Raw genomic sequence first — 57,671 nt, forward strand, 5'->3', positions numbered from 1 at the left:
GGCAGGTAATCTGGCCGGTGGTGATTCGAAAAGCACGACAACGGGTGCGCAGTCTGGTAAAAACGCAGTTGAGAATAACTCGCTCAGTGGTGATCGGGCCCGCGAAGCGGCGAAACAGGCTGCTGAATCCCTGAAAAATCAGGTCAGGGAAAAGCTGGCTGAAAGCGGAACTGTCCTGCGCTGATTACGTTCGTGGGTGAATACTAGCCGTACCTGTCAGCATACTGTGCAGGGGGAAAGCGGTTTTTTGCGTAGTAGCTCGTGGTTTTATGGGGCATCTGGTAAAACACCTGAAGCTGCTTGGGCAACGGCGGGTTCTGGCGTAAATGTTGTGTCAGAGAAAATCAACTTCTTGTAAATAGTCATGTGCTAAGCGGAATAAAGGTGTTTGTGTCCCTGTGCTACTACACTATTTAACCTATGGCTATCACACCGTACTTAATAAAAATGTCGTCATTTAAAAATGGCATGTTTATTAAATGCAAAGTGGCTCCAGAAAATAGTGTTGATATATGTAATGTGTTACAGCCAATAAAACAGATCGCGAACCATGAAATAAGAATGCTATCATTCACATCAGACGCGGCAGGCAACTGCTGGCACACGCATTCACCCCGGAGCACCTGATGAACAACGACATTCCGCTAAAATATTATGATATCGCCGACGAGTACGCGACCGAGGCCGCAAAGTCGGTGAGCGATGCCGAACGCGACGCGCTGGCGCATTACTTCCAGCAGTTGATCACTCGTTTGATGAACAACGAAGAGATCAGTGAAGAAGCGCAGCAGGAGATGGCAACCGTGGCCGGCGTCGACCCACTGCGTATCGATGATATCGCGGAGTTCCTCAATCGCTGGGGTAACGAGTAGCCAAAGACATGGCCTGTGTTTTACACTGCGCGCAAATTGAGTAGATATACTCTACGAGTATTAGGTTTAATCAGGCGGAAACAGCAATGAACGGAACAATCACAACGTGGTTTAAAGATAAAGGCTTTGGATTTATCAAAGATGAAAACGGCGACAACCGCTATTTTCATGTGATTAAGGTTGCTAATCCTGAGCTGATCAAGAAAGACGCGGCGGTGACCTTCGAGCCTACCACCAACAACAAAGGCTTGTCTGCCTATGCGGTAAAAGTCATACCAGACAGCAAATACATCTATATCGCAGGCGAGCGTCTGAAGCTCACGGCGATCAAGTCATACCTGGTCTACAGCGAAGAAGTCCCTGCTGAGACTCGTATCGACAAAGAAAATGCGGTGCTGTCTGTTGGCGTGCTGATGAATAGCATCCGACCGAAATCAGACGTCAAGCCTGGCGAAATGCGCACGCTGAAAAAGCTGGCGATCACCACCTTCCAGGGGACGACGCTGATTTTCTCGGAAGATGAAATCGATATCGACGAGACGGTGAAACTGCTTAAGGTCTGAAGCCCTGCGGACTGAATGAATACCGAAATCCTGCTCTTTATTGAATCGGGGTTTCGGTATTTTTATTTCGGGCGTGGGAAGAACAACGTTGTGCCAGAAACAGACATCCAGTTGAGTTGGATACGTCTAATGACCACATATGGCGTTTACTTTCTCTGTAATAAATCCCATCGATTACCATAGAGGTCCTCAAAAACAACAACGGTACCGTATTCTTCTTCTCTGGGGGCTTCGCAAAACTGAACGCCAACCAACTTCATTGCATTGTAATCATGCCAAAAATCATCGGTTTGCAGAAACAGGAATACGCGTCCGCCACATTGGTTACCGATGAATGCTTCCTGAATCTCATTAGCCGCTCTGGAAAGTAACAAATGACAGTCACTGTCGGGGTTCGGTGATACCACAACCCAACGTTTCCCCGGTTGCGGAGTATCTTCAATCAGGGTAAAGCCGAGCTTATTTGTGTAGTAATCGATAGCTCTGTCGTAATCATCGACAACAATCGAAATATATCCCAGACATTTTTTATTCATTTTTAATAGGCCACCATTTTCAACTTACTATTTGTACTTGCTATTTTATCATTAACAGCAGCGCTTTTAAGCATTCTGCCAAAAAGTTATTTCCTTACTTTCGTTATTACCCTCCTGACCATATTCCTCTATTTTTAAGCAACAGTCGGATTTACCACGTCATCCATCAGTATGTAACGTGCTTCCTGGCGTGAGTATTGATCGATTAACGGTACAAGTCGTCGGAAATGTTCGCTGGCACAATGTTCATCGAGAGCCGCGTGGTTTGGCCATTCTTCGATAAAAACAAAATGGCCCGGATCTTTTTCATCAATATAGAGGTCATATGCAATGCACTGCGGTTCTTTCTTCGTTGCCGATATTAGCTCACGATACAAAGGGAGAACGGTTTCAATGAACTCAGGTTTGATGAAATCTTCGGCAATGACCTTTAACATGCAGCCTCCTGGCAGAAAATGAATGCACACTATGCGATGAAGATATATTTAGGGCAAGACGCCACAGTGTTATTTCGGTCAGCGAGTGAGTTATTCCAGCTATCAATCGGATGATCCGCAAATCGTAAAGGCCGATCCCGGCCAGCGGTGCTTAAGCACTCATTCGGTTGTATGAGCGGGGAGATACGGTTCCCACTTCCGGGTGAGCGTCAGCCGACGACCACGTTGCCAGAGTTTATATAAAGCCTGGTAACGGAGGTGTTATGAGCTGGCGGCCCTTTTTGTATTTGATTATTAATCCTCACCCGATATTAAGCGCCCGGCGTGGTCATCTGCGTCTGGTGCAGGGTTGACTTTGCATTCTGTTAACAAACGCGGTATAACAAACCTTCTTTGGATGTTTAGATGTCCATACGTTTAGAAGGTCATATGCAAACAACACAACAAAATGCGCCACTGAAGCGCACAATGAAAACGCGTCACCTGATTATGCTCTCCTTAGGCGGCGTGATTGGCACAGGGTTATTCTTTAATACCGGGTACATCATCTCCACCACCGGAGCGGCGGGAACGCTGCTGGCCTATCTGATTGGTGCGCTGGTGGTCTGGCTGGTTATGCAGTGTCTGGGCGAACTGTCGGTGGCGATGCCGGAGACGGGGGCGTTTCACGTCTATGCTGCGCGCTATCTTGGCCCGGCAACGGGGTATACCGTGGCCTGGCTTTACTGGCTGACCTGGACCGTGGCGCTGGGTTCGAGTTTTACCGCCGCCGGATTTTGTATGCAGTACTGGTTTCCACAGGTGCCGGTATGGGTTTGGTGTGTGTTGTTCTGCGTGATTATTTTTGGCCTGAACGTTATCTCCACGCGCTTTTTTGCCGAAGGGGAGTTCTGGTTCTCGCTGGTAAAAGTTGTCACTATCATCGCCTTTATCATCCTCGGTGGGGCGGCGATTTTCGGTTTTATCCCGATGCAGGATGGTTCCCCCGCGCCGGGGCTGAGTAACATCACGGCAGAAGGCTGGTTCCCGCACGGCGGCTTACCGATCCTGATGACTATGGTGGCAGTGAACTTTGCTTTTTCGGGCACCGAGCTTATCGGCATTGCCGCGGGTGAAACAGAAAACCCGCGCAAGGTTATCCCGGTGGCGATTCGTACCACCATCGCGCGGCTGATTATTTTCTTTATTGGCACCGTGTTTGTGCTGGCAGCGCTGATCCCGATGCAGCAGGCGGGCGTGGAGAAAAGCCCGTTTGTGCTGGTGTTTGAGAAAGTAGGGATTCCGTACGCCGCCGATATTTTTAACTTCGTGATCCTGACGGCCATCCTGTCTGCGGCGAACTCCGGGCTGTACGCTTCCGGGCGCATGCTGTGGTCGCTGTCGAATGAACGTACGCTGCCAGCCTGTTTTGCCCGAGTGACGAAAAACGGTGTGCCCTTGACGGCACTGTCGGTCAGTATGCTTGGCGGTGTGCTGGCGTTGTTTTCCAGCGTGGTGGCTCCGGATACGGTATTTGTTGCGCTGTCGGCAATCTCCGGATTTGCGGTGGTGGCAGTGTGGCTGAGCATATGCGCCTCGCATTTTGTTTTTCGCCGCCGTCATCTGCAACAAGGTAAGGCATTGAGTGAATTACATTATCGTGCGCCGTGGTATCCGCTGGTGCCGGTATTAGGTTTTGTGCTGTGCCTGGTGGCCTGTGTAGGGCTGGCATTCGATCCAGCGCAGAGAATTGCGTTGTGGTGCGGGTTACCGTTTGTCGCGTTGTGCTATGGTGCTTATTTCCTTACTCAACCCCGTAACGCAAAACAGGAGCCAGAACATGTCGCAGAATAATCCGTTACGCGCTCTCCTTGATAAACAGGATGTCCTGTTGCTGGATGGCGCGATGGCGACGGAGCTGGAAGCGCGAGGGTGTAACTTAGCCGACAGCCTGTGGTCAGCCAAAGTGCTGGTAGAAAACCCGGAGCTTATCCGCGAAGTTCATCTTGACTATTACCGGGCGGGGGCGCAATGCGCGATCACCGCCAGCTATCAGGCGACGCCGGCGGGCTTTGCCGCGCGAGGTCTGGATGAAGCGCAGTCGAAAGCGCTGATTGGCAAAAGCGTGGAGTTGGCGCGTAAAGCCCGTGAAGCATATCTGGCAGAGAACCCGCTGGCGGGCACGCTGCTGGTGGCGGGATCCGTCGGGCCTTACGGCGCGTATCTGGCGGATGGCTCTGAATACCGTGGCGATTATCAGTGCAGCGCCGAGGCGTTCCAGGCGTTTCATCGCCCGCGTGTGGAAGCCTTGCTGGATGCCGGGGCCGATCTGCTGGCCTGTGAAACCCTGCCAAATTTTGCCGAAATTCGCGCACTGGCTGAGTTGTTGACCGCGTATCCGCGTGCGCGGGCATGGTTCTCGTTTACCCTGCGCGACAGCGAGCACCTGAGCGACGGTACGCCGCTGCGCGACGTGGTCGCTTTCCTTGAGCAATATCCGCAGGTGGTGGCGTTAGGCATTAACTGCATTGCGCTGGAGAACACCACTGCCGCGTTGCAGTATTTACACAGCTTAACGGCGCTGCCGCTGGTGGTGTATCCGAACTCGGGCGAGCATTACGATGCGGTGAGCAAAACCTGGCACCATCACGGTGAGCATTGCGCGCAGCTGACGGATTATCTGCCGCAGTGGCAGGCCGCAGGCGCAAGGTTGATTGGCGGATGCTGTCGCACCACGCCTGCGGATATTGCCGCGCTAAAAGCGCGAAGCTGAGAGTTTATCGGGCCTACATCGTTCACTGTAGGCCTGATAAGCGCAGCGCATCAGGCATTGCTGGGGGGCGGCATAAGCGCCTTAGCGGGTCTACAGTGAATGATGTGACGATACGGCTATTGTGATTTTAGGTAATAGAACGCACTCACTCGTAGCAGGCCTTAAAGCAAATCTGCTGCTACTTACGACCGGATTGTTGACCAGATATAGGGTGCATTGATATAAAATTAAAGAAGGGACTCCACTGGAGTCCCTTTATTTAGAAAATGATAAAAAAAACGATCATTATTGGAATGCAAATCAATAATGACAATGATTCAATTCTAAATCCTAGTGTTAATTTTTTTGGAAGATTTCTTATTAGATTATATCCTTCTACGCTTATGCCGTGATGTAAATGTTTATGGTATTTAAAGTTTAAGCTTCTAGTTATAAAACTAACTTTAGTATTATATAAGTATGGAGTAATAAAAACACTTGCATCTTTGCATGACTTTGTTGAAATTGGTAGGTGACCTATCTCTCTTTCGTATATTTCAACTATTTTTTTGTACGCTTTTTTATTATAAAAATAACATATCATGAATATTAAAAAATCAAATAAAAAAGCAAGACAAATTAGGTTTTTTATAATCACCTCATTTTGAATTAAAAATATTTTCATATATAATATGCTCCCCTACATATTCACCAGCATTTTCGCCATATTTTTCTACAAGTTTACTTGTTGCAATAGTAACACCAACCCCTGTAGCAAAACACAGTGCAGCACCGACCCCACCAGCTTCTATAGTAGAAAGCCCTAATACCCACGTACAAACCACATTTGCGGCACGTCCAGCCGCCAGACCAGAAAGCATACTACTAGCCTGTTTGAATCCAAATTTACTATATTCAGTGATAGCGGCTTTTTTACAAGCACTTTCACGACCTTTTGAACAAGCGTCATAAACATTTGATGTATATCCGGCAAAATCTAAACCTATGCCAACAAAACCAACTGTTTTCATTAGATTCATTAGTTTTGCCGAGCGCTCAATATATGTAGCATAACCTTCAATATTATCTATTCCCGTTTTATCCCATTTATACATAATTGAACTTGTAGATAAACCTAATGCTTTTTTAATGCTATTATATTCTTCTAATTTAAGCTGGGTTTTTGAAAATTTGTTTAAAACAGCATCTAGCTTTTTAAACAGTCTTGCCCGTTGACCAAAGAATTCTTCCCCCGATATAATTCCTTTGTTGTGGCCATACGTATCTTTATACAACTCCTGAATTTCAATTAATATTTTTTTTATTTCTTCGTAATAACTTTTACCTACTTCACTAATATAACCAAAACCATCTCCAGCATTTCCTAAATAATCACCGAAAAGTTGATATGAAAATGCATCCACGGCTCCTCTGTTATCATGCAATAACTTTGCATCCTGCAAGGTAAGTGGGGCCAGAGCTTTATCAATTCGATCACGCGCTTTTTGCAATGTTTCAATCTGTTGCTGATCTTGCTTTTCAGGATCAACAACAATCAGAATTGAACCAGGTTGTTTTTTCATATCAGGGTTCAGTTTGTGATACAGCTCTCTCGTACCCTCGGGGGGGTTAACGAAAATATACGGCTCATATGTTGATGGCTTTGACTCATAGGGCAATACACAAAATCCCCCATCGACAGGCTCACGAGGCGGTTTATCCTCTTCACCCGGACAATATGGTCCAGGTGCCATCGTGAGCGGTTTTGGCGCGTTCTGCGGAGCTACAGAGACCACTCTGTTTGTGACTGGCTTAGGTGCGGAGAGAACTTCACTCTCATAGAAATAAGTGACATTTGAAATTGAGTTAATAAATCTGCATTTGCAGGGGCATGTGCCAACGCTATGTGCTGTTCCGGCAGCTTGAACACCATGTATAAAATAACCCGGTTGTCCTCCTACTATGTGGTAGAGTTTTTTATCTTTACCGCATATATAGCTATCGCCATGTCGTGCCGTTGGCTGTCCGTCGAGTATATGATTAGTACAGCCTGTTAAAATAGTACCGCCGCAGGTTGTTTTATCACCGACCCTTAAAAAATATGCAATTCCCATACAATTCTCATTTTAATAAAGTTAAGCTTTCCGGATTGCAAAAAATCCAGTCATTTTTCCATGTTGTCATGTAAATACAATCTTCGATTTTATTTGATTCTTTGAATTGCATATTATTATAAGCGATTAGACTTTGTTCTTTTAAATAGTCATTATGATAATTACATTGCGATTGAGTATGACTTAGAAAATCAGGGAGTCTTTTCTTCCACATTTGATGAAATCTATCTGTAACTTCTTCAGGTATTTTTAGGGTAGGGAATTTTTCATTTTCACTGAAACTGCTAAAAGTATATTTGACGGGGATTATAACTTGAGCCAGATGATAACCATGATATATAATATTGTATTGTTTATCAGCCCATAAACCCGCACTCAACAGCAGATAATAATCATCACTATTTTTGATGATTTTATTATTTTTTACCATTTCCCCAATGTTAAAATCATTCAGTGCATATACGCTCCACTTTTCATTAAATTTTTTCTCTAGGTAAACAGAGTAAATTGATGCTTCCATCTTTGAATAAAAGATTAAAATCCCCTCGATACTTCGATCGTATTTCCTCCACAACGGTTCTAACATTTTTTCGTTTTTATGCGTTGTTTTGTTGTATATCCCGCTGACACGACCCAATACCCATAATTCGTGCTCGCTTATATATTGAGTGATTTGGTTTTCTTCCTGGTAAAAATACATTTTTGAATCTCTCTCATCCGTTGAAAGCGTGATGACATACTATTTTCTCTGTAAAAGTTGTGCGGCTGATCGCATAAGTAATAAAAAAGCCTGAATCCATTTAAGGATGATTCAGGCTTGGAATAATTAAGTTTATCTGTATTTATTTAATAAATATTTTATAAGAATTTTTCCTTCTCTATAATCAAATTAATTTTATCTGGTCCGTTGTTTGATCGTAGCCCGGCACAAATCATGCCGCATCCGCCAGGACAAACATGCCGTACGGGTGGATTTCGAGATAATACTGCTCGCCGACGTCCGGCTGCAGACGCGTAGCATTGACCTGCAATAAAATCTCCTGCCCGTGCCACTCCACCGTGACCTCATACTGGGGTCCCATATACGCGACGTGGCGGATCACGCAGCGCTGACTCTCTTCACCGCGATCGCTGAGCGTGATCGCTTCCGGACGCACGCCGACCATGCCTTCACCTTGTGTACCAAAGTGCAGCGGGCGCGGCAGATGATAGCCGTAGATATCAACGTATTTGTCGCTGAAGGTAGCCGGGAACAGGTTGGCATCGCCCATAAAGCTCGCCATAAAACGGGAGGCGGGCTGGCGATAGAGATCCTGCGGTGAGCCGATCTGCATGATGTGTCCTTTGTTCATCACCAACACGGTATCAGAAACCGCAAAGGCTTCGCTCTGATCGTGGGTGACGTACAGCGAGGTGATATCAAACTGCTTTTGCAGTTCGCGGATCTTGTCGCGCATGCTGCGACGCAGGTTGGCGTCGAGGTTACTTAACGGCTCATCAAACAGCAGCACTTTCGGTTTGAGGATCAACGCGCGAGCCAGCGCCACGCGCTGTTGCTGACCGCCGGAGATCTGATCGACAAAGCGGTCTTCGAAACCCTCCAGATCCACCATCGCCAGTGCCTCTTTGACGCGAGCTTTCACCTCTGCGCGCGACACGCCGAGCATCTTCAGGCCATAACCGACGTTCTCCCCCAGCGACATATGCGGGAACAGGGCATAGGACTGAAACACCATACAGATATCACGCTGCTGAATAGAGCGATGAGTGACGTCTTCGCCATCAATGTAAATCTGTCCTTCGCTCGGTTTTTCCAGCCCGGCGACCAGGCGCAATATGGTGGTTTTGCCGCAGCCGGATGGGCCGAGCAGGGTCACCATTTGCCCCTGCGGGATGGTGAGGTTGATATTGTCTATTACCGTATTACTGCCAAATCGTTTAGTGACGTTGCGCAGTTCAACGAAATTTTTCTGAGTCATAGTGCGCTCCATTACGCCTGGTTTTTGGCTTTTGAACGGGAGGTACGTGATTCACCGATCAGCCAGTCAAAGATGAAAATAATCGCCAGCATCACCACGATCAGAATGGAACCGTAGGCAATCGCCACGCCGTATTCGCCGTCTTCCACGCGGTTCAGGATGTAGGCCGTCGCCACGCGGGTATCCGGGGTGACAAGGAACACAATGGCGCTGACGGTGGTAATGGCGCGCACAAAGCTGTAAATCAGCGCCGAGAGGATCGCCGGGCGCAGCAGCGGCAGCAGAATGTGTGTAATGGTGCGCAGAGAACCGGCGCGCAGGCTGAGCGAGGCTTCATCGAGCGATTTATCGATTTGGCCTAAGCCCGCGATACCCGCCCGGATACCGACCGGGACGTTACGCATCACCATCGAGATGATCACGATGGCGGCGGTGCCGGTGAGATACACCGGGGCGCTGTTAAAGGCCAGAATGTACGACACGCCCGCGACGGTGCCCGGAACGGCAAAGCACAGCATAGTGGTGAACTCGATGGTCTTTTTGCCTTTAAACTGCTGGCGCACCACAATCCACGCGATCAGCAGACCGAAAATCGCGGTGATCGGCGCGGCAATCCCGGCGTAGAGCAGGGTGTCGAGCAGTGAAGGCCACGCGCCGTCGCTCATCCCCTGACCGAACAGTTTGGTAAAGTTCGCCAGCGTCAGGGTGTAGTCCACGCCCCAGTTGACGGTGAAACTGCCGTAGAAAATGCTGCCGTAGAGCAGGGCGTTAAAGGCAATCCACACCGCCAGCAGTGCGACCACGCTCCACACCAGCGTGACTGGTAGCGGCTGCACGTCGCCCCGGTAGGATTTACCGGAAACGGTGACGTACGAGCGTTTACCAATCCACATATACTGCACGCAGAACACCAGCAGCGAGAACAGTAGCAGGAAGGCACCCAGCGTACTGGCGGCCTGGTAGTCGAGCTGCGAACCGGTGATGTAGAAGTAAATTTGCGTAGCCAGCACGTCGAAGTTACCGCCGAGCACCAGCGGGTTGCTAAAGTCGGCCAGCGACTGCACCACCACAATTAAAAAGGCGTTCGCCAGCGCCGGTTTCAGCAGCGGGACAAACACGCCGTTAAAGGTCTGCCAGCGGCTGGCGCGCAGGGTATATGACGCCTCTTCCAGCGATGGATGAATGGTTTTGATTGCTCCATCGAGGATCATAAACGCCATTGGCGTAAAGGCCAGCACCTGCGCCAGCCAGATACCAGTAAAACCATACAGCCAGTTGGTGTTGGTTAAACCAAACCATTCGACCATAAATTCGGTGATGTAACCGGAGCGTCCCATCATCAGCGTGACGCCTAAACCGACGACAAACGGCGGGGTGACGATCGGCAAAATCGAGAAAATACGTCCGATGATGGCGCTGCGTCTGGCGATACGAGTGGTATAGATAGCCAGTACCAGACCAAAGAAGGTGCAGCCGACGCCGACAGCAATCGACAGCATAATTGAGTTGAGGATCACCTGAATGATATGCGCTTGCGACAGCACATTCATAAACGCCAGCGGGGCAAATTCTCCGGCGTCGTTGGTGAACATCGGAATGAAAATGGCGATGCTCGGCCAGACGATAAAAATACCGATCAGAGCGATTATCGCGGTGAGCGAGCCGATGACGAAACGGTCGCCGCCCAGCCATTCCAGGCGAGTGAGCGCCAGGGTCATGATTGCGCCAAGTGCCACAAACAACACGATGGTGGCATAGCCTAAGCCGCGGCCCTCAAGGGTGGCGCTGGCGACGATAAAGGCCATACAGAAAAATGCCCATCCCGCGTCAAGATAATGGCGGTTGCGCTGCTCGCGTCTGGCTTCATGGAATGGACGCACCAGCAACAGGCTTGGCAGCAGATACCAGAGCCAACTGATATTGAACTGTGACCAGCCGTAGGCGGCGAGTATTTCTTCGCGCGTGGACTCCAGCAGACCATAGTCCAGGCTCCAGCTCGGAAGCAGGGCAAACGCCAGCCAGCCGAGCAAAACCCAAAGGAATATCGCATCCCGTTTTTTCACGGGATGGAGTGCAAGTGTGTGTGACATAGCGTTTCCGGTAATCCAGGCCGGGTAAGGCGTTTGCGCCACACCCGGCAAATGAACGTAACGTGGGCTTATTTACCCATCTTAACTTCGCTAACCCACTTATTGATCAACGCCTTACGTACGTCGGTCGAGCCGTACTTATCCATGTCGTAATTGATAAGCTTCAGGTCGTCGAGCTTCAGTGAGTTAGGAGAGGTCTCGGCGGTGGTGTTGGTCAGGATCTGATAGGATTTGCCTTTCTTCCAGGCCAGCTCCTGTGCGTCTTTCGACAGCACCCAGTCAACGAACAGTTTGGCGTTGTCGGCGTTGCGCGCGCCTTTCAGGATGCTTACGCCGCCAATTTCATAGCCAGTACCTTCGCATGGGGAGATTAGCTCCAGCGGCGCGCCCTGTTCTTTCTCCAGCGAGTAGTCGTGCAGGAAACCGATGCCGATAGCCGTTTCGCCACGAGCGGCGTTACGCGCCGGGGCAATGCCGGATTTGGTGTACTGGGAGACGTTGGCGTTGAGCTGTTTCAGGTAGTCAAAAGCCTGATCTTCACCCCATAGCTGGGCAAAGGTCGCCAGCGCGGTGTAGGCGGTACCAGAGCTTTGCGGGTCAGCAATCTGAATTTCGCCTTTGTATTCCGGTTTGGTCAGATCCTTCCAGCATTTTGGTACCGGCAGGTTTTTCTCTTTCAGGCGCTGGGTATTGACGCCAAAGCCCAGAATCCCGACGTAAACCGCCGAAGAGAGGTTACCTTTTACCTTCGCGGGATCGCGGAATTTCTCCATAATCTGCTCGAGGTTTGGTGATTTATACGGCTGCAGCAGGCCCATTTCACCGGCCTGAGACTGCGGATCCAGCGTACCGCCGTACCATACATCCGCCTGCGGGTTTTTCTTCTCGGCATCGACTTTCGCCAGCGTACTGCCCGAGCCGTTACGAATGAATGAGGTTTTCACATCATATTTTTCACCGAAGGCTTTGGTTTCGGTTTCGCACATCTCGTTGGTGGCGCTGCAATACACCACCAGACGACCCTGTGCCTGGGCTGCGTTGCTGATAGCCGCCAGCGTCAGAGCGGAAGCAATCAGGGTAGAGGTAAGCGTCAGTTTCATTGTTTTATCCTTTGACTGAGAGAAGGGGTAATGCCCGCAATGAGCAACGGCATCAGCAATAAACCCATAAAGACAGCGGCAACCGAGAGCAAACTGAACATTCCCGACCAGCCGTAATGTTCTATGACCAGCGACAGCGGCCAACCCGCCAACGCGGCCCCCAGATAGGCGAACAGCCCGAGAAAACCGGTAATTGAACCTGCCGCCGCTTTGTGTCCGCATTCAACGGCTGCGAGGCCAATTAGCATCTGTGGGCCAAACACAAAAAAGCCCACGGTAAAGAAACACACTGCCAGTAGCGCGTAGTGGTGTACCGGCGCCAGCCACAGCGCGGCGACGGACACCATCAGTCCCAGCGTGAACAGTAAAATCATCGGCGCACGCTGACCGCTGAACAGCAGATCCGATCCCCATCCGGCAAACAGCGCCCCCAGCAAGCCGCCGACTTCAAACAACATCACTGTGGCATTGGCGCTGAGCAGATTCACGCCGTGGCTTTCCGTCAGCCAGATGTTGCCCCAGTCGTTGAGCGCAATGCGAATCAGATAGACCAACACATACGACACGCCGAGCAACCAGATCATCGGGTTTTTCAGCATGGTGATGCGTAACATTTGCCACAGCCCCATCGGCGGGCTTTGCTGCTCCTGACGCAGTTCCAGCGGGTCATGACGCCATTCCCCAACCGTAGGTAATCCTTCTTCCCGGGGAGTGCCTTTCAATTGCAGAGTGAGCCAGATTCCCAGTGCCATGCTGATTATCCCCGGTGCCAGCATGGCTGCCTGCCAGCCCCACCAGTGGGCGGCAAAAGCGCTAATCAGCGGGATAATGGCGCCACCGATATTGATCGACATATTCCAGCAGCCCCACCAGAATCCGCGTTCGTTGCGCGAGTACCAATGGGTCAGCAGGCGGGCGCAGGGCGGCCAGCCCCAGCCCTGAAAAAATCCGTTCAGCGTCCAGACCACCAGCAGCAGCGTCAGTGATTCACCAAAGGCGAACAGCATGTTTAAAACGCCGGTGGCAAACAGACCAATACCCATAAACGCGCGCTGTCCGTGGCTGTCGTGCCACAGCCCGGCAGTAAATTTCGACAGACCATAGGTCAGATAAAACAGTGACCCGAGCAGGCCGATATCGCCCTTATCCAGACCCAGGTCCGTTTGTAGCGCCGGGAGGACGTAGTTAACGCTTTTGCGCGTCAAATAAAATGCGGCGTAGCCTATCACCATACACATCAGCAGCCGGGGGCGTAGCGCTCGGTATTGTTGGTCTGTTTCGCTGGTTGAGCGTGCGTGCATGGCAGTCTCCGTTTGTGCTGACTATAGGAAAGTGAAAGCAAAAGGGGATGAGAGAAAGTCCGCAGTGACTAAGACTTTTTCCTGGTTAGCGGCTGATTTGTTGCAAATTTGTGGGCAGGTTAACAATTACGTGCGTGCCGTTGTTTGATTCGAGCGTCAGTTCGCCGCCAAGGGCGCTCACCCGCTCACGCATCCCCTGGATACCGAAACCGGGAATTTTTTCAGGCAGAATACCAACGCCGTTGTCAGCGACATCCAGAAACAAACGTTGTTCCCGCTGGCGCAGCGTAATCGACACGTCGCTGGCGTTCGCATGTTTACAGACGTTATTGAGTAACTCCTGTAGCAGGCGATACAGCGTGAAGCGCACCGTTTCGTTTTCTGGCGTATTCTCTAGCTGATAATCAAAGCGACAGCGAATACCGCGTTCAGCAAAAGCAAATTCATTCACCAGATGATGTAGTGCATCTTTAAAGGCCAGTTCATCGAGCGCGGGTGGGCGTAGCTGGCGCAGCAACTGGCGGGTGGAATGGTGAATGCGCCGGGCAAGGTTGTTGATCTGATTTGCCGCTTCGAGCGTTTGCTCAGGGCCTGGCGCGCGTTTGACCAGTTGCGACTGAATTTGAATGGCGGTGATGTTCTGCCCAATTTCGTCATGCAGCTCCCGCGCCAGGCTTTTGCGCGTATTTTCTTCGGTGCGGATCAGCTGTTCGGTCAGCGCGCGTCGTGCCGCCAGTTCGGTTTCCAGACGCTGGCGATAATGGTGCAAATTTTGCGCCAGATGCTGCTGGCGGCTGATGGCGATCCCCAGCCCTATACCCAGTAGCGCCTGGGTGGCGAGAAAAATTTCCAGCTCCAGTAAGTTACTGAACCCGACGCCGATTTGCCGGGCGATGGTGATCATCATACTGCCGAGCAATCCGGATAACACGCCGCCCTGCCAGCCAAATTTCCACGCCATCACCACGTTCGGTAAGAACACCACGATCAGCAACAGGCGCTCGATCTCCGGCGACAGAACCATCTGAGTGCCGATGCCAATAATAAAAAACAGGCTGCACCAGATGATAAGCGAAGTGCGCAGCGGGGGATTGGTGGTATCCAGTCCGAGCAGATGATAGCGGTGCTGCTGGCGCAAAAATTCATAGATCAGATAGACAAACGGCGTTAGCAGCACGCCGCCGGTAAACGACGCCAGACCTATTAACGTCGCCGGGCTTTGAATAAACGGTGAAAGTAGGGCGGTATTGAGCAATGAAGTGAGCGTCACGGCGGCCAGTAGCAGGGTTAAGCGCTGCCAGTAAAGGGGGAATCGGTGCCAGTATGACTGGCCGATGCTCGCCGGAATCAGGCTAATTAATGGTGCAGCCAGCAGGATATAGCCATTCAGTAATTGCTCGCTGTGCAGCCAGAGCAACATCAACACCGGCGGCAGAACCAGCGCGGGCCAGTAACGGCGAGAAAGCAGGATTAACAGCGCGAGATAGACGCCGTGCGGCAGGAATAGCGCCGCTTGCTGGCCGTTGTGGGTCAGATAAAACCCCAGCGTCCACAGCATCAGCCAGCCCGATCCCCAGGCCAGCAGAATAAACAGAGAAATAACCCAATGCCGAAGGTTACGCGACATTAATGCCCCGTCAATAGCTGGTGGTCGAGCGCAAAATGCACCAGATCGATGGTGCTATGGCATTGCAGTTTGCCCAACACGTTCGCCCGATGAACGTGCACCGTCTTGTGGCTGAGATCGAGTTTGAAGGCGATCTCTTTCACGCTGTCGCCTTTGACCAGCAGATCAAACACTTCGCGCTCGCGTGGGGTCAGTACCTCCAGAACCTGCGCGGGCTGTTCGCCGCCGCGTAGCGCACGCAGCGCATCGGCGCACAGGTAATGCCCGCCCATACCTACCGAACGTACCGCCTGCACCAGTTCCTCCGGTCCGCAGCGTTTGGTCAGGTAGCCGCTGGCGCCGGCATCCAGCGCGCTTTGCACAAACGTGGGCGAGTCATAAATGCTGAGAATTATGGCGCGAAAACCGGGCTTCTGCGCCCGCAGTCGTTTTAACAGGCTCAGGCCATTTTCATCCGGCATGGCGATGTCCATCACCGCCACGTTGACGTCATCATGCAGTAACGCAGGCCACGCCAGGGCCGCGCTGCTGAACTGGCCGATGACGTTGAGATCGTCTTCGAGACTGAGTAATTGCGCAAAGCCGGAACGCACCACCACATGGTCATCCACCAGCACAACATGAATCATGATATTACTCTCTTACCTGATAATGGCGTCTATGATGCCTGTCAGCGCCGCACTGGCAATCACCGTGGCGCGGATATGTAACGAATGTAACAAAATCGCAATAATTTGCCGGGTGTTATAGCGAGTGTAGGCCTGATAAGCGCAGCGCATCAGGCATATGATTACCGGATGGCGGCGCAAGCGCCTTATCCGGCCTACGTTCTGTAATGAGCTAAATAGCTAACTATTGCCGCTTTTTTTCTAAAAACGCTTTGTTCTTAGCCAGAATTTTTAATTCCTTTATCAAATTGTGCCGCAACGAAATACTGCCCTCATAACAAGACAGGGGAGCAGACAATCATGGCTATTTCATCGCGTAACGCACTTCTTGCCGCACTGGCATTCATCGCATTTCAGGCGCAGGCGGTGAACGTCACCGTTGCTTATCAGACCTCCGCCGAACCCGCCAAAGTGGCGCAGGCAGATAACACTTTTGCTAAAGAAAGCGGTGCTACCGTTGACTGGCGCAAATTCGACAGCGGCGCGAGCATCGTTCGTGCGCTGGCATCCGGTGATGTGCAGATCGGTAATCTTGGCTCCAGCCCGCTGGCGGTCGCAGCCAGTCAGCAGGTGCCGATTGAGGTTTTCCTGCTGGCGTCAAAGCTCGGCAACTCCGAAGCGCTGGTGGTGAAGAAAAACATCAGTAAACCGGAAGATTTGATTGGTAAGCGCATTGCCGTGCCGTTTATCTCCACCACCCATTACAGCCTGCTGGCGGCGTTGAAACATTGGGGTATCAAAGCGGGGCAGGTTGAGATTGTGAACCTGCAACCACCGGCGATTATTGCCGCCTGGCAGCGCGGAGATATTGATGGTGCGTATGTCTGGGCGCCTGCGGTCAACGCGCTGGAAAAAGACGGTAAGGTGTTAACCGACTCCTCGCAGGTTGGCGAGTGGGGCGCGCCGACGCTGGACGTGTGGGTGGTGCGCAAAGATTTTGCCCAGAAGCATCCTGAAGTGGTGAAAGCCTTTGCCAAAAGCGCTATCGATGCGCAGCAGCCCTATATCGCTAATCCTGATGAATGGCTGAAGCAGCCGGAAAATATCCGCAAACTGTCGCGTTTAAGCGGGGTAGCGGAGGTGGATGTGCCAGGGCTGGTGAAAGGAAATACTTATTTGACGGCGCAGCAGCAAACCGCGGAGTTAACCGGGCCGGTGAATAAAGCGATTATCGATACCGCGCAGTTCCTCAAAGAGCAGGGCAAAGTTCCTGCGGTCGCGACGGATTACAGTCAGTACGTGACCGATCGCTTCGTGCAATAAATAAGGAGGCGCTGATGCTGCAAATTTCTCATCTTGCTGCCAGCTACGGTGGAAAATCGGCGCTGGAGGATATCAACCTGACGCTCGATAGCGGTGAACTGTTGGTGGTACTCGGACCTTCCGGTTGCGGGAAAACCACGTTGTTAAATCTGATTGCCGGGTTTGTGCCGTATCAGCATGGCAGCATTACGTTGGCGGGTAAAAAAGTTGAAGGTCCAGGCGCTGAGCGCGGGGTTGTGTTCCAAAACGAAGGACTGCTGCCCTGGCGCAACGTGCAGGATAACGTAGCCTTCGGGCTGCAACTGGCGGGGATGGAGAAGTCCCAACGCCAACGAATCGCTAAGGAGATGTTGCAGAAAGTCGGGCTGGAGGACGCGGGAAAACGCTTTATCTGGCAACTTTCCGGTGGGCAGCGTCAGCGCGTCGGCATTGCGCGGGCGCTGGCGGCCAACCCGCAGCTATTGCTGCTGGATGAACCCTTTGGCGCGCTCGACGCTTTTACCCGCGAGCAGATGCAAACCCTGTTGCTGAAGCTGTGGTATGAGACCGGCAAACAGGTGCTGCTGATTACCCACGATATCGAAGAAGCCGTGTTTATGGCGACGGAGCTGGTATTGCTGTCGCCGGGCCCAGGCCGGGTGCTGGAGCGTCTGCCGCTGAATTTCGCCCGTCGCTTTGTGGCCGGAGAGTCGAGCCGCAGCATTAAGTCCGACCCGCAGTTTATCGCCATGCGCGAGTATGTGTTAGGTCGGGTCTTTGAACAACGGGAGGCATTCTCATGAGCGTGGTCATTAATGATAAACCCCGCCGCCAGCGCGCACTCAACTGGCGCTGGCCGTTCTCGCGGCAGATTACCTTAAGTCTCGGTACGCTGGCCGTCATTCTGGCGGTGTGGTGGACGGTGGCGGCGCTGCAGTTAATCAGTCCGCTGTTTTTACCCCCACCGGGGCAGGTTTTGCAAAAATTGCTCGTCATTGCCGGTCCGCAGGGATTTATGGATGCCACGCTGTGGCAGCATCTGGCGGCGAGTCTGACGCGTATTGTTATCGCGCTGCTGGCGGCGGTGCTGCTGGGCGTTCCGGTTGGGATCGCGATGGGGCTGAGTCCGACGATGCGCGGCATTCTCGATCCGATCATTGAGCTGTATCGTCCGGTTCCGCCCCTGGCCTATCTCCCGTTGATGGTCATTTGGTTTGGCATCGGTGAAACCTCCAAGATCTTGCTGATCTATCTGGCGATTTTCGCCCCTGTAGCGATGTCGGCGCTGGCGGGAGTGAAAAGCGCGCAGCAGGTGAGAGTGCGCGCCGCGCAGTCGCTGGGGGCCAGCCGTAAGCAGGTGCTGTGGTTTGTTATTTTGCCGGGGGCATTACCGGAGATCCTCACCGGGTTACGTATCGGACTTGGCGTGGGCTGGTCGACGCTGGTGGCAGCAGAGCTGATTGCCGCCACGCGAGGCTTAGGATTTATGGTGCAGTCTGCCGGTGAGTTTCTGGCAACGGATGTGGTGCTGGCGGGGATCGCGGTGATTGCCGTTATCGCGTTTATTTTAGAACTGGGTCTGCGCGCGCTTCAGCGCCGCCTGACGCCCTGGCATGGAGAATTACAATGAGTGAACGTCTGAGCATAACCCCGCTGGGACCGTACATTGGCGCACAAATTAGCGGCGCGGATTTAACGCGTCCGCTGAGCGATAATCAGTTTGAACAGCTTTATCACGCGGTATTGCGCCACCAGGTGGTGTTCCTGCGTGAGCAGGTGATTACGCCGCAACAGCAGCGCGCACTGGCGTTGCGTTTCGGCGATCTGCATATTCACCCGGTCTATCCGCATGCCGAAGGGGTAGAAGAGATTATCGTACTGGATACTCATAACGACAATCCGCCGGATAACGACAACTGGCACACCGATGTCACCTTTATTGACACGCCGCCTGCCGGGGCGATTCTGGCTGCAAAAGAGCTGCCATCGACCGGGGGAGACACCCTGTGGACCAGTGGGATTGCCGCTTATGATGCGTTGTCTGAGCCGTTTCGCCAGTTGCTGAGCGGCCTGCGGGCAGAACATGATTTTCGTAAATCATTTCAGGAATATAAATACCGCAAGACGCCAGAGGAGCATCAGCGCTGGCTGGAAGCGGTGGCGAAGCATCCGCCCCTGTTGCATCCGGTGGTGCGTACGCATCCGGTGAGCGGGAAGCAGGCGCTGTTCGTGAATGAAGGATTTACCACGCGAATTGTCGATGTCACGGAAAAAGAGAGCGAGGCGTTACTGAGTTTTTTATTCGCGCATGTCACTAAACCGGAGTTTCAGGTGCGCTGGCGTTGGCAGCCCAACGATGTGGCGATTTGGGATAATCGCGTGACGCAGCATTATGCGAATGCGGATTATCTGCCACAGAGGCGCATTATGCACCGGGCGACAATTTTGGGAGACAAGCCGTTTTATCGGGCGGGATGATTGCCGGCGGCGATTGACTTACCGGGCCTACGATTTGTAGGCCGGATAAAGCGAAACTGCCATCCGGCAACAATGTGATTAGCGCAGGATTTTTTTCTCAGCCAGATCCAGTGCGAAGTAGCTGAAGATCAGATCCGCGCCAGCGCGTTTGATCGAGCCTAAGCTTTCCAGCACCACTTTCTCTTCATCTATAGCACCCGCCATCGCCGCGAATTTGATCATCGCGTATTCACCGCTGACCTGATAAGCGCCAATCGGCAGCTCGGTGCGCTCGCGGATATCGCGCAGAATATCGAGGTAGGCGCCAGCCGGTTTGACCATCAGGCAGTCTGCACCCTGGGCTTCATCCAGCAGCGATTCGCGGATCGCTTCCCGACGGTTCATCGGGTTCATTTGATAGGTTTTACGATCGCCTTTCAGCGCGGTGCCTGCGGCTTCACGGAACGGGCCGTAGAAAGAAGAGGCAAATTTGGTGGAGTAGGACATGATCGCGGTATCGGTGAAGCCCGCGGCGTCCAGCGCCTGGCGAATAGCCTGCACCTGGCCGTCCATTGCGGCGGAAGGGGCGATGAAATCTGCGCCCGCTGCGGCGGCAACGACTGCCTGTTTGCCGAGGTTAGCCAGGGTTAAATCGTTATCAACGCCGTGCTCGCATAACACGCCGCAGTGACCGTGCGAGGTGTATTCACAGAAGCAGGTGTCGGACATGACGATCATTTCCGGTACGGTCTGCTTACAGATACGCGACATGCGCGCCACCAGACCGTCTTCTTTCCAGGCATCGCTGCCGGTGTCATCGGTGTGATGAGAAATGCCGAAGGTCATGACCGAGCGGATGCCTGCATTAGCAATGCGTTCAATCTCGCGCGCCAGGTGTTTCTCCGGAATGCGCATCACGCCGGGCATGGCGTCAATAGCTTTGTAATCGTCGAGTTCTTCTTCAACAAAGATCGGCAACACCAGGTCATTTAAGCTCAGTGTTGTCTCTTCAAACATAGCGCGCAGCGCAGGTGATTTGCGCAGGCGGCGAGGGCGTTGGATTAGGTCTGTCATGGTATGCCTGATGTTTGTGGAATCGAAGGCCGTAGTATACCCGAACCTGAGGGCGGGTGGTTTACGAAAGTTGGCGTTATATCTGGATTTTGCGTGGTGCAAGGCTGAATCATTAGAGCAATTTATTCACATGCATGGCAATTTATTCATATTCATTATTTTGTTTGTTTTTGTTTTTATTATTTTAAATATCGATGTATTTATTTGTTTAGCGCGGAATATAACTCTCGACTATTTATTTTTTATTTATTTGAATATTGGGTGAATCATTTGATAATTATATGTATTAGAATCCGTGTGTTTTGTATCTCATTGAAAGTTATTGTGTTTTTGTTAACTCCTTTTGGCTGGCGTAATTCATGATGTTGTCCGGTTTCGGACAGCGGACAAAGAATAATTGAACCTTTCCGTTGTGAAACCGCATAATCGTTCCTGCGAAACATAAAATGTTTTCTTTGCATTGATAATTGATGGATCAACTATATTACGTCCCTGAGGAGGGATGACAAATGCACACTTGGAAAAAGAAACTTGTAGTCTCACAATTAGCATTAGCCTGCACTTTGGCAATCACTTCTCAGGCGAATGCTTCTACTGATATTTCTGGAACCACGTACACAACGTTCACCCATTATAATGACGCATCTTATGCTGATGGCGTTTACTACGATGGATATGTCGGTTGGAACAATTACGATACTGATAGTATTTATAACGGTGATATTTATCCGGTAATCAATAACGCTACTGTTAACGGCGTTATTTCTACTTATTATCTGGATGATGGACTGTCAACTAACAGCAATAACAACAGCCTGACGATTAAAAACAGTACCATTCACGGTATGGTGACTTCCGAGTGTATGACCACGGATTGTACTAACCGTACGGGTACCGACTATTACTACGATCGTCTGGCGATGAACGTCATCAACTCCACTATCGATGACAACTACGAACATTATACCTACAACGGTACCTATAACGACGCAGCTGATACACACGTTGTCGACGTTTATAACCTGGGTACGGCGATCACTCTGGATCAAGAAGTTGATCTGTCTATCTCCAACAACTCTCACGTTGCGGGTATTACGCTGACTCAGGGTTATGAGTGGGAAGATATTGACGATAACACCGTCAGCACCGGCGTAAACAGCGGCGAAGTGTTTAACAACACCATTGTTGTTACCGATTCTACCCTGACCTCTGGCTCATGGTCTGATGAAGGTACCTCCGGTTGGTTTGGCAACACCAGCAATGCAAGCGACTACAACGGTAACGGCTGGAACGCTAATGATGTCGCATTAGCGGTTATTGCTCATCCGGATGCTGATAACGCGATGCAGACCACTGCCACGTTTGATAACGCTACGCTGATGGGCGATGTGCTGTTCTCCAGCAACTTTGACGAGAACTTCTTCCCGAACGGTGCTGATACTTATCGTGATACCGATGCCGATCTGGATACCAACGGCTGGGATGGTACTGACCGTCTGGATCTGACCCTGAACAACGGCAGTAAGTGGGTTGGCGCGGCCATGTCCGTACATCAGGTTGATGTTGATGGTGACGGCGTTTACGACAGCTATGCTGCAGGCACTGAAGCCACTGCAACGCTGATCGACATCGCTGCCAACAGCCTGTGGCCTTCTTCAACCTACGGTATCGATAGCGACACAACCTCTTATGACGAAAATGGTCATGTGGTTGGCAACGCTGTTTACCAGAGCGGTCTGTTCAACGTCACGCTGAACGGCGCTTCACAGTGGGATACCACCAAAACGTCTCTGATCGACACCCTGAGCATCAATAGCGGTTCCGTCGTCAACGTGGGTGATTCTTCCCTGATTTCTGACTCTATCTCTCTGACCGGTGCTTCTGCACTGAACATCAACGAAGATGGTCATGTTGCGACGGATACGCTGTCTATCGACAACAGTATCGTCACGATTGCTGATGATGTTGCTGCTGGCTGGGGTGTCGGTAGTGCTGCGCTGTATGCCAACACCATCAACGTTACCAACAACGGTGTTCTGGATGTGGGCAACAGCACGGGCGATGCACTGCAGGTTGATACGCTGAATCTGACCAGCTACACCGACGCTTACAACCATGTTAATGCGGGTGTTTTCGACATCAACAGCACTAACTATGTACTGAATGCTGACCTGACCAACGATCGTACCAACGATACGACCCAGGCTAACTACGGTTATGGCGTGATCGCGATGAACTCTGATGGTCATCTGACTATCAATGGTAACGGCGATTCCGACACCTCAGGCGATCAGTCTGAAGTTGATAACTACGGTGACCACGTAGCGGCAGCAACCGGTAACTATAAAGTTCGCATCGATAACGCGACTGGCGCGGGTTCTGTTGCGGATTACAAAGGCAAAGAGCTGATCTACGTTAATGACGCGAATACCACCGCGACCTTCTCTGCAGCTAACAAAGCTGACCTCGGCGCTTACACCTATCAGGCTCAGCAGCAGGGTAACACCGTTGTACTGCAGCAGATGGAACTGACTGACTACGCGAACATGGCGCTGAGCATCCCGTCTGCCAACACCAATATCTGGAACCTGGAACAAGACACCGTTGGTACTCGTCTGACTAACGCGCGTCATGGTCTGGTTGATAACGGCGGCGCATGGGTGAGCTACTTCGGTGGTAGCTTCGATGCAGATAACGGCACCATTAACTACGATCAGGACGTTAACGGCATCATGGTCGGTGTTGACTCCAAAATTGATGGTAACAACGCTAAGTGGATTGTCGGTGCCGCAGCAGGCTTCGCGAAAGGTGATATGAGCGACCGTACCGGTCAGGTGGATCAGGACAGCCAGACTGCCTACATCTACTCTTCTGCGCATTTCGCCAACAACATCTTTGTTGACGGTAACTTGAGCTACTCTCACTTCAACAACGATCTGTCTGCCAACATGAGCAACGGTCAGTATGTTGATGGCAGCACCTCTTCTGATGCCTGGGGCTTTGGCTTGAAACTGGGTTATGACCTGAAGCTGGGTGATGCAGGTTACGTAACGCCTTACGGTAGCGTATCCGGTCTGTTCCAGTCTGGTGATGACTATAAGCTGAGCAACGACATGAAAGTTGACGGTCAGTCTTATGACAGCATGCGTTATGAACTCGGTGTAGATGCAGGTTATACCTTCGCCTACAGCGACGACCAGGCGCTGACCCCGTACTTCAAACTGGCCTACGTTTACGACGACTCTAACAACGATTCTGATGTAAACGGTGACTCTATCGACAACGGCGTAGAAGGTTCTGCAGTACGTGTTGGACTGGGTACTCAGTTCAGCTTCACCAAGAACTTCAGCGCCTACACCGATGCTAATTACCTCGGTGGCGGTGATGTCGATCAAGACTGGTCTGCAAACGTTGGTGTTAAATATACCTGGTAAGTACTTTCTCACTGAGAAATATAAGGTAATTTAATTCAGAATAATGCCCGTCACGGATTTGACGGGCATTTATTGCAAGGAATGCGCTCATGCTATCTACAAATAAACCTCTTCTTGAATTTGGTAAGCTTGATAAATGTTTGGCAAAATATGGCAAACACTTTGAGTGTGATAACGATAAAGAAATAATATATTCCAGTGATATAAATAGCGACGATACTTTTATTATTTTAAGTGGTGTAGTTTCCCTGCGTAGAGGGGAAAACGTGCTGGTCGGGATTGCACAGGCGCCTTTTATTATGGGCCTTTCCGATGGCGTGATGAAAACAGATGTACAATACAGATTAATGACCGAAAGTAATTGTACGGGATACCACCTACCTGCTTCGCAAACGATAAATATAATTGAACAATGCCAGCTTTGGCGGGAAGCCTTTTGCTGGTTAGCCTGGCAAAACTCCATCCTTGAATTGCGCGATCTGCAGCTGATCGGCAATAACTCCTACGATCAGATCCGCGCGACGCTGATATCCATGACGAAATGGGACGATGTGCTGCGTTCACGTATCGGCGTCATGAACTATATTCACCAACGCACACGCATTTCACGCTCAGTTGTTGCTGAGGTTCTCGCGGCACTGCGTAAAGGTGGTTACATTGAAATGAATAAAGGCAAACTGGTAGGCATTAACCGTTTGCCTTTTGAGTATTGAATCAGGATGCGGGAATAACCTGCGGTTTGTTCCCGCTCAACTCTGCAACCAGATCGTTGATACCGTCGCTCATATTGGTAAAACGGGTTAGCGGAGAACGGGTCACCACGATAAACGCCCCGACGTTTTGCTGCGGGATCATCGCCATATAGGTAATGAATCCGCCGCCGCCACCGGTTTTTTGAATAATGCCTGGTCGCCCATTCTTCGGCGCCATATAGACCCAGCCCAAACCTAGCGCATCGGCTTTGCCCGGCACATCCATCCCTATCACTTTGGTTAGCTGCGTACGCTGATAAATCAGCGTCTGCATACGGTCAGCCTGCTGGCTACGATGGTAAAAATCAGAAGAGAGATACTGCTGCATCCAGCGCATCATATCGCCTGGCGTTGAATAGACGCCGCCACTGCCCATCGCTGCCAGCGTATTGTTACAGGGGCTGGCGCCCTTTTCCGCGACCATCAGGCGTTTGCACTGATCGGGGGACGGGGTGAAGGTGGTGTCTTTCATCCCCAGCGGACGGGTGATTTTTTCTTCAAACAGCTGCGGATAAGGCTTACCGGACGCGGCTCCCAGCGCATCAGCCAGCAGGTCAAACGCCAGGTTGGAATAAGAAGCCTGCGAGCCTGGTGCAGCTTTAAGCGTGGCGGTTGAGAGATAGCTCCAGCGCTGTTCGCGGGTTGGCCAGACAAACACCGGGCGCTTGGCCGCGCCGCCAGGCTGTTCGCGTGGCAGCGCGCTGGTATGTGTCGCCAGATTCACCAGCGTAATCGGCGTGCCCTGATAAGTCGGCACGCGCGCGCCAGGTGGCGCATATTTACTCAATGGATCGTTGAGTTTAACCGTACCCTGATCGAGTAATTTTACCAGCATTTCGCTTGTCATTAATTTAGTGATTGAGGCAATTCGAATTACGGAATCCAGCTGCGGATGGACGTTATTGCCGGGGCGTGTTTCGCCGAAACTGCGAAATACGCGCTGATTACCATCAATCACCACCAGCGCCATCCCCGTAGCACCACTGCCGTAAAATATATGGTCGGCATAGCGATCGACGATATCAGAGGCGAAGACCGGATCGGTTATAGGCTGTGCCGCCTGGACAGATGTCAATGACGCCGCACACAGCGCGGCAGAAAAAAGCAGACTACGTTTCAACGGTGGTGTCCATGAGTTAGAGAAAGTGAAAAAGGATGTCGTGCGTATGCGTATTTATACTACTCATCGGCGTATTGCAAAGCGCTTATCAGCCAATGATAGTGTGAAAAACGTAACGATGAGTAAACGCGAGCGTTTCCCCGATTATGGATGTTCGCTTTTGTGATCTCACGCTGTGATAATCTGCACTTGCTGGAACGTTGTCGAGTGTGAAAACCACAGAAACAATTCTTCATAACCCAGGTGCGAACTAAGCGCTGCGGTTCTGGTCACACTTGTCGGTTTCAGCTTGTGTTTTTGGGCGTAAGCCGTCTTGCCGCCGCACTCCACGGTGGCAAATACACAGCAGTCGTCATAACGATAAGAAGTTAGCAGGAGAGCATTATGTTTAAGTCTTTTTTCCCAAAGCCGGGACCGTTCTTTATTTCGGCATTTATTTGGGCACTGGTCGCTGTTGTATTCTGGCAAGCAGGTGGGGGAGCCTGGGTTGCACACATTACCGGCGCGTCGGGAGACGTACCGATTAGCGCGGCTCGTTTCTGGTCGCTGGATTACCTGATTTTTTATGCGTACTACACTCTTTGCGTTGGAGTGTTCGCGCTGTTCTGGTTTCTCTACAGCCCGCACCGCTGGCAGTACTGGTCCATACTCGGCACGTCGCTGATTATTTTCGTGACCTGGTTTCTGGTTGAAGTTGGCGTTGCCGTCAACGCCTGGTATGCGCCATTTTATGATTTGATTCAATCCGCGCTCAGCGCACCGCATAAGGTGAAGATTGAGCAGTTCTATCATGAAGTGGGCATCTTTCTTGGCATCGCGCTGATTGCCGTGGTCATCGGCGTGATGAACAACTTCTTTGTTAGTCACTATGTGTTCCGCTGGCGTACAGCAATGAACGAACATTATATGGCGCACTGGCAGCATCTGCGCCATATCGAAGGTGCGGCGCAGCGTGTGCAGGAAGACACCATGCGTTTTGCCTCCACGCTGGAAGATATGGGGGTCAGCTTTATCAATGCGATTATGACGCTGATCGCCTTCTTACCTGTACTGGTCACACTCTCTGCTCATGTTCCGGATCTGCCGATTGTTGGGCATGTTCCTTATGGCCTGGTGATTGCCGCAATTGTCTGGTCGCTGATGGGAACCGGCTTGCTGGCGGTCGTTGGGATCAAACTTCCGGGACTGGAGTTTAAAAACCAGCGTGTGGAAGCGGCCTACCGTAAAGAACTGGTATACGGCGAAGATGACGCTAATCGTGCGACACCGCCGACGGTGCGTGAGCTGTTTCATGCGGTGCGCCAGAACTACTTCCGCCTCTATTTTCACTATATGTACTTCAATATCGCCCGTATTCTTTACCTGCAGGTTGATAACGTTTTCGGCTTGTTCCTGCTGTTTCCGTCGATTGTTGCCGGTACGATTACGCTCGGCCTGATGACGCAAATCACCAACGTGTTTGGCCAGGTGCGCGGTTCGTTCCAGTATCTGATTAACTCCTGGACAACGTTAGTGGAGCTGATGTCTATTTATAAGCGTCTGCGCAGCTTTGAACGAGAGCTTGATGGTCAGGATATTCAGGAAGTTACCCATACGCTTAGTTAATAAGGAGATGTTATGTCGACGGTTTCCCGTCTTTACCCCTTGTCTGGTCTTGCTGCACTGGTGCTGGTGGGATGTAGTAGCCAACCCGCGCAGCCGCTAAAAAAAGGGGAGAAAGCCGTCGATGTGGCGAGCGTGGTACGCCAGAAAATGCCCTCCAGCGTAAAAGACCGGGACGCGTGGGCGCAGGATTTGGCGAAGACCTTTGAAAGCCAGAAGCTGGCGCCGACGGTTGAAAATATCTGTTCGGTGCTGGCGGTCGCGCAACAGGAGTCAAATTACCAGGCGGATCCAGCCGTGCCGAACTTAAGTAAAATCGCCTGGAAAGAGATCGATCGTCGTGCCGAGCGTATGCACATCCCGCTATTTGTGGTGCATACCGCGCTGAAGATTAACTCGCCAACGGGGAAAAGCTACAGCGAGCGCCTGGATACGGTGAAGACGGAAAAACAGCTTAGCGCGATCTTTGATGATTTTATCAACATGGTACCGATGGGGCAGACGTTATTTGGTTCGCTTAATCCGGTGCATACCGGTGGGCCGATGCAGGTCAGCATCGCCTTTGCTGAGCAGCATGCCAGCGGCTACCCGTGGAAAATGGCGGGAACCGTGCGCCAGGAAGTATTTAGCCGCCGCGGTGGGCTGTGGTTCGGTACGTATCATCTGCTTAACTACCCGGCGAATTACAGTGCGCCAATTTTCCGCTTCGCCGATTTCAATGCCGGGTGGTATGCCAGCCGCAATGCAGCTTTCCAGAATGCGGTCAGTAAAGCCACCGGCGTGAAGCTGGCGATGGACGGTGATTTAATTCTCTATGGCAGCAGCGAGCCGGGCAAAACGGAGCTGGCGGTACGTAAACTGGCCGGGAAGCTGGACATGAGCGAGAGTGAGATCCGCCGTCAGCTGCAAAAAGGCGACAGCCTGGCCTTTGAAGAGACCGCGCTGTACGAGAAAGTCTATAAGCTGGCGGAAGCGAAGGCCGGGAAAACGCTTCCCCGTGAAATGCTGCCTGGCATTCAACTTGAAAGCCCGAAGATCACACGTAATCTGACTACCGCGTGGTTTGCTAAACGCGTGGACGACCGTCGGGCGAAATGTATGGGTCAGTCATCGTTATGATGACGGCGGCGCCAGCGCACGAATGCCGCGATGGCGCCAAGAATCAGGCTTCCGGCGAGAAAAGGGACCAGTCCAAAAAGGGTTCCGACGCCCAGGCCGATTTCAACTCGCGGGCGCCCTGTCTCTTGCATTTGCAACTGCATCAACTGCTCATAGATGCCGGGAGCGTGGGCCAACAGATTTAAAATCTGCGCGCCCGCCCAGAAGCAAAACAGCACAAAAACGGCATACGCAATATTGCCGGGCAGGGAGGAGGTATCCCGATGCTTGCCCTTAAAAAGGGATTTTGAGAGCGTAAAATCAGCCATAAAGACCTCCGGAAATAACCTGCTTTTTTGACGTATTGCCTGGAACTGACAGTGAGTCTGACAGGTGATCGGCAATGTCAATATCAGAATGATGGTAATTTCAGGTAGAGATTATTCCTGGATTTCGGTTTTTTGCTGATCGTCACAATTACGCAACCTTAAGTGAAATTAATTTACATTTCAGAAATTCCGCACAGGCCACAGACGTGTATGAGGAAATGTGCGAGGATGCGTTGTCATGTTGTATATCCACCGGAGCCGTTATGAACCTGCCTGTTAAAATCCGCCGAGACTGGCACTATTATGCCTTCGCTATTGGGCTTATCTTTATTCTCAACGGCGTGGTGGGCTTACTCGGTTTTGAAGCGCAGGGGTGGCAAACCTATGCGGTAGGGCTGGTCACTTGGGTGATTAGCTTTTGGCTGGCCGGATTAATTATCCGTCGCCGCGTGGAAGATGAAGAAGAAGCAAAGGATGCCCAATAGAGGTCTATCAGGCATCCTGGCGGGATTACATACTGGTTTTCAGCGCGCTATCCGCCGCATGGCGTTCCAGCGCCAGTTCGATCAGGCGAGTGATCAAATCGGTATAGCCTAAGCCGCTCGCCTGCCACAGTTTTGGATACATGCTGATGTTGGTAAAGCCAGGCAGCGTGTTGATCTCATTGATCACAACCTCGTTCTCTGCGGTTAAGAACACGTCCACGCGCGCCATGCCGGCGCAGCCCAGCGTTTGATAGGCCTGAATAGCAATATCACGGATCTTATCGTTAATTTCCGGTGCGATCGCTGCCGGAACCACCACTTTGGCACCGTTATCGTCAATGTATTTGGTGTCGTAAGCGTAAAAATCACTGTTCAGCACGATCTCGCCACAGGTACTGGCCTGCGGATGATCGTTGCCCAGCACCGCGCATTCGATCTCGCGGCCTTTGATCCCTTGCTCCACCACGACTTTATGATCAAATTCAAATGCCAGCGCGACGGCCTGTTCATATTGCGCTTCGCTGGTCACCTTACTGACCCCAACGGACGATCCCTGATTGGCTGGTTTCACAAACAGCGGCAAACCGAGGCGAGATTCGACTTCGGCAAAGCTGATGCTGTTACGATTGGCGCGAGTGAGCGTAATAAATGGCGCGATGTTTAATCCGGCATCGCGCAACAGACGTTTGGTCACGTCTTTATCCATACAGGCCGCAGACCCCAGGACATCAGAACCGACGAACGGCAGATTCGCCACCCGCAGCATGCCCTGCAGAGAGCCATCTTCACCCAGCGTGCCGTGAACGATCGGGAAAATAACATCAACCGTTGGCAGCGGCTGACCGTTTTGCGCATCGATCAACTGGTGCGCTTGTTTACCCGGTACCTGAGCCAGGCTGGTCGCGGAAGGACGCAGCGCTATATGCGCCGGATCGTCTGAATTAAGCAGATAGTTACTGGCATCGCTGACGTGCCATTGCCCTTGTTTATCAATACCTAACAGCACAACGTCAAAGCGAGTCTTGTCGATGGCATCGACAATATTTTTTGCCGATTGCAATGACACTTCATGTTCCGCTGATTTACCACCAAATACGATTCCTACCCGCAACTTTGCCATCTTAAAAACCCATTCCATGAATGCAAAGCACATACATTACCACGACAAAACGCAGGTTTCCTCGGCTTCTGGCAGATTGTTTTGCTGGGCCACAAGGGAATAGATAAGCGCAAACGTGCGTTTCGCCTGTGAAGCATAATTCCCTGCTAGTATTGTGGGTTTGATGTGAGGCGTATCACAAATACGATGAGCGGGAAGATAAAATCCTGAACTGTGATTTATCGCACCTGTGAACCCTTATTTGGCTAAGTAATTTGTTAAGCTGCTCGCAGTTTTCAGCTGCTTATCGTTATGAGTCCCTATGGAATCCTGGAGAGTAAACCTTATTTCCGTATGGTTCGGTTGCTTTTTCACCGGCCTGGCAATTAGCCAAATCCTGCCTTTTTTACCGCTTTATATCTCCCAACTGGGGGTGACCTCGCATGAAGCGCTCTCAATGTGGTCCGGCTTAACGTTTAGCGTCACCTTTCTGATTTCAGCCATTGTCTCTCCGATGTGGGGCAGTTTAGCCGACCGTAAAGGACGCAAGCTGATGCTGCTACGGGCCTCTTTGGGTATGGCGATTGCGATTTTACTGCAGGCCTTTGCGACAAACGTCTGGCAGCTTTTTCTGCTGCGTGGGGTGATGGGGTTAACGTCAGGCTATATTCCCAATGCGATGGCGCTGGTCGCCTCACAGGTTCCGCGTGAACGTAGCGGGTGGGCGCTGAGTACGCTCTCAACGGCGCAAATTAGCGGCGTCATTGGCGGGCCGCTGATGGGGGGATTTATTGCTGACCACGTTGGCTTACGGGCTGTATTCTGTATTACCGCAGCCTTGCTGGTCGTGAGCTTCCTGGTCACGCTGTTCTTAATCAAAGAGGGCGTGCGTCCGACAATCAAAAAAAGCGAGCGTCTGAGCGGAAAGGCCGTGTTTGCCTCGCTGCCTTATCCGGCGCTGGTGATCAGCCTGTTTTTTACGACGATGGTGATCCAACTGTGTAACGGCTCAATTGGGCCAATTCTGGCGCTGTTTATTAAATCGATGGTCCCAGACAGTTCGAATATTGCCTTTCTCAGCGGACTGATTGCGTCGGTTCCGGGCATCTCGGCGCTGATTTCAGCCCCCCGACTCGGTAAATTAGGCGACCGTATTGGGACCGAGCGGATTTTAATGGCGACCTTAATCTTCGCGGTGGTGCTGTTTTTCGCCATGTCGTGGGTTACCACGCCGTTGCAACTGGGAATTTTGCGTTTTCTGCTCGGCTTTGCCGACGGCGCGATGTTGCCTGCGGTGCAGACGCTGCTGGTGAAATACTCCAGCGACCAGATAACCGGGCGCATTTTTGGTTATAACCAGTCATTTATGTACCTCGGCAACGTCGCCGGGCCATTAATGGGGGCGACGGTTTCAGCAATGGCAGGCTTTCGCTGGGTGTTTATTGCCACCGCGAGCATTGTGCTTATCAATATCTGGCAACTGGCTATCGCGCTGCGACGTCGGCGCCGCGCACGCTGAATTGCTGATTAACAACGCTGCCCGTCAGCGTTGTTAATCCATAAATGTGCATTATATATCTGTGTGATTATTAATCCCCTTACCCTTTTATATTGAATAATTCTGCGCTACGACTCTTTTTCCCTTATTTTGTGTTGTGATTGTTTTCGCAAAACGTTTTATTACTTATAAAAATACAACTTTCATCCTCTAGGCAGTTGTGAGTCTTAATGATAACGTGGCCTATATTTTGTTAAGGGAATACGCAAATGAAAAATCTCGTCACTGAGTTGTTACTTAAGCTCGCCCAAAAAGAAGAAGAGTCGCAAGACCTTGCGGCGCAGGTTGAAACGCTGGAGCAGGTAATCATCGAAATGCTGCGCAATATGACGTGGAGCGATCGGCAAATACTCATTCGCCAAATCGAGGATGCCCTGGCTGGAGCTGGCCGTATGCCTGCGTTTCTGGCGAACGTACATAACGCTGGCGAGAGCGTGCCAAAAGCGTTTTGAGTAATCTGTGGCGTTCCATCCACAAATTATCATAAAAGTGTCACATCAAATACTTATAGTCGCTTTGTTTTAATTTTACCGTATTTATACATGGAGAAAATAAAGTGAAACAAAGCGCACTCGCTATTGCCCTGATACCTTTGCTGTTTACCCCAATTATTAATGCAGAAACTTCTACCGTAGCGGTTATGGATAATCGTGCCGCTCAGGGTGATATCACCACGCCGGGCGGCGCCCGTCGATTGTCAGCCGATCAAACTGCGGCTCTGCGCGAATCTCTGAACGATAAACCTGCCAAAAATATTATTTTACTGATTGGCGATGGGATGGGGGACTCAGAAATTACTGCAGCGCGAAATTATGCCGAAGGCGCGGGCGGCTTTTTTAAAGGTATTGATGCTTTACCATTGACCGGACAATACACGCACTATGCGCTGGATAAAAAAACGGGTAAACCCGATTATGTGACGGATTCTGCGGCATCCGCAACGGCGTGGACCACCGGCGTGAAAACCTATAACGGTGCTCTGGGCGTTGATATACATGAAAAAGATCACGCTACAATTCTTGAAATGGCAAAAGCGGCGGGTCTGGCGACAGGCAACGTTTCTACCGCTGAATTGCAGGATGCTACCCCGGCGGCGCTGGTTGCTCATGTGACCTCGCGTAAGTGCTATGGTCCCGACGTGACCCGTGAAAAATGCCCAACCAATGCGCTGGAAAAAGGCGGCAAAGGATCCATCACCGAACAATTACTGAATGCCCGGGCTGACGTTACGCTGGGCGGCGGGGCCAAAACGTTTGCGGAAACCGCTGCGGCAGGTGAGTGGCAGGGTAAAACGTTGCGTGAACAAGCCCTTGCCCGCGGTTATCAGATGGTGAGCGATGCCGCGACGCTGGCAGCGATTACCGAAGCTAATCAGGATAAACCGTTGCTGGGTCTGTTCTCTGACGGCAATATGCCGGTACGCTGGGAAGGGCCGAAAGCGTCTTATCACGGCAATCTGGATAAACCGGTAGTGACCTGTACCCCCAATCCAAAGCGTGACGACAGCGTGCCAACGCTGGCGCAGATGACGGATAAAGCGATTGAGCTGTTAAGCAAAAATGAGAAAGGTTTCTTCCTGCAAGTGGAAGGGGCGTCAATCGATAAACAGGACCACGCCGCCAACCCGTGCGGACAGATTGGCGAAACGGTCGATCTGGATGAAGCGGTACAGCGCGCGCTTGCTTTTGCGAAGAAAGATGGCAATACCCTAGTGGTGGTAACCGCTGACCACGCGCATGCCAGCCAGATAGTCGCGCCGGATACTAAAGCGCCAGGCCTGACCCAGGCGCTGAACACCAAAGATGGCGCGGTCATGGTTATCAGCTACGGCAACTCTGAAGAGGAATCCCAGGAGCATACCGGCAGCCAGCTGCGAATTGCAGCCTATGGCCCGCACGCGGCGAATGTGGTTGGTCTGACCGATCAAACCGACCTGTTTTACACCATGAAAGCGGCGTTAGGACTGAAATAACCCGACACCCGGCGGCAATACTTTTGCCGCCGGGTGGTATTTTTATCGTTAGCAGCCAAACTTACCTGTGTGTCGTCGTTCAGAAAAGGATGGTGCTATGAAAATTACATTATTAATGACGTTGCTTTTTGGTCTTATTTTTTTAACTACCGTCGGTGCTGCCGAGAAGACATTAACTCCGCAACAACAACGTATGACCACCTGCAATCAGCAGGCAACGGCGCAGACCTTAAAAGGGGACGCGCGTAAAACATATATGAGTGATTGCCTGAAAAACAGTAAATCTGCGCCTGAGGAAAAGAGCCTGACGCCGCAGCAGCAGAAAATGCGTGAATGCAACGTCAAGGCGACGGAGCAGTCTCTGAAAGGTGATGATCGTAATAAATTTATGAGCGCTTGCCTGAAAAAATCTGCGTAGCACTTACGGGTGAGCAGGTAAAATCGCTCACCCGAAATATCATACTTCCGCCGCCATACCCCTTCCTATAATTTGGGAAATTTGTTTCAGAATATTCCCAAATACGATGAATGATGAAAACTTTTATCAAAAGAAGGTCGTCCCGAATGAAGCGTTTTTATCGCTCCATCAGAATGACCACCAGCGTTCCGGTCTGCGATTCGCCCGACGGATCAGGCTGCCGCGAGCGGTGGGATTGGGGGGAATGTTTTTCCCTATCGCGTCGGTACTCGTTGCTCAGCCGATTACCGGTGGCTGGTGGCTGTTACTGGTGGGATGGGCGTTTGTCTGGCCGCACCTGGCCTGGCAGTGGGCAAGCAAAGCTGACGATCCTCTGCATAGCGAATTTACCAACTTAAAAGCCGATGCCATTCTCGCCGGTATGTGGATAGGAATTATGGGAGTGAACCTGTTGCCATCCACGGCGCTGCTGATGATTACCTGCATCAACCTGATGGGCGCAGGAGGGATGCGAATTTTCATCGCAGGCGCCGTTTTGATGGTGGTTTCATGCCTGGTGACGTTACAGTTAACTGATATCTCCGTCGCGTTCAGCAGTACTCAACTTAGCGTGCTATTGACGCTGCCGGTGCTGGTGATTTATCCGCTGTTGTTTGCCTGGGTCAGCTACCAGACGGTCATCAAACTGGCGGAACATAAACGCCGCTTACAGGTGATGAGTACGCGAGATGGCATGACCGGGGTGTACAACCGCCGCCATTGGGAACTGTTGCTGCGTAATGAATTTGATAATTGCCGTCGCTATCAGCGTGACGCCACGTTACTGATTATCGATATTGACCATTTCAAGAGCATTAATGATACCTGGGGTCATGACGTTGGGGACCAGGCGATTGTCGCGCTGACCCGCCAGTTGCAGATGACCTTACGCGGTAGCGATGTGATTGGGCGCTTTGGCGGAGATGAGTTTGCGGTGATTATGTGCGGCACGCCAGCAACCAGCGCGATTGCGGCGATGTCTCGTGTTCATGAACGACTTAGCCAACTGCGTTTATCCTGCGCGCCGCAGGTTGCTCTGCGTATCAGCGTGGGCGTTGCGCCGCTGACCTCAGAAACCGAGCATTACCGAGAATGGTTAAAGTCGGCGGATATGGCGCTCTACAAAGCAAAGAATTCCGGACGTAACCGCACTGAAGCTGCGGCCTGACGTCCGGCGGTGTTAACTCAGGAGCGGCTGAGTTTTTCCGACTGTTCCATGCACTTAATCATCGCTTCAATCACTGATGAACGGAAACCGCGTTCTTCCAGGACGCGTACCGCTTCAATGGTGGTTCCGCCAGGCGAGCACACCATATCCTTCAATTCTCCAGGATGTTTACCCGTATCCAGCACCATCTTCGCCGAACCCATAACCGCTTGCGCCGCGAATTTATAAGCCTGCGCGCGAGGCATGCCGCCCTGCACGGCGGCGTCCGCCATCGCTTCGATAAACATAAAGACATATGCCGGTGCTGAACCGCTAACGCCAACGACCGGATGAATCATTGCCTCCGCAATGACTTCAGCTTCGCCAAAACAGCGGAAGATATTCAGCACGTCGGCCGTATCTTCCGGTGTGACTAAGGCGTTCGGCGTGACGGAAGTCATTCCGGCGTTCACCAGTGACGGCGTGTTTGGCATTGCGCGAATGATTTTTCGGTCATGGCCCAGCGCGCGGGCGAGCTGGTCAAGGGTGACGCCAGCAGCAATCGAGACGACCAGGGAGTCTTTGTTCAGGCTGGAGGTAATTTCGCTCAGAACCTTAATCATAATGCCTGGTTTTACGGCGCCAAAAACGATGTCGGCGATTTGCGCGACTTCTTGTGCAGACTGCGCTGCATTAATACCGTACTGGTCGTGCAAGGCTGCGACTTTATCGGGGGAGGGGGTGTAGACCCAGATTTGTCCCGGGAGAACCTGGCCGCTGGCGATCATGCCGCCAAGAATTGCTTTGCCCATATTACCGCAGCCGATAAAACCAATTTTTTTGTCCATCTTGTCACTCCCTATGCGTGATATTCATTGTTTTACCTGGGAAAGCTAAGCTTAGCGCGGAATGAATATGTGCAGAAGGAGAAACAGCACTTTGCCTGAAAGTAAAAGCACGAGACAATGTGCGACTGCACATCTGTGGGGAGAGGTTATGACAATATGGGTGGACGCCGATGCGTGTCCGAATGTGATTAAAGACATTTTGTACCGCGCTGCTGAGCGCATGCAGATGCCGCTTATTTTGGTCGCAAACCAAAGCTTGCGCGTTCCTGCTTCGCGTTTTATCCGTACACTACGCGTTCCCGCCGGGTTTGACGTGGCGGATAATGAGATTGTGCGCCAGTGTAGCGCCGGTGATTTAGTGATAACGGCAGATATCCCGCTGGCGGCTGAAGTGATTGAAAAAGGTGCAGCGGCGCTTAACCCGCGCGGGGAGCGTTATACCGTAGCCACGATCCGTGAGCGTCTGATGATGCGTGATTTTATGGATACGCTACGCGCCAGCGGTATTCAGACCGGAGGGCCAGACAGCCTTTCACCGCGTGACAGGCAGCATTTTGCGGCTGAGCTTGATAAGTGGTGGCTGGAAGTACAGCGTAGAAAATAAAATGTGTAATTTATTATTTACACTTTATTCATTGTGAATTCTTGTTATAGTAGGGATTAATAGATATCGCCACTCCACCTGTAATTTTTTCTTTACGCTTTGGCGATGTACTAGTTTGATGATATGATTATATCTTTAACCGCATCAGATCCCGCTCGTTCGCGGCTCTCTGGGGAATTTCTGTAATGACGCAACCTCTTTTTCTTGTTGGCCCCCGGGGGTGTGGTAAGACAACTACCGGTATGGCGCTGGCGAAGGCTATCGATTTCCAGTTTGTTGATACCGATCGCTGGTTGCAATCGCACGTGCAGATGACCGTGGCGGAGATCGTCGAAAGAGAAGGATGGGAAGGGTTTCGTGCCCAGGAGACGACCGCTCTGCAGGCCGTCACAGCCCCGGCAACGGTTGTTGCGACCGGCGGCGGTATCATACTTACCGAATTTAATCGTCATTACATGCGCAGCCACGGCGTGGTTATCTATTTAAGCGCACCGGTATCAGTACTGGTCGATCGTCTGGAGGCGACGCCTGAAGAGGGGTTGCGCCCAACTTTAACCGGTAAGCCGTTGACTGAAGAAGTGCAGGAGGTGCTCGCCCAGCGCGATGTTCTGTATCGTGAGGCTGCGCACTATATCGTTGATGCCACCAATCCGCCTTCACAGGTGGTGGAAGACATTCTTGGGATACTGGCGCAGGCAGCGCCACGGTTGCAGGGCGGTGTCTATACTTAATGTTCATCCAGTGAAAAGGAAGAACTATGCCGACAAAACCACCTTACCCACGTCAAGCGACGATTGTTACGGTTGAAAAAGGGACGCCAGGCCAGACGGTAACCTGGTATCAGCTTCGAGCCGATCACCCTAAACCGAATTCTTTGATCAGTGAGCATCCTTCTGCGCAGGAAGCTATGGATGCCAAAAAGCGCTACGAAGACCCCGATAAAGCCTGATCTTAATCACCGCCCTGGCACGATTCTGAAAAGTGCCAGTACGGGCGTGCATCACATTTTTTTAAATTTCGCCGTATACAGTAAAAATTGAAAATTAAACAATAACAATCCAGTACTGGAATTATTTGGAATCTTTACACAAGACACCGCCGATCTGCTGCTACGCTTTTGAGCATTTGTAGCGCAGGTCAGCGCCCGGCACATGTCCGGGATTTCACAGCAAAGTAAGAAGACGGTGGAGCAACAAATGAGTACGTCGTTGGCTATCCTCACGATTGGCGTTGTGCCGATGTGTGAGGTGTTACCGCTCCTGACGGAATATATCGATGAACAGCACATCACTCACCACAGTCTGCTGGGACAGATGCGGCGAGAGGATGTGATGGCTGAGTACGGCGTTTCGCCCGGTGACGAGCATTTATTAACGCTGCTCAGCGACCACCAACTCGCGCATGTCTCACGCCAGAAGGTAGAACGCTCGCTGCAAAGTATCGTGGAGGTGCTGGATAACCAGGGCTTTGACGTGATCCTGCTGATGAGTACCGCCTCAATCGCTCGCCTGACCGCCCGCAACAGCATTTTGCTGGAACCGTTACGGATTATCCCACCGCTGGTGGCCTCGATTGTCGATGGGCATCAGGTCGGGGTTATTGTTCCCGTCACTGAATTGCTTAAAGCCCAGGCGCAAAAATGGCAGGTGCTACAAACCCCACCAGTGTATGCCGTGGCGAATCCGATCCACGGTAGCGAACAACAATTGATTGATGCCGGGAAAGAACTGCTGGAGCAAGGTGCGGATGTCATCATGCTGGACTGCCTGGGGTTCAATCAACGCCATCGCGATTTACTGCAAAAATCGCTGGATGTCCCGGTTCTTCTGTCCAATGTGCTGATTGCCCGGCTGGCTTCGGAGCTGCTGACGTAATTTTGCGTGACAGGTGGAACGTCACCCCCCTATATTGGTTGTTAACTTAATCACGAGATAGGGCCAGTTGTATGCTTCAAAGTAATGAATACTTTTCCGGCAAAGTAAAATCGATCGGTTTTACCAGCAGCAGTACTGGCCGCGCCAGTGTTGGCGTGATGGCTGAAGGTGAATATACCTTTGGTACCGCGGCGCCTGAAGAGATGACGGTCGTCAGCGGCGCACTGAACGTGCTGCTACCAGGGGAAACCGAGTGGAAAGTGTATGCCGCGGGGGACGTGTTTAACGTGCCGGGCAGCAGCGAGTTTCATCTGCAGGTGGCAGAGCCAACATCCTATCTTTGCCGCTATCTGTAAGCGTAAAAATGACGAATGGCGACATTGAGCCGCCATTCGGTAAACACGGCTTAACGTTGCGCTTCGCCGCCTAATCCTTCCACCAGACTTTTAATCAGCGCCGCCAGTTCACCCGTCATCAGGATAAAATCGGCATCAAAACGCTGAGCATAATCTTCGCGGTCGATATCTTCGTTCTGATCGCGCAGCTCGTCGCTAAACTTCAGACGCTTAACAGAGCCGTCGTCACACATAACGAACTGAATGCGCTGTTGCCAGTCGAGAGCCAGCTTGGTGACCAGTTTGCCCGCTTCGATATGCACGGCGATTTCATCGCAGACCAGATCCTGCTTTTTCGCGCGGATCACACCACCGTCTTCAAGGATCGCTTTCAGTTCGGCTTCATCAAGCAACTGGAATCCCTGAGCCGTTGTGCCGGAGCGAACCCATTCGGTCAGCGTCAGCTCAATAGGGTTTTCCATCGTCAGCGGAACGACCGGCAGCGAACCGAGACTCTTACGTAGCAGCGCCAGCGTATCTTCGGCTTTCTTCGCACTCGCGCAATCAACCATGATCAGATCGTTGACGGTGTCGATCCACATCATTGTCTGACTGAAACGGCTAAAGGCGCGCGGCAGCAATGAGTGCAGAACTTCATCTTTCAGCGAGTCTTTTTCGGTCTTCTTGAGTTTGCGACCTTGCTCAGCTTCCAGTTTGAATATTTTGGCTTCCAGCGCCTGTTTGATAACCGGCGACGGCAGAATTTTTTCTTCTTTGCGGGCGCAGATAATAATTTGGCCATTGGCGGTATGCGTTAATGCATCGCTGTGCGATCCCATCGGCGGAACCCAGCCCATTTTTGCCATATCCTGGCTACCGCAAGGGGTGAACGTCATTGATGCCAGCTGTTTTTCCATCTCTTCGGCACGCAAAGAAACATCGCGGCTAAGACGGTAAACCATTAAATTTTTGAACCACAGCATGATAATTTCCACGGCCTTGTCGTTAAATCCAGCGGGCATGATAGCGAATTGTCGCTATGCTTGCATTGTTAATCGGGAAGAGGAGTAAACAGTGCGTATAGGTATCGATTTGGGCGGTACGAAAACGGAAGTTATCGCGCTTGGCGATGTGGGCGAACAGCTTTTTCGCCATCGCCTGCCCACGCCGCGCGATGATTATCGGCAAACGATAGAAACCATCGCTGCGCTGGTGGAGATGGCGGAAAAAGCCACCGGGCAGACGGGAACCGTGGGGATGGGCATTCCTGGTTCAATTTCTCCTTACACCGGGGTGGTGAAGAATGCCAACTCGACCTGGCTTAACGGGCAACCTTTTGACAAAGACTTGAGTGCGCGTCTGAATCGTGAAGTTCGGTTGGCAAATGATGCCAACTGTCTGGCGGTTTCAGAGGCGGTGGATGGCGCGGCGGCAGGGGCGCAAACCGTGTTTGCGGTGATCATCGGCACCGGATGTGGCGCTGGCGTGGCGCTGAATGGTCGGGCGCACACGGGCGGCAACGGTACCGCAGGGGAGTGGGGGCATAATCCGCTGCCGTGGATGGATGAAGATGAGCTGCGTTTTCGACAGGAAGTCCCCTGTTATTGTGGCAAACAAGGCTGCATTGAAACTTTCATTTCCGGGACCGGTTTTGCCACCGACTACCAGCGTCTGAGCGGTAAGCTGCTCAAGGGCAGTGAAATTATCAGCCTCGTTAATGCGCAGGATGCTCTGGCGGAGCAGGCGTTGAGCCGCTATGAGCTTCGTCTGGCGAAATCACTGGCGCATGTGGTAAATATTCTCGATCCGGACGTCATTGTGCTGGGCGGCGGAATGAGCAATGTCGACCGACTGTATCAAAATGTTCCGACGTTGATTAAGCAGTTTGTCTTTGGCGGCGAATGCGAAACGCCTTTACGCAGAGCGCTACACGGTGACTCCAGCGGCGTTCGCGGTGCGGCCTGGCTGTGGCCGCAGGAGTAATGTTCGCGTAGCCGGGTAGCGCAGATGCTATCCGGCAGCGTGTGTCATCTGGGGGACTGCGCGCTTCAGGCGAGCGTATAGCAGCAGCGACGACATCGCAGAAAACGACAGCAGTGCCGCCGGCAGCGTCACGTAGTTGTAGGCAAAGCCCAGCGTCAGCATCATGCCACCGCAGTAAGCGCCAATCGCGCTGCCGAGGTTAAAGGCAATTTGCCCGCCAGCCGCACCCAACAGCTCCCCTCCTTTAGCGTTTTGCAGCAGTAAAATTTGCAGCGGCGCCGACAGCGCAAACAGGCCTGCGCAGCAAATAAAAGCGAAGGTCAGCGACGCGGCTTTGATTCCGCCACAGGCAAAGAGCAACAGCAGAGCCAGCACAATCACAAAGTCGGTTATTACCGCAATGCGCAGCGGCGTATAGCGGCCAGACAGCCGACCGCTCAGCAGGTTTCCCAACACCATTCCTAATCCCACCAGCATCATGATGAAGGTCATCAGCGCTTCGGAGAAGCCGGAAATGTACATCATGTACGGTTTGACGTAGCTGAACCAGGCGAATACCCCGGCGTTACCAAACATGGTGGCGGAAAATATGAACCACGGGGCGGGGCTTTTCAAAAAGTGAAATTGTTCGCGCAGTTTCCCTTTTGCCTCATCGCTGATATTGGGGACCCAAAAAGCGACCGAGACTATTACGGCAATATTAAAGACGGCTATCAGCAGAAACGTGTAACGCCAGCTAAATTCCTGGCTCAGCCAGGTGCCGACGGGAATGCCAACCAGATTGGCCACGGTCATCCCCGAAATCATGCCCGCGACGGCGGCGGTGACTTTTCCCGGACGGGCCAGCTTCGACAGGATAATCGCGCCTACGCCGAAAAACGCGCCATGCGGGAAGCCGGAAACCAGCCTGCCTACCGCCAGCATGAAGTAAGAGGAGGAGAGGGTGAAGATGGCGTTGCCAATCACGCACAGCGTGACCAGAAACAGCAGAATATGCTTGAGCGAAAAGCGGTTGGAAAAGAGCGCAATAATGGGCGCGCCCAGCACCACGCCAAAAGCGTAAAACGAAATCATATGGCCGGCAGCAGGGATGGAAATGCCCACGTCCCGCGCCAGCTCGGTGAGTACACCCATGATGCCAAATTCGGCCATGCCCAGACCAAATGTCCCCAGCGCTAAAGAGAAAATGACTTTTTTCATACCACCTGCCAACAAGAAAGACGCAGGACGTGCGTCATAGCGGCGAACGTTCGCCGCCAATAGCGATAGCTTGCGGATAAGCGAAGTGGAATGCCATTTCATATCCGTCCCTGAGTATGCAATATTGTGCTACATAGAGTGCCGGAGGGCGCCAGCGCTTATCCGTCCTGTGAAACAACATCCGCTGGTCGATTACTCCACCGCAAACATCTTGTCGAGTTTGCTGTAGCCCAGTCCGTTGATTTTTTTAACCTTGATCTGTACCGGAATGCGCTCTTTCATCGCTTCAACGTGGCTGATGACGCCAATCGTTTTGCCGGTGGCATTGAGCGCATCGAGCGCATCCAGGGCGGTATCCAGCGTTTCGCTGTCCAGCGTGCCGAAACCTTCGTCGAGGAACAGGGAGTCAATCCGCGTTTTGTGGCTGACCAGATCGGACAACGCCAGCGCCAGCGCCAGACTCACGAGGAAGCTCTCGCCGCCGGAGAGCGTGCGCGTGTCACGCACGGCATCGGCCTGCCAGGTATCAACCACTTCCAGCTCCAGCGCTTCGCTGGCCTTGCGCTGCAACAGATAGCGGCCGTGCAGACGGGTCAACTGGTTGTTGGCAAGCCAGACCAGATTATCCAGCGTTAGCCCCTGGGCAAACTTGCGGAACTTATCTCCCTCTTTCGAGCCGATCAGCGCATTCAGATACCCCCAGTCTTCGACCTGCTGCGCGACCTTTTCCATCTCCTGCATCAGCGCCTGCTGCTGCTGGCGGCTGTCAGCATCCTGTTTCAACTGCTGGCGAATTTCGCCCTGACGAGTGGTGTTATCCCGTAGCTTCTGGGTGAGTTTTGCCAGCGCGTCGTGCAGTTGTTGTGCCGTGAGTGTGAGATCCACCCCTGTTGGCAACTGTTGTTGATGAGTCGCCAGCGCCTGCTGAGCCTGATTAAGCAGGGTTTGCGCCTGTTGCTGCTGACCTTCGAGTGACTGCTTTAACTGCTCAAGACGGGTGAAGGTCTCTTCATCCAGCAGGGCGGCAATAAAGGCATCGCGATCGGGAAAAATACTGGCCTGCAATGCGGCATCAAACTGTGCCTGAATTTCTGCGGCGCGCTGAACGTCCTGCGCCTCCTGCTGTTGCAACGTTTGCCACTGCCCCTGTAAGGAGAGGCAATCGTCGTGCACCTGCCGCCAGTTTTCCAGCGACAGACCCTCATTGTTTTCAGGAAGTGCCTCGGTTTCTGGCAGCGTTTCCAGCAGCGGCGCAAGCTGGGCTAGTTGGGTCTGTAAAGCGCTCAGTTCGCTCTGGCGTTGTTGCCACATTTGGGCTTCGTTCGCCCGTTCGCTTAGCCATGAGGCGACGTTATCCTCAGCCGGAAGGGACAGGCCATGACGGGCCAGCTCGGCGGTTAGCGCCGCCTGACGCTGGTCAATATGCTGCTGGAGCTGAGTTATTTGCTCTGTATGCGCGGCGATTTGCGCCTGCAGGGTATGGCGCAGGCTCAATTGGTGAAGCTGCTGCTCATGCTCTTCCTGGGTAGCAAGCCATGGGGCGATGTCATCCTGCGGTTGCAGCGTCACGTTGAGGCTGGCGGTGACCGTCTGCCACTCTTGAGTAAGTGCTTGCTCCTCCTGAGAAAGCGTCTGTACTTCGCGTTCATCCCGCTGAAGCTGCTGGCTTATTGCCTCGAGCTGTCCGCGTAGCGTTGAACCCTCATCGGCCAGCGTTTTAACCTCTTTTTCCAGCGCCTCACGTCGCGTCTGATTCACGCTCAGTTCGAGCGTTTGATAGCGCTCAATTGCCGGATGTGCGGTGGAGCCGCAAAGCGGGCAAGGCATACCGGATTGCAGTAATGCCCGCTGGCTTTCCAGATCTTTGATACGGGCTTCCTGCTCACAAATGATTCTCACATCGGCAAGCTGCTGATTTTTATCTTTATAACGTTGACGTTTTTCGGCAAGCACCGCGTTGCGTTGAGTCAGCTCATGCTGACGCTGTACAAGCGTGGCGCGTAGTTGCGCCAGCTGCTTTTGCTTCGGGGCGATTTGTCCGTGCAGGTTGCTCAGTCGCTGGCGTAACGGACGACGCTGCACATGTTGCGCCAGCGCTTGTGTTACCTCCTGCGGCGAAAGGGTCAGCGTGGGAAGCGCCAGCGCATCGAGCTTACGCATGTCGTTTTCTCGCAACTGCTGCCACTGGCGTAGCTGGGCACTGGCATCGGACTGTTGGGCCAGCAGCGCTTTCCAGCCTGCCAGTTCGCTACTCCACAAGCGGAAGCGGTCATGTTCGTTCAGCCAGTCGGTTAGCGTCTGTTGTCCGGCGAGCATCGCGGTCGATTGCGTGTGCGCCTGCTGACGGATGCGCCCGCGCAGCGCTAAGCTGCTTTGTAAGCGAGCATTCACTTCCTGAATCTTCTGCCGCGTGCGCGCGATAGTAGCCGTTTGTTCCTGGATTCGCTCCCAGTGTGGGCGTAACGCTCTGGCCGGTTGCGCCAGACTCAGCGCCGCCAGTTGTGGCTGCGCGTCTTCTTGCGCCTGAAGAGCAGCCTGTAATGCCTGCTGGTGGCGATTTATGTCCGTTTGTAGCTCATTTTGCCGAATAAGCCAGTTGAGGTGCTGTTGCTGGACGTGCTGGCTGGTAATGTATTGTTTTTCTTCGTCAGTAAGTACCTGCAAACTCTCTGTCAGGGATTGCACCTGCTCTGGTGCTAATAACGCAACGCCACTGGCCTGGGCCTGCAGTTTTTCCAGCGCCGTACGCGCTGATTTGTGTTTTTCAAACACCATCGCGGAAATTTGGCCGTAGATCTCAGTGCCGGTTAGCTCTTCCAGCAGCTCGGCGCGCTCTTTCGGTTTGGCATTAAGAAATGCGGCGAACTGCCCCTGAGACAGCAGCATCGAACGGGTAAAACGACCGTAATCCAGCCCGGTAAGCTCGGCGGTCATCTCCAGCTTGTCTTTGACTTTATCGGCGAGGATTTTACCATCGGCGCAGCGGGCCAGTTCTACGCGCGGGACCTGCAGGTTGCCCTCAGGCTGGTTGCGTGCCCGGTTCTGACTCCAGAAAGCGCGGTAGGCTTCGCCCCGCACCTCAAATTCGACCTCGGCCAGACACTCTGCGGTGTCGCGGGTCATCAGGTCGTTTTGCGACTGTGACACGGTATTCAGGCGTGGCGTTTCGTGGTACAGCGCAAGGCAAATCGCGTCCAGCAGGGTGGTTTTCCCCGCCCCCGTTGGTCCGGTGATGGCAAACAGCCCGTTGCTGGCAAAAGGCTCGGCGGTAAAATCGACTTTCCATTCTCCCTTCAGGGAGTTGAGGTTTTTCAGGCGCAGGCTGAGAATTTTCATGCTTCAGCCTCCCCGGCAAGCGTGTGCAAGGTTGCGCTAAACAGCTGGTTAAGCCGCTCACGCTGTGGTTCTTCGAGTTCTTCCAGCGCCAGACGGCGGTCAAAAACTTCCGCCACACTCAGTTCACTTAACGTTTCACGCCGTTCATTGGCCATGATACGTTCGCGCTGTTCCCGGCTGCGGCGCACCAGTAACACCTCTACCGGTAAATCTTCGGTTAAGGCCTGGATTTTGCGCTGCATATCATGCAGATAGTCGTCGGTGGTGATTTCAATATCCAGCCACACCGGCGGCTCTTGCTGCATGTCGCGCCACTGGTCAAGCTGGGCGGTAATGGCGGCTAAATCGCCTTTCAGTACTGCAAGCTGCTGCGTGACCGGGACGGTGAGATTTTCAACGGCGCTGAGTTTCCCCGCTTCAAAGCTCACCAGATGTACACATTTGTTTTTGCCGCACTCGTCAAAACTGAGCGCAATCGGCGAACCGCAGTAGCGGATATGTTCCGTGCCGCCGATAACCTGCGCCCGGTGAATATGTCCCAGCGCGATGTAGTCCGCTGGTGGGAAGTTTTGTGCCGGGAAGGCGTCCAGCGTACCGATATAAATGTCACGTACGGCGTCACTTTTACTGGCGCCGACGGTGGTCAAATGTCCGGTCGCAATGATGGGGATATTCCGATCGCCGCGCAGCGTACAGGCGTCCTGATACTGCTGCTGGTAATAATCAGTAATCGCGCCCAGCAAATGCTGCTGTTTTTCTTGTCCTGTCAGTCCAGCCTGGCTGGTGATGATGTCGCGCGGACGTAAAAAAGGAACCGGACACAGGATTGCCCCCGGGGTGCCGTCGCGTTGTAGCAGAATTTGCGGCGCATGGCCGGCGCTGGCAACGACCGTGGTGTTGAGAAATGCCAGAATGTCGCGAGATTCATTGAGCGTGGCGACGGAGTCGTGGTTACCTGCCAGCACCACCAGATGACAGCCGGTTTGCTGCAAATTGACGACAAAGCGGTTATACAGCTCTCGGGCATAGCTTGGCGGTGAGCCAGTATCGAAAATATCGCCTGCCACAATTATGGCATCCACCTGCTGGGATTGCGCCGTTTCCAGCAGCCAGTCGAGAAAGGCCTGATGTTCAGCGGCGCGGCTCTTGCTGTAGAAATTTTGGCCCAGATGCCAGTCAGACGTGTGAAGGATACGCATAAGAGTTCCATGACGATAAAACAATGGCGGGGATTATAACCCTGTAAGGACGTTAATATCTTGTCTCCGGGCTGTCATAATTCACCGGGCTGCGTTAAACCTGGGCTATCTTTTCATAAATCTGTCATAAAACTGACGCATAATGGCACTGTATTGATGGCAAACGATTTAATTATAAACAGGGCAAATCATGGCGAGACGTATTCTGGTCGTAGAAGATGAAGCTCCAATTCGTGAAATGGTCTGCTTCGTGCTCGAGCAAAACGGATTTCAACCCGTTGAAGCCGAAGACTATGACAGTGCTGTGAACCAACTCAATGAACCCTGGCCGGATCTCGTCTTACTTGACTGGATGCTTCCCGGCGGCTCGGGTCTGCAGTTTATTAAACATCTCAAGCGCGAAGCGATGACGCGGGACATCCCTGTGATGATGCTGACGGCGAGAGGTGAAGAGGAAGACCGCGTTCGGGGTCTGGAAACCGGCGCGGATGACTATATTACCAAGCCGTTTTCTCCCAAGGAGCTGGTGGCGCGTATTAAAGCGGTTCTGCGTCGTATTTCCCCGATGGCGGTGGAAGAGGTTATTGAGATGCAGGGGCTAAGCCTTGATCCGACCTCGCATCGCGTGATGACCGGCGAGGATCCGCTGGATATGGGGCCGACCGAATTCAAACTGTTGCACTTCTTTATGACTCACCCTGAGCGTGTCTACAGCCGTGAACAACTCCTCAATCATGTCTGGGGAACCAATGTCTACGTGGAAGACCGGACAGTGGATGTGCATATCCGCCGCTTACGTAAAGCGCTGGAGCACAGCGGACACGATCGTATGGTGCAGACGGTTCGCGGGACGGGATATCGTTTTTCGACCCGCTTCTGACTGACAAGAATCATGGCCTGATGGATTAGGCCGTAAATGGAGTAAGACGTTTGCTAGAACGATTGTCATGGAAAAGGTTGGTACTGGAGCTGATCCTGTGCTGCATACCGGCATTTATCCTTAGCGCTTTTTTCGGTTACCTGCCCTGGTTTTTACTGGCGTCGGTAACGGGCCTGCTTATCTGGCATTTCTGGAATCTATTACGTTTGTCCTGGTGGCTATGGGTCGACAGAAGCATGACGCCGCCGCCGGGGCGAGGCAGTTGGGAGCCGCTGTTATATGGGCTGCATCAAATGCAGCTTCGCAACAAAAAGCGCCGTCGAGAACTGGGTAACCTGATTAAACGTTTTCGCAGCGGGGCGGAATCGCTACCCGACGCGGTGGTGTTGACCACCGAAGAAGGCGGTATCTTCTGGTGTAACGGACTGGCTCAGCAGGTTCTGGGACTGCGCTGGCCGGACGATAGCGGGCAAAATATTCTTAACCTGCTTCGCTATCCGGAATTCACACAATATCTGAAAACGCGCGACTTTAGCCGGCCTATCAATCTGGTGCTCAATACCGGACGGCATCTGGAAATTCGCGTGATGCCCTACACCGATAAGCAACTGCTGATGGTGGCGCGCGACGTTACCCAGATGCACCAACTTGAAGGTTCACGACGTAACTTTTTTGCCAACGCCAGCCATGAGCTGCGTACGCCGCTGACGGTGTTACAGGGTTACCTGGAAATGATGCAGGAGCATCCGCTGGAAGGGACGACGCGTGAAAAAGCGCTGCATACCATGCGTGAACAAACGTACCGCATGGAAGGACTGGTGAAACAGCTGCTGACGCTGTCAAAAATTGAGGTTGCACCGACGTTGCAACTGAATGAGAAGGTCGATGTACCCATGATGCTGCGCGTAGTTGAGCATGAAGCGCAGACGCTGAGCCAGCAAAAACATACGTTTACCTTTGATGTTGATAACAGCCTGAACGTGCGGGGTAACGAGGAACAGTTGCGTAGCGCTATCTCGAATCTCGTCTACAACGCAGTAAACCACACGCCTGCGGGAACGCACATTACCGTACGCTGGCAGCATGTGGCGTCGGGGGCGGAGTTTTGTGTGGAAGATAACGGTCCGGGCATTGCCGCCGAGCATATTCCACGTTTGACCGAACGTTTTTACCGAGTGGATAAAGCGCGATCGCGGCAAACAGGCGGTAGCGGGCTGGGTCTGGCCATCGTGAAGCATGCGCTGCATCATCACGACAGCCGCTTGAATATCGAAAGCGAACCAGGTCAGGGGACGCGATTTAGTTTCGTGATCCCGGAACGTTTGATTGCCAAAAGTAACGGTTAAAGCACATTCGTAAGATTAACTTTCCAAAAGCCAGCACAAGCTGGCTTTTTCCATGCGGTCAATATATGACTCCTGAATTTTACGACGTTTGATTGTTTTTTGTTCGAACTATTACCCATACCTTTTTCCATGAAATGGTGTTTTGTGCTAACCCAATTTTTCATATCGCTATATTGTTCTGGTTTTTGGATCCCACCTTGCTTTAAAACGTTATAAGCGTTTAAATTGCGCTCCAGGTGCTGTCATACCGACTGCATTTGCGCGGTAAATCGAAAAACTATTCTTCGCCGCGCCAGCTCGGGAGTGTTTCCCGCTGGAATTGAGCAAAAATGCCGCTGTATTGTCCCCCAGGGAAAGGCAAAAATTTATTATTTTCAACACCACATCCACAGGCAGTAAGACTTTATGACCCATCAGTTAAAATCGCGCGATATTATCGCTTTGGGATTTATGACATTTGCACTGTTCGTTGGTGCAGGTAACATCATCTTCCCCCCAATGGTTGGTTTGCAGGCAGGTGAACACGTCTGGACTGCGGCTTTTGGCTTTTTGATTACCGCCGTTGGTTTGCCGGTGCTTACCGTTGTCGCGCTGGCGAAAGTCGGTGGTGGTGTGGACCGACTGAGCACGCCTATCGGTAAAGTCGCCGGTCTGCTGCTGGCGACCGTTTGCTATCTGGCAGTTGGGCCGTTATTTGCTACTCCACGTACCGCGACGGTCTCTTTCGAAGTCGGGATTGCACCGCTGACCGGTGACTCTGCGTTGCCGCTGTTTATCTATAGCGTTATCTATTTCGCGATTGTCATTCTGGTTTCACTGTATCCGGGTAAACTGCTGGATACGGTTGGTAATTTCCTGGCGCCGCTGAAAATTCTGGCGCTGGTGGTACTGTCTGTCGCTGCAATTGTCTGGCCAGCGGGCCCGATCAGTAATGCGATGGAGGCCTATCAAACTGCGGCGTTTTCTAATGGCTTCGTGAACGGGTATCTGACCATGGATACGCTGGGCGCGATGGTATTTGGTATTGTTATCGTTAACGCTGCTCGCTCGCGTGGCGTTACTGAAGCGCGTCTGCTGACCCGTTACACCGTTTGGGCGGGTTTAATGGCAGGTGTGGGCTTAACGCTGCTGTATCTCGCGCTGTTCCGTCTGGGTTCAGATAGCGCGATTCTGGTCGATCAGTCTGCTAACGGCGCGGCAATTTTGCATGCGTATGTTCAGCACACCTTTGGTGGCGCGGGAAGCTTCCTGCTGGCGGCGCTGATTTTCATCGCCTGTCTGGTCACCGCGGTTGGCCTGACCTGCGCATGCGCAGAGTTCTTTGCCCAGTATGTTCCACTGTCTTATCGTACGCTGGTATTTATCCTCGGCGGCTTCTCGATGGTGGTCTCTAACCTGGGTCTGAGCCATCTGATTCAGATCTCTATTCCGGTGCTGACGGCTATCTATCCGCCATGTATCGCACTGGTTATATTAAGCTTTACCCGCTCATGGTGGCATAATTCTTCCCGCGTCATTGCACCTGCGATGTTTATCAGCCTGATTTTTGGTATCCTTGATGGCATTAAAGCTTCTGCAATTGGCGACGTGTTACCGGCCTGGACCCAGCGTTTACCGCTGGCGGAGCAGGGGCTGGCGTGGTTGATGCCAACAGTCGTGATGGTGATCCTGGCAGTTATCTGGGATCGCGCAGCGGGTCGACAAGTGACCTCCAGCGCACACTAATATCACTGACAATAAGTTTTAACCACGGGGCTATTAATATGGCCCCGTGGTTTTTTTATTGTGTTAACAGGTTAGGAATCGATGGAAAGTAATAACAAGCTAAAGCGTGGGCTGAGCACCCGGCACATCCGCTTTATGGCATTAGGTTCAGCAATTGGCACTGGGCTGTTCTACGGCTCGGCCGATGCCATCAAAATGGCGGGGCCAAGCGTATTGCTGGCCTATATTATCGGCGGTGTAGCGGCGTATATTATTATGCGTGCGCTGGGCGAAATGTCCGTTCATAACCCGGCTGCCAGCTCCTTCTCGCGCTACGCGCAGGAAAACCTTGGACCGCTGGCAGGCTACATCACCGGCTGGACCTACTGTTTTGAAATCCTGATTGTCGCTATTGCCGACGTGACTGCCTTTGGTATTTACATGGGGGTCTGGTTCCCTGCCGTTCCGCACTGGATTTGGGTCCTCAGCGTGGTGCTGATTATCTGCGCCATCAACCTGATGAGCGTGAAGGTGTTTGGCGAGCTGGAGTTCTGGTTTTCGTTCTTTAAGGTCGCCACCATTATCATCATGATTGTCGCCGGTTTCGGCATCATCATTTGGGGGATTGGCAACGGCGGGCAACCGACCGGTATCCATAACCTGTGGAGCAACGGCGGTTTCTTCAGCAACGGCTGGCTCGGCATGGTGATGTCGTTACAAATGGTGATGTTCGCCTACGGCGGGATTGAGATTATCGGGATTACCGCAGGTGAAGCCAAAGACCCGGAAAAATCTATTCCGCGCGCCATCAATTCCGTACCGATGCGCATCCTCGTGTTTTACGTGGGGACGCTGTTCGTCATCATGTCCATTTACCCATGGAACCAGGTTGGCACCGACGGTAGCCCGTTCGTTCTGACGTTCCAGCATATGGGCATTACCTTTGCCGCCGGGATCCTCAACTTTGTCGTACTGACCGCGTCGCTGTCGGCCATCAACTCTGACGTCTTCGGCGTGGGTCGTATGTTGCACGGTATGGCAGAGCAGGGCAGCGCCCCGAAAATGTTCGCTAAGACCTCGCGTCGTGGCGTGCCGTGGGTCACGGTGATGGTGATGACCATCGCGCTGCTGTTTGCGGTGTATCTTAACTACATCATGCCGGAAAACGTCTTCCTGGTGATCGCCTCTCTGGCGACCTTCGCCACGGTATGGGTGTGGATTATGATCCTGCTGTCGCAGATTGCCTTCCGTCGTCGTCTGCCGCCGGAAGAGGTCAAGGCATTGAAATTTAAAGTGCCGGGTGGGGTTGTGACGACCGTTATTGGCCTGATTTTCCTGGTCTTTATCATCGCGCTTATCGGCTATCATCCGGATACCCGTATTTCGCTGTACGTCGGCTTTGCGTGGATTATCCTGCTGCTGGCCGGCTGGGTTTTCAAGCGCCGTCGCGAGCGTCAACTGGCTGAAGCGCAGTAATATTTTTGCCGGGTAGCCTGATGTTACCCGGCAATTTTCTCCTCCCCCGAGCTCCTCCCCCAATAAACGTTAAGATGAGGAGTGATCCTGCACTTCGCTATGGCAAGGTGACGTCATTATCATCAAAGGGGATACGTGATGTTGAACGCCTGGCACCTTCCGGTTGCCCCATTTGTTAAGCAAAACAAAGATCAACTGACGATTACATTATGGCTGGCGGGGGAGAATCCACCCCAGCGGGTGACGCTACGCGCAGAAAACGATAACGAAGAGATTTCGCTGGCTATGCACAAGCAGCGCAGCCAGCCGCAGCCGGGCGTGACCGCGTGGCGAGCGGCAATCGATCTCTCCAGCGGGCAGCCTCGTCGACGCTATAGTTTTAAATTACTTTGGCTCGATCGTCAGCTGTGGTTTACCCCGCAGGGTTTCAGCCGTTTTCCGCCTGCGCGTCTGGAGCAGTTTGCGATTGATGTGCCGGATAACGGTCCGCAGTGGGTCGCCGATCAGATTTTCTATCAAATTTTCCCGGACCGTTTTGCCCGCAGCCAGTCGCGTGAAGCGGCTCAGGATAATGTCTATTACCACCACGCGGCCGGGCACGATATTGTGCGGCGCGAGTGGGACGAGCCGCTTATGGCTCAGGCCGGCGGCTCCACGTTTTATGGCGGTGATTTGGATGGCATCAGTGAAAAGCTGCCGTACCTGAAAACGTTAGGGGTCACGGCGCTGTATCTGAATCCGGTGTTTACCGCGCCGAGCGTGCATAAATACGATACCGAAGATTACCGCCATGTTGATCCACAGTTTGGCGGCGACAGGGCACTGCTGCGCCTGCGTCACAACACCCAACGGCAGGGCATACGGCTGATTCTCGACGGTGTTTTTAACCATAGCGGCGATTCGCACGCCTGGTTTGACCGGCATAATCGGGGAACCGACGGGGCGTGCCATAATCCGCAATCTCCCTGGCGCGACTGGTATCATTTTTCAGATGATGGTGTCGCGCTCGACTGGCTGGGGTATGCCAGCCTGCCTAAGCTGGACTTTTCCTCCGCAAGCCTGGTGAATGAAATTTATCGCGGCGAAGACAGTATCGTCCGCCACTGGCTGAAAGCGCCGTGGAGTATGGACGGCTGGCGTCTGGATGTGGTGCACATGCTGGGAGAGACCGGTGGCGCGCGCAACAACCTGCAGCACGTGGCCGGTATTACGCAGGCGGCAAAAGAAACCCAGCCAGGGGCGTATGTGGTGGGCGAACATTTTGGCGATGCGCGCCAGTGGTTGCAGGCTGATGCCGAAGATGCCGCCATGAACTATCGCGGCTTTACTTTCCCCCTCTGGGGATTCCTCGCCAATACTGATATCTCATACGATCCGCAATCTATTGATGCCCAGACCTGTATGGCGTGGATGGACAACTACCGTGCGGGTTTGTCGCATCAGCAGCAACTGCGGATGTTTAATCAGCTCGACAGCCACGATACCGCCCGTTTTAAATCTCTGCTTGGTAAAGACGTTGCACGGTTACCGCTGGCGGTGGTGTGGCTGTTTACCTGGCCTGGCGTGCCCTGTATTTACTACGGTGACGAAGTGGGGCTGGATGGGAACAACGATCCATTTTGTCGCAAACCGTTCCCGTGGCAGCCTGAAAAACAGGACGCTAACCTGCTGGCGTTGTACCGGCGGCTGGCTAAATTACGCCATCAAAGCCAGGCGTTACGCCATGGCGGTTGTCAGGTGATTTACGCCGAGGATAACGTGGTGGTGTTTGTCCGCGTGCTAAACCGTCAGCGCGTGTTGGTGGCGATTAACCGTGGCCACGCCTGTGAAGTGGTCCTGCCAGCCTCGCCATTACTGAGCGTCAGCCAATGGCAGCACAAAGAGGGTAAAGGCCTGCTTGCTGATGATGTCCTGACGCTGCCGGCGATTACAGCCTCGGTGTGGTCAGGTCATTGATATAAGCGCGCAACCTCCCGGCTTGCCAGCAGCGCGTCTCGCCACCAGCGCTGTGCCAGCCCATCACGGTTATTGCGCCAGGCCATATAGGCCACGTCTTTTTGGCGAAATGAGATAACCGTTTTTTCCACCAGCTCGCCCGTGGCAAGCCACGGGCTGGCAATATGACGTGGGAGAAATCCGCAGCCCATGCCGGCCCGAAGTAGCATCACTTTACTGTGGAAGTCATCGACGCGGATCTGCGCTTGTTCTTCCATCAGATTGGTTTGTAACGGATGACAAAAGCGCGCACTGTCGCTGATAACAATCGCCCGATGCAGGCACAACTGCTCGTTGGTCAGGCCGTCCGTTGCTGCGGCCAGCGGATGCTCAGGCGCAACGACAAACACATTGTCCAGCGTACCGAGCATTTTGTAGGACCAGGCCGCAGACGTTGGCGGTTCATTAATCGCCCCCAGAATAATATCTGCTCCATTATGGGTCAGTTCCTCCCAGGAACCCGCCAGCGTATGGTGGGTAAAGCTCAGGCGCGTTTGCTTATTCAGCGCGTGAAATTCATCGATAATCGGCAACAGCGAGGCGAGGGGAAAGGAATCGTCCAGCGCAATTGCCAGCTCTTTTTCCCAGCCTGAACTCAGCTGCACTGCCTGCTTTTCGAGATCTTTTGCCGCGCTCAGCAGCAAACGTCCCTTTTCCAGCATCATCTGTCCGGTGTCGGTAAACTTAGCCCGGTGTCCAGAACGGTCAAGCAACTCGATATTCAGGTCGCTTTCCAGCTTTTGAATCATATAGCTGAGTGCCGCAGGGGTTTTAAACAGCGATTCGGCCGCCGCGGCAAATGAACCCTGTTTGTCGAGTGCGTCGAGAATGAGCAAAACATCCAGATTGATGCGCATAAGCAGAAAATATCCTGAAAATTAAACCTCTCTGTTGTACCGAATGAAGAAAAACAATGCCAGTGAATAAATTAGATGAGTTATGCGCATTTTTTTGATGTTGTTTAGGATATATCGCAATACAAAATTAATAGTTTCACAGGATGGTAAGTTTTCTTTAATAACTCGTTAGAAATTTCCCGCTATACTCAACAAGCTTTCTGATTCAGGATCCTGCTGCTGACGGCAGATACAGACCGTTGCCTTTTAACTTATTGATTAAGAAGGTGTGATATGTCTATTCGGGAACTGATTGACCCTCAAAACTCTACGCTTATTTTTATTGATCATCAGCCGCAAATGTCATTTGGTGTAGCGAATATTGATCGCCAGACTTTAAAAAATAATACCGTGGCATTAGCGAAAGCCGGGAAAATATTCAATGTTCCGGTGATTTATACTTCTGTGGAAACGAAAAGTTTTAGCGGATATATCTGGCCAGAATTGTTAGCGGTTCATCCTGATGTAAAACCCATTGAACGCACCTCAATGAACTCCTGGGAAGATGCGGCGTTTGTGAAGGCCGTGGAAGCGACCGGACGTAAAAAACTGATTATCTCCGCGCTGTGGACCGAGGTATGTCTGACTTTCCCTGCGCTGATGGCGCTGGAAGCGGGCTACGAAGTGTATGTGGTGACCGACACTTCCGGCGGTACGTCCGTAGATGCCCATGAACGTTCTATCGATCGTATGGTGCAGGCGGGTGCCGTTCCCGTGACCTGGCAACAGGTTCTTCTCGAGTACCAGCGCGACTGGTCACGCAAAGAAACTTACGACGCCGTTATGGATCTGGTGCGCGAGCACAGCGGCGCTTACGGTATGGGCGTGGATTATGCCTATACCATGGTGCATGGCGCGCAGGAACGTAAAGCTTAAATACACATCATCCTTCATGTTGCATCTTTGTTGGCTTCGTTTGCGTACCCCGGTCACTTACTTATGTAAGCTCCCGGGGATCCACAACCTTGCCGCCTCGATGCACCATGAATGATTTTGTGTATTGCTTTCCTGGCCTAAGCGGCCTGTTTCCTCTCAACAAGGAACCCTTCATGGCGCAGAGCAAACATGTGACGTTGGTGATTACCCACACCCTGCTACCTGAGCAGGCGCAGCGGTATGAGCAGTGGTTGGGGAAAATCATGCCTGTAGCGGCTGAATTTCCCGGTCATCTCGGCGCGAACGTGATTCGCCCGGCAGATGGCAACAACCTGTGGAACATCATTATCCGCTTCGACACGCTTGAGCATCTGTATAACTGGACCCAGTCCGATACGCGCCGCGTGCTGGTCGAAGAGATTGCTCCACTGCTGGCGGAAGGTGACAAAACCGAAGTTCGTACCGAAGCGGCATTCTGGTTTACGCCGCCCGCGCCCCATGTACGCCAGCCCAAACGCTGGAAACAGTTTCTGATAACCCTGCTGGTGATATTTCCCAGCACCAATCTGGTGCCGTGGTTGACCGGCATGGTGCTGCCTGCAATGAAGGGCTCGTTACTCCTGCATCTCATCAATGATGCCTTTGTGGTTGCGCTGGTGGTCTGGTTCTGGATGCCCATCGTAACCCGTCTGTTTGCCGGATGGCTGAAAAAAGCCTGACCGGTTTCTCAGGAGATTGATATGTCGCAAACTGCCACATTAATTCTGACTCACGGAAAAATTCATACTCTCGAAAAACAAAACCCGCAGGTTGAGGCGGTGGCGATCGCCAATGGTAAAATCCTGGCGACCGGGAGCCACGAGCGGGTAATGAGCTTTGCCGCCGAAGGGACGCAGGTTGTTGATCTGCAGGGACATACGGTGGTCCCGGGTCTGAACGATTCGCACCTGCATCTCATTCGCGGCGGTCTGAATTACAATCTGGAATTGCGTTGGGAAGGTGTGCCGTCGCTGGCGGACGCGCTACGTATGCTTAAAGAGCAGGCGGACAGAACGCCGTCGCCGCAATGGGTACGCGTGGTGGGAGGTTGGAGTGAATTCCAGTTTGCCGAACGTCGCATGCCAACCCTCGAAGAACTGAATGAAGCTGCTCCCGATACTCCGGTTTTTGTTCTGCATCTCTACGACCGGGCTTTGCTCAACCGCGCCGCGCTGAAAGCCGTCGGTTACACCAAAGCGACGCCGGATCCGGCGGGCGGTGAGATTGTGCGTGATA

Annotated in this window: 53 protein-coding genes (1 of these 53 running past the window's edge); 33 read left to right on the forward strand and 20 right to left on the reverse strand. The window is 52.4% G+C overall.

Annotation, left to right across the window (positions count from 1 at the left end):
* The 3 genes from OGV94_RS15070 to OGV94_RS15080 form a co-directional block, all read left to right on the forward strand.
* Positions 1-184: VENN motif pre-toxin domain-containing protein (locus tag OGV94_RS15070; protein ID WP_286523711.1), on the forward strand; the 184-nt coding region annotated here is incomplete at its 5' end.
* Between the two features lie 442 nt (positions 185-626).
* The gene (locus OGV94_RS15075) at positions 627-872 is read left to right on the forward strand and encodes a YmjA family protein (protein WP_043015341.1); all 246 of its coding nucleotides are present in this window, start codon (positions 627-629) and stop codon (positions 870-872) included.
* Between the two features lie 86 nt (positions 873-958).
* The gene (locus OGV94_RS15080; RefSeq protein ID WP_016151966.1) at positions 959-1,435 is read left to right on the forward strand and encodes a cold-shock protein; all 477 of its coding nucleotides are present in this window, start codon (positions 959-961) and stop codon (positions 1,433-1,435) included.
* 146 nt (positions 1,436-1,581) lie between these two features.
* Here OGV94_RS15080 and OGV94_RS15085 read toward each other — a convergent pair whose 3' ends face one another.
* Complete coding sequence (locus OGV94_RS15085; RefSeq protein WP_075146335.1) at positions 1,582-1,971, reverse strand: VOC family protein; 390 nt, start codon at positions 1,969-1,971, stop codon at positions 1,582-1,584.
* Between the two features lie 134 nt (positions 1,972-2,105).
* Positions 2,106-2,408, reverse strand: a complete 303-nt coding sequence (locus OGV94_RS15090; protein WP_043015342.1) for a putative quinol monooxygenase — start codon at positions 2,406-2,408, stop codon at positions 2,106-2,108.
* Positions 2,409-2,837: 429 nt separating this feature from the next.
* On the opposite strand from OGV94_RS15090, the gene mmuP reads away from it, so the two are divergent.
* Positions 2,838-4,241, forward strand: coding sequence for an S-methylmethionine permease (gene mmuP / locus OGV94_RS15095; protein WP_213732139.1), 1,404 nt, complete (start codon positions 2,838-2,840; stop codon positions 4,239-4,241).
* Positions 4,228-5,160, forward strand: coding sequence for a homocysteine S-methyltransferase (gene mmuM / locus OGV94_RS15100; RefSeq protein ID WP_286523713.1), 933 nt, complete (start codon positions 4,228-4,230; stop codon positions 5,158-5,160). The genes mmuP and mmuM overlap by 14 nt, the downstream gene beginning before the upstream one ends.
* 638 nt (positions 5,161-5,798) lie before the next feature.
* On the opposite strand, the gene OGV94_RS15105 is transcribed toward mmuM, so the two are convergent.
* The 8 genes from OGV94_RS15105 to OGV94_RS15140 all read right to left on the reverse strand — a co-directional run bounded on the left by OGV94_RS15105 (position 5,799) and on the right by OGV94_RS15140 (position 15,979).
* A complete protein-coding gene (locus tag OGV94_RS15105; RefSeq protein WP_213733145.1) occupies positions 5,799-7,253 on the reverse strand; it encodes a PAAR domain-containing protein in 1,455 nt (484 codons plus the stop codon).
* Positions 7,254-7,260: 7 nt separating this feature from the next.
* Complete coding sequence (locus OGV94_RS15110) at positions 7,261-7,953, reverse strand: hypothetical protein (protein ID WP_181634034.1); 693 nt, start codon at positions 7,951-7,953, stop codon at positions 7,261-7,263.
* Positions 7,954-8,185: 232 nt separating this feature from the next.
* Positions 8,186-9,232, reverse strand: a complete 1,047-nt coding sequence (fbpC, locus tag OGV94_RS15115) for a ferric ABC transporter ATP-binding protein (protein WP_047413104.1) — start codon at positions 9,230-9,232, stop codon at positions 8,186-8,188.
* An 11-nt stretch (positions 9,233-9,243) separates the two neighbouring features.
* Positions 9,244-11,322 carry an ABC transporter permease gene (locus tag OGV94_RS15120; protein ID WP_100194025.1) on the reverse strand — a complete coding sequence of 693 codons (2,079 nt, stop codon included), beginning with the start codon at positions 11,320-11,322 and terminating at the stop codon, positions 9,244-9,246.
* 68 nt (positions 11,323-11,390) lie between these two features.
* Positions 11,391-12,422, reverse strand: a complete 1,032-nt coding sequence (locus tag OGV94_RS15125) for an ABC transporter substrate-binding protein (RefSeq protein ID WP_199994226.1) — start codon at positions 12,420-12,422, stop codon at positions 11,391-11,393.
* Positions 12,419-13,723, reverse strand: coding sequence for an MFS transporter family glucose-6-phosphate receptor UhpC (gene uhpC, locus OGV94_RS15130; RefSeq protein WP_286523717.1), 1,305 nt, complete (start codon positions 13,721-13,723; stop codon positions 12,419-12,421). The genes OGV94_RS15125 and uhpC overlap by 4 nt, the downstream gene beginning before the upstream one ends.
* A gap of 85 nt (positions 13,724-13,808) precedes the next feature.
* Positions 13,809-15,350: an MASE1 domain-containing sensor histidine kinase gene (locus tag OGV94_RS15135; RefSeq protein ID WP_047413100.1), complete on the reverse strand. Its 1,542-nt coding sequence runs from the start codon at positions 15,348-15,350 to the stop codon at positions 13,809-13,811.
* Positions 15,350-15,979 carry a response regulator transcription factor gene (locus OGV94_RS15140; protein WP_043017854.1) on the reverse strand — a complete coding sequence of 210 codons (630 nt, stop codon included), beginning with the start codon at positions 15,977-15,979 and terminating at the stop codon, positions 15,350-15,352. The genes OGV94_RS15135 and OGV94_RS15140 overlap by 1 nt, the downstream gene beginning before the upstream one ends.
* A 339-nt stretch (positions 15,980-16,318) precedes the next feature.
* Between OGV94_RS15140 and tauA the strand changes: the two genes are divergently transcribed.
* Genes tauA through tauD form a run of 4 tightly spaced genes read left to right on the forward strand, consistent with a single transcriptional unit; the run spans position 16,319 to position 19,738 of the window.
* Positions 16,319-17,281, forward strand: a complete 963-nt coding sequence (gene tauA, locus OGV94_RS15145) for a taurine ABC transporter substrate-binding protein (protein WP_286523719.1) — start codon at positions 16,319-16,321, stop codon at positions 17,279-17,281.
* Positions 17,282-17,295: 14 nt separating this feature from the next.
* A complete protein-coding gene (gene tauB, locus OGV94_RS15150; protein WP_043015351.1) occupies positions 17,296-18,063 on the forward strand; it encodes a taurine ABC transporter ATP-binding subunit in 768 nt (255 codons plus the stop codon).
* Positions 18,060-18,890 (forward strand): taurine ABC transporter permease TauC, encoded by an 831-nt coding sequence (gene tauC / locus OGV94_RS15155; RefSeq protein ID WP_043015352.1) that lies wholly within the window; start codon positions 18,060-18,062, stop codon positions 18,888-18,890. The genes tauB and tauC overlap by 4 nt, the downstream gene beginning before the upstream one ends.
* Positions 18,887-19,738, forward strand: a complete 852-nt coding sequence (tauD, locus tag OGV94_RS15160) for a taurine dioxygenase (protein WP_043015353.1) — start codon at positions 18,887-18,889, stop codon at positions 19,736-19,738. The genes tauC and tauD overlap by 4 nt, the downstream gene beginning before the upstream one ends.
* A gap of 78 nt (positions 19,739-19,816) precedes the next feature.
* On the opposite strand, the gene hemB is transcribed toward tauD, so the two are convergent.
* Positions 19,817-20,791 (reverse strand): porphobilinogen synthase, encoded by a 975-nt coding sequence (gene hemB, locus OGV94_RS15165; RefSeq protein ID WP_043015354.1) that lies wholly within the window; start codon positions 20,789-20,791, stop codon positions 19,817-19,819.
* 509 nt (positions 20,792-21,300) lie between these two features.
* Between hemB and ehaB the strand changes: the two genes are divergently transcribed.
* Together ehaB and iprA are read left to right on the forward strand one after the other, a co-directional pair.
* Positions 21,301-24,225: an autotransporter adhesin EhaB gene (gene ehaB, locus OGV94_RS15170; protein WP_286523727.1), complete on the forward strand. Its 2,925-nt coding sequence runs from the start codon at positions 21,301-21,303 to the stop codon at positions 24,223-24,225.
* 89 nt (positions 24,226-24,314) lie between these two features.
* Complete coding sequence (iprA, locus tag OGV94_RS15175) at positions 24,315-24,938, forward strand: hydrogen peroxide resistance inhibitor IprA (RefSeq protein ID WP_199994224.1); 624 nt, start codon at positions 24,315-24,317, stop codon at positions 24,936-24,938.
* Position 24,939: 1 nt separating this feature from the next.
* Here iprA and ampH read toward each other — a convergent pair whose 3' ends face one another.
* Complete coding sequence (gene ampH / locus OGV94_RS15180; RefSeq protein ID WP_043015358.1) at positions 24,940-26,097, reverse strand: D-alanyl-D-alanine-carboxypeptidase/endopeptidase AmpH; 1,158 nt, start codon at positions 26,095-26,097, stop codon at positions 24,940-24,942.
* Positions 26,098-26,481: 384 nt separating this feature from the next.
* On the opposite strand from ampH, the gene sbmA reads away from it, so the two are divergent.
* Together sbmA and OGV94_RS15190 are read left to right on the forward strand one after the other, a co-directional pair.
* On the forward strand, positions 26,482-27,702 hold the full coding sequence (gene sbmA, locus OGV94_RS15185) for a peptide antibiotic transporter SbmA (protein ID WP_043015359.1): 1,221 nt from the start codon (positions 26,482-26,484) through the stop codon (positions 27,700-27,702).
* 12 nt (positions 27,703-27,714) lie between these two features.
* Positions 27,715-28,818 (forward strand): DUF1615 domain-containing protein, encoded by a 1,104-nt coding sequence (locus OGV94_RS15190; RefSeq protein ID WP_200007597.1) that lies wholly within the window; start codon positions 27,715-27,717, stop codon positions 28,816-28,818.
* Here OGV94_RS15190 and OGV94_RS15195 read toward each other — a convergent pair.
* Positions 28,803-29,126 (reverse strand): DUF2755 family protein, encoded by a 324-nt coding sequence (locus OGV94_RS15195; protein WP_043015360.1) that lies wholly within the window; start codon positions 29,124-29,126, stop codon positions 28,803-28,805. The two genes, OGV94_RS15190 and OGV94_RS15195, sit on opposite strands and share 16 nt — an antisense overlap.
* 263 nt (positions 29,127-29,389) lie before the next feature.
* Between OGV94_RS15195 and OGV94_RS15200 the strand changes: the two genes are divergently transcribed.
* A complete protein-coding gene (locus OGV94_RS15200; protein ID WP_019076140.1) occupies positions 29,390-29,611 on the forward strand; it encodes a DUF2754 domain-containing protein in 222 nt (73 codons plus the stop codon).
* A gap of 25 nt (positions 29,612-29,636) precedes the next feature.
* On the opposite strand, the gene ddlA is transcribed toward OGV94_RS15200, so the two are convergent.
* Positions 29,637-30,731 (reverse strand): D-alanine--D-alanine ligase, encoded by a 1,095-nt coding sequence (ddlA, locus tag OGV94_RS15205; protein WP_047413567.1) that lies wholly within the window; start codon positions 30,729-30,731, stop codon positions 29,637-29,639.
* Between the two features lie 301 nt (positions 30,732-31,032).
* Between ddlA and OGV94_RS15210 the strand changes: the two genes are divergently transcribed.
* The 5 genes from OGV94_RS15210 to adrA all read left to right on the forward strand — a co-directional run bounded on the left by OGV94_RS15210 (position 31,033) and on the right by adrA (position 35,865).
* On the forward strand, positions 31,033-32,229 hold the full coding sequence (locus OGV94_RS15210; RefSeq protein ID WP_043015361.1) for a multidrug efflux MFS transporter: 1,197 nt from the start codon (positions 31,033-31,035) through the stop codon (positions 32,227-32,229).
* A 248-nt stretch (positions 32,230-32,477) separates the two neighbouring features.
* Positions 32,478-32,720, forward strand: coding sequence for a sigma-S stabilization anti-adapter protein IraP (locus OGV94_RS15215; protein ID WP_043015362.1), 243 nt, complete (start codon positions 32,478-32,480; stop codon positions 32,718-32,720).
* Between the two features lie 104 nt (positions 32,721-32,824).
* Positions 32,825-34,240, forward strand: a complete 1,416-nt coding sequence (phoA, locus tag OGV94_RS15220) for an alkaline phosphatase (RefSeq protein ID WP_075145082.1) — start codon at positions 32,825-32,827, stop codon at positions 34,238-34,240.
* A gap of 97 nt (positions 34,241-34,337) precedes the next feature.
* The gene (gene psiF, locus OGV94_RS15225; protein WP_003830956.1) at positions 34,338-34,658 is read left to right on the forward strand and encodes a phosphate starvation-inducible protein PsiF; all 321 of its coding nucleotides are present in this window, start codon (positions 34,338-34,340) and stop codon (positions 34,656-34,658) included.
* Between the two features lie 91 nt (positions 34,659-34,749).
* Positions 34,750-35,865: a diguanylate cyclase AdrA gene (adrA, locus tag OGV94_RS15230; RefSeq protein ID WP_101706147.1), complete on the forward strand. Its 1,116-nt coding sequence runs from the start codon at positions 34,750-34,752 to the stop codon at positions 35,863-35,865.
* Between the two features lie 17 nt (positions 35,866-35,882).
* On the opposite strand, the gene proC is transcribed toward adrA, so the two are convergent.
* Positions 35,883-36,692 carry a pyrroline-5-carboxylate reductase gene (gene proC, locus OGV94_RS15235; RefSeq protein WP_016152005.1) on the reverse strand — a complete coding sequence of 270 codons (810 nt, stop codon included), beginning with the start codon at positions 36,690-36,692 and terminating at the stop codon, positions 35,883-35,885.
* A gap of 148 nt (positions 36,693-36,840) precedes the next feature.
* On the opposite strand from proC, the gene OGV94_RS15240 reads away from it, so the two are divergent.
* The 5 genes from OGV94_RS15240 (at position 36,841) to ppnP (ending at position 39,526) form a co-directional block, all read left to right on the forward strand.
* A complete protein-coding gene (locus OGV94_RS15240) occupies positions 36,841-37,296 on the forward strand; it encodes a YaiI/YqxD family protein (protein WP_043015365.1) in 456 nt (151 codons plus the stop codon).
* 185 nt (positions 37,297-37,481) lie between these two features.
* Positions 37,482-38,027 (forward strand): shikimate kinase AroL, encoded by a 546-nt coding sequence (gene aroL, locus OGV94_RS15245; RefSeq protein WP_008783910.1) that lies wholly within the window; start codon positions 37,482-37,484, stop codon positions 38,025-38,027.
* Positions 38,028-38,053: 26 nt separating this feature from the next.
* A complete protein-coding gene (gene yaiA, locus OGV94_RS15250) occupies positions 38,054-38,245 on the forward strand; it encodes a protein YaiA (RefSeq protein ID WP_043015366.1) in 192 nt (63 codons plus the stop codon).
* Positions 38,246-38,492: 247 nt separating this feature from the next.
* On the forward strand, positions 38,493-39,170 hold the full coding sequence (locus OGV94_RS15255) for an AroM family protein (protein WP_043015367.1): 678 nt from the start codon (positions 38,493-38,495) through the stop codon (positions 39,168-39,170).
* A 71-nt stretch (positions 39,171-39,241) separates the two neighbouring features.
* Positions 39,242-39,526, forward strand: coding sequence for a pyrimidine/purine nucleoside phosphorylase (gene ppnP, locus OGV94_RS15260; RefSeq protein ID WP_038638136.1), 285 nt, complete (start codon positions 39,242-39,244; stop codon positions 39,524-39,526).
* 50 nt (positions 39,527-39,576) lie between these two features.
* Here ppnP and rdgC read toward each other — a convergent pair whose 3' ends face one another.
* On the reverse strand, positions 39,577-40,488 hold the full coding sequence (gene rdgC / locus OGV94_RS15265; protein WP_032940007.1) for a recombination-associated protein RdgC: 912 nt from the start codon (positions 40,486-40,488) through the stop codon (positions 39,577-39,579).
* A 91-nt stretch (positions 40,489-40,579) separates the two neighbouring features.
* Between rdgC and mak the strand changes: the two genes are divergently transcribed.
* Positions 40,580-41,488: a fructokinase gene (mak, locus tag OGV94_RS15270; protein WP_075145081.1), complete on the forward strand. Its 909-nt coding sequence runs from the start codon at positions 40,580-40,582 to the stop codon at positions 41,486-41,488.
* 27 nt (positions 41,489-41,515) lie between these two features.
* Here the strand turns inward: mak and araJ are convergent, their stop codons facing one another.
* From araJ to sbcD, 3 genes are all read right to left on the reverse strand, one after another.
* Positions 41,516-42,688: an MFS transporter AraJ gene (gene araJ / locus OGV94_RS15275; RefSeq protein ID WP_075146333.1), complete on the reverse strand. Its 1,173-nt coding sequence runs from the start codon at positions 42,686-42,688 to the stop codon at positions 41,516-41,518.
* Between the two features lie 192 nt (positions 42,689-42,880).
* Positions 42,881-46,024 carry an exonuclease subunit SbcC gene (gene sbcC, locus OGV94_RS15280; RefSeq protein WP_193144597.1) on the reverse strand — a complete coding sequence of 1,048 codons (3,144 nt, stop codon included), beginning with the start codon at positions 46,022-46,024 and terminating at the stop codon, positions 42,881-42,883.
* Entirely contained in the window at positions 46,021-47,223 is a 1,203-nt protein-coding gene (gene sbcD, locus OGV94_RS15285) for an exonuclease subunit SbcD (protein ID WP_075145079.1), read from the reverse strand. Before sbcD ends, sbcC begins: the two co-directional genes overlap by 4 nt.
* A 190-nt stretch (positions 47,224-47,413) precedes the next feature.
* Between sbcD and phoB the strand changes: the two genes are divergently transcribed.
* The 5 genes from phoB to malZ all read left to right on the forward strand — a co-directional run bounded on the left by phoB (position 47,414) and on the right by malZ (position 54,585).
* The gene (phoB, locus tag OGV94_RS15290) at positions 47,414-48,103 is read left to right on the forward strand and encodes a phosphate response regulator transcription factor PhoB (RefSeq protein ID WP_003021496.1); all 690 of its coding nucleotides are present in this window, start codon (positions 47,414-47,416) and stop codon (positions 48,101-48,103) included.
* Between the two features lie 50 nt (positions 48,104-48,153).
* On the forward strand, positions 48,154-49,449 hold the full coding sequence (phoR, locus tag OGV94_RS15295) for a phosphate regulon sensor histidine kinase PhoR (protein WP_181634030.1): 1,296 nt from the start codon (positions 48,154-48,156) through the stop codon (positions 49,447-49,449).
* Between the two features lie 405 nt (positions 49,450-49,854).
* Positions 49,855-51,174 (forward strand): branched-chain amino acid transporter carrier protein BrnQ, encoded by a 1,320-nt coding sequence (brnQ, locus tag OGV94_RS15300; protein ID WP_286523730.1) that lies wholly within the window; start codon positions 49,855-49,857, stop codon positions 51,172-51,174.
* An 81-nt stretch (positions 51,175-51,255) separates the two neighbouring features.
* Entirely contained in the window at positions 51,256-52,629 is a 1,374-nt protein-coding gene (proY, locus tag OGV94_RS15305) for a proline-specific permease ProY (protein WP_016152018.1), read from the forward strand.
* A 138-nt stretch (positions 52,630-52,767) separates the two neighbouring features.
* Positions 52,768-54,585: a maltodextrin glucosidase gene (gene malZ, locus OGV94_RS15310; RefSeq protein ID WP_181634029.1), complete on the forward strand. Its 1,818-nt coding sequence runs from the start codon at positions 52,768-52,770 to the stop codon at positions 54,583-54,585.
* Here malZ and OGV94_RS15315 read toward each other — a convergent pair.
* A complete protein-coding gene (locus tag OGV94_RS15315) occupies positions 54,579-55,481 on the reverse strand; it encodes a LysR substrate-binding domain-containing protein (RefSeq protein WP_047413073.1) in 903 nt (300 codons plus the stop codon). The genes malZ and OGV94_RS15315 overlap by 7 nt on opposite strands.
* A gap of 273 nt (positions 55,482-55,754) precedes the next feature.
* Here OGV94_RS15315 and OGV94_RS15320 point away from each other — a divergent pair, with 273 nt between their 5' ends.
* From OGV94_RS15320 to OGV94_RS15330, 3 genes are all read left to right on the forward strand, one after another.
* A complete protein-coding gene (locus OGV94_RS15320; RefSeq protein ID WP_286523736.1) occupies positions 55,755-56,396 on the forward strand; it encodes a hydrolase in 642 nt (213 codons plus the stop codon).
* 173 nt (positions 56,397-56,569) lie between these two features.
* The gene (locus OGV94_RS15325) at positions 56,570-57,115 is read left to right on the forward strand and encodes an antibiotic biosynthesis monooxygenase (RefSeq protein WP_043015375.1); all 546 of its coding nucleotides are present in this window, start codon (positions 56,570-56,572) and stop codon (positions 57,113-57,115) included.
* Positions 57,116-57,136: 21 nt separating this feature from the next.
* A protein-coding gene (locus OGV94_RS15330; protein WP_221922504.1) for an amidohydrolase crosses the window boundary here: on the forward strand, positions 57,137-57,671 show its 5' portion. It continues 1,334 nt past the right edge of the window; only the first 535 of its 1,869 coding nucleotides appear in the window; it begins with the start codon at positions 57,137-57,139; the stop codon falls past the right edge of the window.

Origin of the sequence: Citrobacter sp. Ce006 (assembly GCF_030336535.1) — a bacterium.
Taxonomy (GTDB): Bacteria; Pseudomonadota; Gammaproteobacteria; order Enterobacterales; family Enterobacteriaceae; genus Citrobacter; species Citrobacter europaeus.

Coding starts and splice junctions, on each gene's coding strand:
- OGV94_RS15075 (WP_043015341.1), top strand. CDS start 627: ATGAACAACGACATTCCGCTAAAATATTATGATATCGCCGACGAGTAC.
- OGV94_RS15080 (WP_016151966.1), top strand. CDS start 959: ATGAACGGAACAATCACAACGTGGTTTAAAGATAAAGGCTTTGGATTT.
- OGV94_RS15085 (WP_075146335.1), bottom strand. CDS start 1,971: ATGAATAAAAAATGTCTGGGATATATTTCGATTGTTGTCGATGATTAC.
- OGV94_RS15090 (WP_043015342.1), bottom strand. CDS start 2,408: ATGTTAAAGGTCATTGCCGAAGATTTCATCAAACCTGAGTTCATTGAA.
- mmuP (WP_213732139.1), top strand. CDS start 2,838: ATGCAAACAACACAACAAAATGCGCCACTGAAGCGCACAATGAAAACG.
- mmuM (WP_286523713.1), top strand. CDS start 4,228: ATGTCGCAGAATAATCCGTTACGCGCTCTCCTTGATAAACAGGATGTC.
- OGV94_RS15105 (WP_213733145.1), bottom strand. CDS start 7,253: ATGGGAATTGCATATTTTTTAAGGGTCGGTGATAAAACAACCTGCGGC.
- OGV94_RS15110 (WP_181634034.1), bottom strand. CDS start 7,953: ATGTATTTTTACCAGGAAGAAAACCAAATCACTCAATATATAAGCGAG.
- fbpC (WP_047413104.1), bottom strand. CDS start 9,232: ATGACTCAGAAAAATTTCGTTGAACTGCGCAACGTCACTAAACGATTT.
- OGV94_RS15120 (WP_100194025.1), bottom strand. CDS start 11,322: ATGTCACACACACTTGCACTCCATCCCGTGAAAAAACGGGATGCGATA.
- OGV94_RS15125 (WP_199994226.1), bottom strand. CDS start 12,422: ATGAAACTGACGCTTACCTCTACCCTGATTGCTTCCGCTCTGACGCTG.
- uhpC (WP_286523717.1), bottom strand. CDS start 13,723: ATGCACGCACGCTCAACCAGCGAAACAGACCAACAATACCGAGCGCTA.
- OGV94_RS15135 (WP_047413100.1), bottom strand. CDS start 15,350: ATGTCGCGTAACCTTCGGCATTGGGTTATTTCTCTGTTTATTCTGCTG.
- OGV94_RS15140 (WP_043017854.1), bottom strand. CDS start 15,979: ATGATTCATGTTGTGCTGGTGGATGACCATGTGGTGGTGCGTTCCGGC.
- tauA (WP_286523719.1), top strand. CDS start 16,319: ATGGCTATTTCATCGCGTAACGCACTTCTTGCCGCACTGGCATTCATC.
- tauB (WP_043015351.1), top strand. CDS start 17,296: ATGCTGCAAATTTCTCATCTTGCTGCCAGCTACGGTGGAAAATCGGCG.
- tauC (WP_043015352.1), top strand. CDS start 18,060: ATGAGCGTGGTCATTAATGATAAACCCCGCCGCCAGCGCGCACTCAAC.
- tauD (WP_043015353.1), top strand. CDS start 18,887: ATGAGTGAACGTCTGAGCATAACCCCGCTGGGACCGTACATTGGCGCA.
- hemB (WP_043015354.1), bottom strand. CDS start 20,791: ATGACAGACCTAATCCAACGCCCTCGCCGCCTGCGCAAATCACCTGCG.
- ehaB (WP_286523727.1), top strand. CDS start 21,301: ATGCACACTTGGAAAAAGAAACTTGTAGTCTCACAATTAGCATTAGCC.
- iprA (WP_199994224.1), top strand. CDS start 24,315: ATGCTATCTACAAATAAACCTCTTCTTGAATTTGGTAAGCTTGATAAA.
- sbmA (WP_043015359.1), top strand. CDS start 26,482: ATGTTTAAGTCTTTTTTCCCAAAGCCGGGACCGTTCTTTATTTCGGCA.
- OGV94_RS15190 (WP_200007597.1), top strand. CDS start 27,715: ATGTCGACGGTTTCCCGTCTTTACCCCTTGTCTGGTCTTGCTGCACTG.
- OGV94_RS15195 (WP_043015360.1), bottom strand. CDS start 29,126: ATGGCTGATTTTACGCTCTCAAAATCCCTTTTTAAGGGCAAGCATCGG.
- OGV94_RS15200 (WP_019076140.1), top strand. CDS start 29,390: ATGAACCTGCCTGTTAAAATCCGCCGAGACTGGCACTATTATGCCTTC.
- ddlA (WP_047413567.1), bottom strand. CDS start 30,731: ATGGCAAAGTTGCGGGTAGGAATCGTATTTGGTGGTAAATCAGCGGAA.
- OGV94_RS15210 (WP_043015361.1), top strand. CDS start 31,033: ATGGAATCCTGGAGAGTAAACCTTATTTCCGTATGGTTCGGTTGCTTT.
- OGV94_RS15215 (WP_043015362.1), top strand. CDS start 32,478: ATGAAAAATCTCGTCACTGAGTTGTTACTTAAGCTCGCCCAAAAAGAA.
- psiF (WP_003830956.1), top strand. CDS start 34,338: ATGAAAATTACATTATTAATGACGTTGCTTTTTGGTCTTATTTTTTTA.
- proC (WP_016152005.1), bottom strand. CDS start 36,692: ATGGACAAAAAAATTGGTTTTATCGGCTGCGGTAATATGGGCAAAGCA.
- OGV94_RS15240 (WP_043015365.1), top strand. CDS start 36,841: ATGACAATATGGGTGGACGCCGATGCGTGTCCGAATGTGATTAAAGAC.
- aroL (WP_008783910.1), top strand. CDS start 37,482: ATGACGCAACCTCTTTTTCTTGTTGGCCCCCGGGGGTGTGGTAAGACA.
- yaiA (WP_043015366.1), top strand. CDS start 38,054: ATGCCGACAAAACCACCTTACCCACGTCAAGCGACGATTGTTACGGTT.
- OGV94_RS15255 (WP_043015367.1), top strand. CDS start 38,493: ATGAGTACGTCGTTGGCTATCCTCACGATTGGCGTTGTGCCGATGTGT.
- ppnP (WP_038638136.1), top strand. CDS start 39,242: ATGCTTCAAAGTAATGAATACTTTTCCGGCAAAGTAAAATCGATCGGT.
- rdgC (WP_032940007.1), bottom strand. CDS start 40,488: ATGCTGTGGTTCAAAAATTTAATGGTTTACCGTCTTAGCCGCGATGTT.
- araJ (WP_075146333.1), bottom strand. CDS start 42,688: ATGAAAAAAGTCATTTTCTCTTTAGCGCTGGGGACATTTGGTCTGGGC.
- sbcC (WP_193144597.1), bottom strand. CDS start 46,024: ATGAAAATTCTCAGCCTGCGCCTGAAAAACCTCAACTCCCTGAAGGGA.
- sbcD (WP_075145079.1), bottom strand. CDS start 47,223: ATGCGTATCCTTCACACGTCTGACTGGCATCTGGGCCAAAATTTCTAC.
- phoB (WP_003021496.1), top strand. CDS start 47,414: ATGGCGAGACGTATTCTGGTCGTAGAAGATGAAGCTCCAATTCGTGAA.
- brnQ (WP_286523730.1), top strand. CDS start 49,855: ATGACCCATCAGTTAAAATCGCGCGATATTATCGCTTTGGGATTTATG.
- proY (WP_016152018.1), top strand. CDS start 51,256: ATGGAAAGTAATAACAAGCTAAAGCGTGGGCTGAGCACCCGGCACATC.
- malZ (WP_181634029.1), top strand. CDS start 52,768: ATGTTGAACGCCTGGCACCTTCCGGTTGCCCCATTTGTTAAGCAAAAC.
- OGV94_RS15315 (WP_047413073.1), bottom strand. CDS start 55,481: ATGCGCATCAATCTGGATGTTTTGCTCATTCTCGACGCACTCGACAAA.
- OGV94_RS15320 (WP_286523736.1), top strand. CDS start 55,755: ATGTCTATTCGGGAACTGATTGACCCTCAAAACTCTACGCTTATTTTT.
- OGV94_RS15325 (WP_043015375.1), top strand. CDS start 56,570: ATGGCGCAGAGCAAACATGTGACGTTGGTGATTACCCACACCCTGCTA.